The organism is Pseudohaliea sp. (genome assembly GCF_054552115.1).
Window position 1 is genome coordinate 1 of sequence record NZ_JBTOLW010000031.1, and the last position, 48,914, is coordinate 48,914.

The following is a 48,914-nucleotide window of genomic DNA, read 5'->3' on the forward strand; positions in this document are numbered from 1 at the left end:
CGCCTCAGCATCTGAAGTACGCGAGGCGCGAGGGGTGAGCGCGGGATACTTCTCTCACAAAGCGTGTATCGGGGAGCGACTGAGAGAAGTATCCCGCGCTCACCCCGTTATCGTGCGCGAAGGTGGGCAGACGCGGCGAACTAGCGGCCGTTGGGAAACAAGCGCAGCTGCTGGCCCGGCTGCAGGTACTGGCTCGGGTCCAGGGCGTTCCAGCTGACCAGGTCGTCCACGGTTATGTTGAAGCGGCTGGCAATGCGGTAGAGGGAGTCCCCCGGGCGAACGCGGTACCCTCGCGGCTTGCGCGGTCCCGCGGCGTCGGCGAGGGCGAGACTGTCGGGCCACGCGGAGCCACGCGGAATCAGGAGCGTGTCTCCCGCCCGGATCAGGTGGCCGTCGATGTCGTTCACCTCCCGCAGCAGGGCTACGCGCGTGTCGAAGCGGCGGGCGATGCGCACGAGGCTGTCACCCGGTTCGATGCGATAGTGGGCCCAGGATACCCGGTCTTCCGGTGCCAGCGCCGCCACACCACGCCGGAAACGGTCGGCCCGGTCTGCGGGCAGGAGCAGCTCATCCCGGCCCGGTGCGCTCGCCCAGCGCAGGTGGCCGGGATTCAGGGCGCGCAGCGTGCGCAAGTCTACGCCCGCGAGCTGTGCCGCACGCTGCAGCTCGATCTGGCCGCCAGTGGGCACGGCCAGGAAGGCCGGGGCGTTGGGGACCGGGGGCAGCTCCGCGCCGAGCGCATCGGCGTAGCGCACGATCGCCGCCAGCGCGATGAGCCGCGGCACGTAGTGTCGCGTCTCCCGGGGCAGCTCGAGGGACCAGTAGTCGGTGGGCCGGCCGGCACGTGCGTTGCGCGCCACGGCCCTGGCGACGCGTCCCTTGCCGGCGTTGTAGGCAGCGAGGGCGAGGAGCCAGTCGCCCTCGAAGTCATCGTTGAGCGACTGGAGGTAGTCGAGGGCGACCTCCGTGGCGAGGCGTACGTCCAGGCGCCCGTCGTACCACCAGTCCCGGGGCATGCCCAGGTAGTCTGCCGTTGCCGGCATGATCTGCCAGAGTCCCGCTGCCCGCTGCGGCGAAACCGCGTAGGGGTTCAGGGTGCTCTCCACCAGGGGCAGCAGCGCCAGCTCCGCCGGCATGCCGCGCGCCTCGACGGCCTCGACGATGTGGAAGAGATAGTTGCGGGCGCGTTCTCCGACCACCGACAGGTAGCGCGGCTGGGACAGGAAGTGGTCCCGGGCGCGGGCGACCTGTGCGTTGTGGATGTCGTGCCAGCGTAGCTCGCGCCGCAGCCGTTCCCAGAGGTCCTCCGGGGGCGGCAGGGGCGCCTCGACCGGTTTCCGCGCCGGGGCCGACACCAGCAGGTCTTCACCGGACGGGGTGTTTTCCCGGGCAACTTCCGCGCCGACCGGCCCGAGGGCCTGGCAGGCACCCAGCAGGAGCACCGCCAGGGCGGCGAGGCAGAGCCGGGTCATCCGCTGCGCCATGATGCAGAAGCCATGGTTCAGAAACTGTCCTTCCAGGCGCGGAGCTGGGCAAAGCGGCCGACGCTGTCGCCTGCGGGCACCTGGCCCGCGGCGCTGAGGCCGGCCAGGATGCCGTCGGCGTCGGGGCGCAGGAAGGGGTTGGTTTCGCGCTCGAGTGCGATGGACGACGGGATCGTGGGCTCATCGCGCGCGCGCCGTTCACGCACCTCGGCGACGCGCGCGGCCAGGGCCGCATTGGCCGGCTCGGCGGCGCTGGCGAAAGCGAGGTTGGCCTGAGTGTACTCGTGGGCGCAGTAGACCGCCGTCTCCGGCGGCAGGGCCGCGAGCCGCTGCAGGGAGGCGTGCATCATCGCGGGCGTGCCCTCGAAGAGCCGGCCGCAGCCGCCGGCGAAGAGGGTGTCGCCACAGAACAGCACGGGGGTCGGCGACGCCGCAAAATAGGCGATGTGATCCAGGGTATGGCCGGGGACCGTGAGCACCTCGAAGGAGACGCCCAGTACCGTGATCGCGTCGCCGTCGCGCAGGCGGCGGTCGATGAAGGGGAGGTCGGGGTTGTCGGGGCCGTACACCGTGCAGCCGGTCTCCGCTTTCAGCGCCTCGACACCGCCGACGTGGTCGAAATGATGGTGGGTGACCAGGATGGCCTCGAGAACCAGGCCGCGTGCCTCGAGGGCGCTGCGCACTGGTTCCGGGTCGCCGGGGTCGACCACCAGGGCCCTGCCGGCCCCGTCGTCGAAGAGCCAGATGTAGTTGTCGCTGAAGGCGCGTAGTGGCTCGATCATTGCCATGGGGTCCCTCACGAAGAAAAGCGGTTGCCAAAGGCATCCCGCGCTGGCTACCCTCTTAAGCTGGCCAGCACGTGGTGCCCGGATGAACCGCGAGTTTAGCGAGATTTCCCAGCAACTGGAAACCTGGTACGCGCGCGACGGCGGCGAGTTCCTGTACGGCGCGCTGCGCGAGCGGCTGCGGCCCCTCCTCGACGTGGCCTTCGGCTACCACACGCTGCAGCTCGGCCCGCTGCCGTTGCGCAACCTCCTCGGCCCGAGCCCGATCCGCCACCGCATCCTCGCCGGCGAACAGGCGGCCGGCGGTGTCAGCCTCGTCTGCCACTGCGACGAGCTGCCGCTGGAGAGCGACAGCGTCGACATGGTGGTCGCCCTGCACACGCTCGACTTCTGCGCGACACCGCACCAGTGCCTGCGCGAAATGCAGCGGGTGCTGACGCCGCACGGGCACCTGCTGATCATCGGCTTCAACCCGGCGAGCCTGCTGGGCCTGTCGCAGCGCGCCCGCGGCCTCGCGCGACGCGGTCCCTGGCGGGCGCTGCGCCCGGTGAGCCAGGGGCGCCTGACGGACTGGCTGCACCTCGTCGGCTGCGAACTCGAGCAGTTTCACCACGTCTGCCCGCTGCCGCTCTGGGGCGGGGACCGGCTGCGGCGTACGGTGGGCCGGGTCGACAGCTGGGCGATGCGGCGCAACCTCCCGGGCGGTTCCCTCTACATCGCGCACGCGATCAAGGAAGTGCCCAACATACGCCGGGCCCCGGAGCGCCTGGCCGTGCCGCGCCGCCTCATGGGCCTGGTGCCGAAGCCGGCCGCATCCTCCGGCGGCATGCCGCGGCACCCGCGGCGCCAGGGCAGCGATATCGCCGCGTGAAGCGCGTTGCACTGTTCACCGACGGGGCCTGCCGCGGCAACCCGGGACCCGGGGGCTGGGGCGTGCTCATGCGCTACGGCAACCACGAGCGCGAGCTCTACGGCGGCGAGCCGGCTACGACCAACAACCGCATGGAACTGCGCGCCGCCATCGAGGGCCTGAAGGCCCTGCGGGAGCCCTGCGAGGTCACCCTGACGACCGACTCCACCTATGTCATGAAGGGGCTCACGGAGTGGCTGCCGGGATGGAAGACGCGCGGCTGGCGCACCGCCGCGAAGAAGCCGGTCAAGAATGCCGAGCTCTGGCAGGCGCTCGACGCCGAGGTACAGCGGCACCGCGTGCACTGGGATTGGGTGAAGGGTCACAGCGGCCACGAGGGCAACGAGCGTGCCGACGCGCTTGCCAACCGCGGCATCGACGAACTCACGATGGAAGCGCCATGAGACAGGTGGTACTGGACACGGAAACCACGGGCCTGGAGGTGAGCCAGGGCCACCGGGTGATCGAGATCGGCTGTGTCGAGGTGCTCAACCGGCGCCTGACCGGACGTCATTTCCACCAGTACATCAACCCGGAGCGGGAGATCGACCTCGGCGCCATCGAGGTGCACGGGATCACCAACGAGTTCCTGGCCGACAAGCCGACCTTCGCCCGCGTCGCCTCGGCATTCCTCGAGTTCATCGACGGCGCGGAACTGGTCATCCACAACGCGCCCTTTGACGTCGGTTTCCTCGACAACGAGCTGCGCCGCGTCGATGGCAGTGAGCCGGGCCTCGCCGCGCGCTGCCGGGTGGTCGACACGCTGCTCATGGCCCGCGACCGGCACCCGGGCCAGCGCAACAACCTCGACAGCCTCTGCCAGCGCTACGATGTCGACAACGCTTCACGGGAACTGCACGGCGCACTGCTCGACGCGGAGATTCTCGCCGACGTCTACCTGGCGATGACCGGTGGCCAGACGACGTTCGAGCTGGAATCCTCGAGCCGCGCGGCGGACGGGCAGGGCGCTGGCGTGGAGCCGCGCCGGCTGCCGGCGGACCGGCCCCGGCTGCCGGTTATCGGCCCGAGTGCGGCGGAGCTGGCGGCACACGAGGCGGCCCTGGATGCGATCGCGGCGGCCAGCGGCGGCACCGTGGCCTGGCGCAGATCCTGATGCGTGCTGTCCGCTGCCGGCGCGTCGGCGGCATTTCTGGACTCCTCGCTAAAAATCGCTACCATTGCATCCCTTTCGGACGAGAGGCAGATCAATAATGCACAAGCAGCTTTCCCTGCAACGCCGGCCGGTTCCCTGATGCGCGCGCTCGGCCTGCTCCTCACCTTCATCGTGCTCTGGCTGCTCCTGTCCGGGCTCATGAAGCCCATGGTGCTCGGCCTCGGCCTGGTCTCCTGTCTGCTTTGCGTCTGGCTCGCCAGTCGCATGCATCGCACCGGGGAAGGCGAGGAGCCGGCGCTGCGCCCGCTGCGCCTGGGCGCCTATCTGCCCTGGCTGGTCAAGGAGGTCCTGCTGGCCAATCTGCAGGTGATGCGCATCGTGTTGAGCCCGCGCATGGCACTGGATCCGGTCCTGTTCCAGCTCAAGGCCAGCCAGCGCTCGCCTCTCTGCCGGGTGATCTACGGCAACTCCATCACTTTGACGCCGGGCACGCTGACCCTGGACGTGGACGGTGAGACGATGCTGGTGCACGCGCTGGAGCGCGCCGGCGTGGAGGGCTTGCGCAGCGGCGAGATGGACCGCCGTGTCAGCGCCCTGGAGACAAGCGCATGATGTTCTACCCGGTGCTCTTTGCCCTGATCGCGACCATGGCCCTGGCCCTGGCGCGAGCGCTGCTCGGTCCGTCGCTCTATGACCGGGTGCTCGCCGTCAACATGTTCGGCACCAAGACCGTACTTTTCCTCGCGGTGACGGCGTTCATGCTCGGGCGCCCGGATTTTCTCGATCTTGCGCTCGCCTATGCGCTCATCAATTTCATCGGGGTCCTGGCCGTGCTGCAGTTCTTCCAGTCCCGGGAGATCCGCCGGCGCTACGAGCGCCAGGGGCGTTAGCGTTATGGCGGGTGCGATCGATCTGCTCAGCTTCGCCCTGCTTGCCGCGGGCGGTTTCTGCGTCTTTGTCGGCGGTGTCGGTGTGCTGCGGCTGCCGGACCTGTACACGCGCATGCACGCGGCGAGCATCACCGACACCGCCGGCCCGCTGCTGGTGCTCGCGGGGCTGTCGCTGCAGGCCGGCTGGACCCTGGCCCTGTTCAAGCTCGCCGTGATTCTTGTGTTCCTGTTCGTAACGTCGCCGACGGCGGCCTATGCGCTCGGTAACGCGGCCATGGGTTCCGGCTATCGCCCTGCGGTGCTCAGCGACGAGAGCGGCACCGCGGAAGTCGAGGAAGGAGAGAAGGAGGCGCGCACGTGACACTGGTCTTCGGTGTATTCCTGCTCATCCTGCTGGTTATCGTGGCGCTGGCCATCGTGCGCAGCGAGGACCTGTTTGCGGCGGTCATGCTCTCCGGGATCTTCTCGCTGCTGATGGCCGTTAATTTCTTTCTCCTCGATGCGGCGGATGTCGCCCTGACCGAGGCCGCCGTGGGCGCCGGGGTCGCGACGGTCCTGTTCCTGGGGGCCCTCGCCCTGACCGGCCAGAAGGAGGCACCGCACATGGTGGGGCGCCGGGGCCGGTGGCTCGCCCTTGCCGTCGCCGTTGCCACCGCCGGCCTCCTTTTTTACGCCAGCGTCCAGAACCCGCATATCGGCGACGGTGGCGCACCGGTGCACCAGCACGTCGCGCCCTGGTACCTCGCCAACACCCTGCCGCTCATCGACATTCCCAACGTGGTGACCGCGGTCCTCGGCTCTTTCCGCGGCTTCGATACCCTGGGGGAAGTCTTCGTCGTTTTCACGGCCGGCATCGGTGTCATGTCGATCCTGGGCGTGCGCCACACGCTGGTGGAGCTGTCCGGCTCCGAGCTCGATGCCCGCCAGCGTTCCCTCCGCCACCACGTGATACCACGCACCGTGGGTCGCGGCATGGTCCCGCTCATTATGCTGTTCGCGTTCTACGTGCAGTTCCACGGGGAGTACAGCCCCGGGGGCGGGTTCCAGGCCGGTGCCATCGCGGCCGCTGCGATTATCCTCTACTCGATCCTCGAGGGCGATGATCGCGGCCGGGAGCTGCTGCCCGAGTGGGTGCTGCGGCTCATGGTCGCCGGTGGCGCGCTGCTCTATGGCGGTGTCGGTCTGGTCTGCGTCCTCCTCGGGGGTAACTTCCTCGACTACTCGGTGCTTGGCGAGGTTCCGTCATCGGGCCAGCACCTGGGCCTGTTGCTCATCGAGCTCGGTGTCGGCATCACCGTGACCGGCGTACTGATTTCCGTGTTCCACGCCTTCGCCCGACGCGCCAGCCGCTGAGATCCGACCATGGTTATCCTTGCTTACTTCAATTACTGGGTTTTTGCCGTGCTGCTGGTGATCGGCCTTTACGCTGTCATCGCCAAGACCAACCTCGTCAAGCAGCTCATCGGCCTTTCCATATTTCAGGGCGCGGTGTTCCTGCTCTACATATCCATGAACAAGGTCGAGGGGGGCACGGCGCCCATTTTCCTCGATGGGAATACGGAACGTATCTTTTCCAACCCGCTACCCCAGGTACTCATCCTCACCGCCATCGTCGTCGGTATTGCCACCACGGCCCTCGGTCTTGCCGTGGTCGTGCGCATCCGCGAGGCCTACGGCACCGTAGAAGAGGACGACATCAAGGCGCAGGACGTCGGCTCATGAGTATCCAGGTACATCTGCCGGCGCTGCAGATCGTGGTGCCGCTTCTGCTGGCACCGGTAGTGACGCTGCTGCGTGTGCGCTCGCTGCCCTGGGCGGCCACTACCGCAACGAGCGTGCTGACCTTTATCCTGGCAATTGCCCTCACCAGGCAGGTCGCCGCCGCCGGAGCACTGAGTTACGCGGTGGGCGGCTGGGCCCCGCCCTACGGTATCGAGCTGGCCGTTGATCAGTTCTCGGTGCTCCTCCTCCTCATCATCAGCGGCGCTTCCACCGCTGCGCTGCTGTTCGGCAAGGCCACGCTCGACCAGGAGATCGGCGAAGAACGGGCGCCGCTTTTCTTCGCTGCCTGGCTGCTGGTGCTCGCCGCGCTCTGCGGCATGGTCACTACCGGCGACGCGTTCAACCTCTTCGTGTTCCTGGAAATTTCCTCGCTCGCCAGCTATGTCCTCATCGCCGCGGGGCCGGACCGGCGGGCGCTCATGGCAACCCATCGCTACATCATCCTCGGGACCCTGGGCGCGACCTTTTACCTGATCGGTGTCGGCCTCATCTACCTGATGACCGGTACCCTCAATCTCGCCGATATGGCGACGCGCATCGGCGAGGTGTCGGAGCTGCGTCCTGTGCTGGTCGCGGCCGGCTTCATTACCCTGGGCCTTGCGCTGAAGGCCGCCATGTTCCCCGTTCACGCCTGGATGCCCAACGCCTACGCCTTTGCGCCGCATGCGGTCGGCGTGTTCCTCGCAGCCTGCGCCACCAAGGCGGCACTCTACGTGCTCATCCGCATTGACCTGGTGGTGTTCCTGCCCCACCTGTCGGAGCATGCTGCCCAGGTCAGCGCCTTTTTCATTCCCCTGGCGGTGGTGGCATTCCTTGTCGGCTCTACCGTTGCCGTCTTCGAGCGCAACCTCAAGCGCATGCTCGGCTATTCCTCCGTTGCCCAGATCGGCTACATCCTCCTCGGCCTGTCCCTGCTGACGCCCCTGGCCCTCACCGGCGCCATTGTTCACCTCTTCAACCACGCGCTGATCAAGGGGGCGCTGTTTATGGCGGTTGTTTCCATCGCCTATCGCGCGGGCAGCGTCCAGCTGCCGGCGATTGCCGGCTGCGCCCGTGCCATGCCGCTGACCATGGCGGCTTTCGTGCTCGCCGGACTTTCCATGATCGGGGTGCCGCTCACCACGGGTTTCGTCTCCAAGTGGTACCTGATCCAGGCCTGCCTCGAGTTCGGCGTACCCGGCTATGTCCTGGCCGGGGCGCTGTTGCTGTCATCGCTGCTCGCGGTCGTCTATGTATGGAAGGTCGTCGAGGCCGCCTATTTCAAGCCGCGGCCCGAGGACGCGACGCCGCTTCGCGAAGCGCCGCCAATGATGCTGGCCGCGCTGTGGGTCGTGACCCTGGCCAACCTCTGGTTCGGTATCGACAGCAGGCTGCCGCTCGGCCTCGCCCGGGCCGCCACCGCAACGCTGCTGGGTGAAGCGCCATGAAGCCGGAACAGCTGATGCTCATCGCCCTGCTGCTGCCCCTGGGCGGTGCCGCCGGCATAGCCGCAGCCGGGCGCGTGCCGAACCTCCGAGAGGCGGTGACGCTGACTACCGCCGGCGTGCTGGCACTCACGGTCTGGGGCCTGGTGCCGTCCGTGCTCGCCGGCGCGGCACCGCAGCTGGAGCTGGTGACGCTGTTCGACGGCCTTGCGCTGGTCTTCCGCCTCGAGCCCCTGGGCATGCTGTTCGCCGCGCTGGCGTCGACGCTGTGGATCGTCAACTCGATCTATTCGATCGGCTACATGCGCGGCAACCGCGAGAAAAACCAGACGCGCTTTTACATTGCCTTCGCCGTGGCCATCTTTGCTGCGCTCGGCGTGGCCTTTGCTGGCAACCTGGTGACGCTGTTCGTTTTCTACGAGATTCTCACCATCTCGACCTACCCACTGGTCAGCCACAAGGGTGATGCGTCCACCGTGCGCTCGGCGCGCGTCTACCTCGGCCTGCTGCTCGCCACATCGATCGGGCTGCTGCTGCCGGCGATCATCTGGACCTATGCAAAGGCGGGGACCCTGGACTTCACCCCCGGCGGTATCCTCGCGGGCACCGGTCCACTCGCGCTCGGCGTGCTGCTCGCATTCTTCGCCTTCGGCACGGCGAAGGCCGGCCTGATGCCCGTGCACCGCTGGCTCCCGTCGGCCATGGTTGCGCCGACCCCGGTCTCCGCGCTGCTGCATGCGGTGGCGGTGGTAAAGGCCGGCGTCTTTACCATCCTCAAGGTGGTAATCTACATCTTCGGTATCGACACGCTGGCCGACGCCGGAGCAGGCCAGTGGCTGGTCTGGGTGTCCAGCGGCACCATCGTGCTCGCCTCACTCATTGCCATGAGCAAGGACAACCTCAAGGCCCGCCTTGCCTATTCGACGGTGAGCCAGCTTTCCTACATCGTCCTCGGCGCCGCGCTGGCCACGGCCTCGGGCATCGTCGGCGCAACGATGCACATCGTTACCCACGCCGCCGGCAAGATCACGCTGTTCTTCTGTGCCGGCGCCATCTACACCGCTCTGCACAAGACGCTGGTCAGCGAACTGCATGGCGTCGGCAGGACCATGCCCTTCACCTTCGCGGCCTTTACGATCGCCGCTCTCAGCATTATCGGCCTGCCGCCCCTCGGCGGCGCCTGGAGCAAGTGGTTCCTCGTGCTCGGTGCCCTCGAAGCCGGAGAGCTGCTGGCGGTGGCGGTCCTCATGCTGTCGTCGCTGCTGAACATCGTGTACCTGCTGCAGATCCCGCTGCTCGCGTTCTTCCGCGAGCCGGCGGCCGGGGACGAGTTCCGGGGCGTGCGCGAGGCCCCGCTGCCCAGCCTGCTTGCGATAGGCATCACGTCACTGCTGTGTCTCGTGCTTTTCTTCGCGGCGGAGCCCCTCTACCAGTGGGCCCGACTGCTCCCGCCGGGATGAGGACCGTTCCATGACCGAACCGGAAAAGAAACACCTCTTCGACGATCCGCGCAACGTGCGCCGCCTAATCTATGGCCTCTACGCGCTCTGCGGCCTGAGCCTGCTGCTCGATTTCGTGATCCACCGCCATGTCGATCACCCCTGGGAGGCCCTCTGGGGCTTCTATTGCCTCTACGGCTTCGTCGCCTGTGTGCTCCTGGTGCTGGTCGCCAAGGAGATGCGCAAGGTGCTGATGCGCGGGGAAGATTATTACGATGAATAGCGTCGCGCCGTTTCTCGTCTTCTACGCCGGTGGCCTGCTGATGGCGCTGCTGCCCGATGCCCCGCGCCGGCTGCTCGCCCTGGCGGTGCCCGTCGTCGGTGCCTGGAATCTCTACAGTCTCGACGCCGGCGCCAGCGGCGCGCTGACCCTGTTCGATTACTCGCTGGTGCTGGTGCAGGTCGACCGGCTCAGCGAGCTCTTCGGCTACCTGTTCCACCTCGCTGCCTTCATCGGCTTCGTTTACGGCTTTTCGCTGCGCGACCGCATGCAGCAGGTGGCCGCGATGCTGTACGCGGGCAGCGCCCTCGGGGCCGTTTTTGCCGGCGACCTGCTGACTCTGTTCGTGTTCTGGGAGCTGCTTGCCCTGACCTCGGTTTTCCTGGTGCTGGCGCGGCGGACGGCGCGGGCCTTCGGCGCAGCCATGCGTTACCTGGTGATCCAGGTCGGGTCGGGCGTGCTGCTGCTGGCGGGCGCGCTGGTGGTCATTGCCGAGAGCGGCGATGCCGCGTTCACGGCCATGGCGCTCGACGGCCTCGGCCCCTGGCTGATCTTCCTCGCCATCGGGGTCAAGTGCTGCTTCCCCGGCCTGCACAACTGGCTCACGGACGCCTACCCGGAGTCGACCCCCGCGGGGACGGTGTTCCTCTCTGCCTTTACCACCAAGGTGGCGGTTTACGCGCTGGCGAGGGCCTTTCCGGGTACCGAACTGCTCGTCTATATCGGCGCCACCATGGCCATGTTCCCGATCTTCTTCGCCGTGATCGAGAACGACCTGCGCCGGGTGCTGGCCTACAGTCTCATCAACCAGGTGGGGTTCATGGTCTGCGGCATCGGTATCGGTACCGAGCTTGCCATCAATGGCGCCGTCGCCCACGCCTTCAACGACGTGATCTTCAAGGGCCTGCTGTTCATGACCATGGGCGCCGTACTCCTGCGCACCGGGCGCATGAACGGCTCGGACCTCGGCGGTCTCTACAAGTCCATGCCGTGGACGACGGGCTTCTGCATCGTCGGCGCCGCGTCGATTTCGGCCTTCCCGCTGTTCTCCGGCTTTGTCTCCAAATCCATGGTGATGGTCGCGGCGCTGGAGGAACACCATGAGATCGTCTGGCTGGCCCTGCTGTTCGCCTCCGCCGGCGTGTTCCACCACGCCGGCATCAAGATTCCCTATTTTGCCTTCTACGCGCACGACTCCGGCCTGCGCTGCCGGGAGGCACCGGCGAGCATGCTCGTCGCCATGGCGCTTGCCGCGGCGCTGTGCCTGTTCAACGGTATCTATCCCTGGGTGCTCTACGACCGGCTCCCCTTCCCGGTGGCCTACGAGCCCTATACGGCCGCGCATATCCTCACCCAGTGCCAGCTGCTTTTCTTCTCGGCCCTGGCCTTCGTCTGGCTCAACCTCAAGGGCCTGTACCCGCCGGAGCTGCCCAGCACCAATCTCGATGTCGAGTGGAGTTACCGGCGGCTGCTGCCGGCGGCCGCGCTGGCGGTGCGCAACGTTGCCGGCGGCGGCTTCAGCGCCCTCGGCGCGGGCGGTCAGCGCCTGGTGGCAGGCGGGGTGACGGGCACGGAGGGGCTGCTCCTGAGGGTGGGGCTCCTCGGGCGGGTCTGGACGACGAGGACCATCGCGCTCTGGGTGCTCCTGCTGCTCGCGGTCTACGTGTTCCTCGAGTATCTCCAGTGACCCCGGAACGGCTTTCCTGCGTGTACGGGCTGCCGCGGTGGCAGCTTGCGGCCTTTCCGGGGTGCTGCGTACCCTAGCGTGTCCCAGGGCGCCGCTTTCTGCAGGAATCTCTGATCATGCTCGAGTTCGAGACGCCGCCGCCGGACAGGGACGACGACGCCCTTTACTTCGTGTTCGAGGGCGGTCGCCTCGTCACCGGGTTGCGCGATAGTGGACTGGCGGCGTGGAGCCGGCGCCAGCTGGAGGCCAATGGCTGGGCGGTGCGCCGCGAGCAGTTCATCGGGCGCTGGCAGGGCCGGCCCTATTTTGCGGTGGAGATCGAGGCAGCGGCACTGGACCCGATGCAGCATCACTGCGGCAGCCTCTACCAGCTCCTCGGACGCCTCGAGGAGCCGCTTTTTGCCCTGGCAGGCCGCGCGGCACAGCTGCTCGCCTGGGAGCGGGACCACCGCTACTGCGGGCGCTGCGGCGAACCGATGGCCCTGGACGGGCGGGAGCGGGCGATGCGCTGTGCGGGCTGCGGCCGCAACGTCTACCCGCGCATCTCGCCCTGCGTCATCGTGCTGGTGACCAACGGCGAGCACCTCCTGCTCGCGCGCAACGCCCGCACGCGGCGGCCCTTCTACAGCACCCTGGCGGGGTTCGTGGAGGCGGGCGAGGACCTCGAGCACTGCGTGGCCCGGGAGGTGCGCGAGGAGGTCGGCGTGGAGGTCGAGGACCTGCGCTATTACGGATCCCAGCCCTGGCCCTTTCCGGACCAGCTCATGGTGGGCTTCCACGCGCGCTACGCGGGCGGCGAGATCGTCTGCGAGCCCGGCGAGATCGCTCACGCGGACTGGTTCCACTACCGGGATCTGCCGCCGGTGCCGCCAGCGCAGTCCATCGCCGGGCAGCTGATCCAGGCCTACATTGACGAGATCGCCTGACGGCGGGGGAGCGCGACAGATGGAATTCCTGAGTGAGGCCGGCCTTTTCCTGGCCCAGGCGGTGAGTGTGGTCCTGGCGCTGCTTCTGCTGGTCCTGGGCATCGCCGTGATCGCTCAGCGGCAGAAAAAGGGCAGCGGCGAAGGCCACATGGAAGTGCGCAAGCTGCACGAGCACTACCGGCAGCACGCCGAGACGCTGACCGAGGCGCTTGATCCGGAAGGCGCGAAGGCGGCCGCCAAGGCCCGGGAGAAGGCAGAGAAGGCAGCAGCCAAGGCCCGCAGGAAGGCAGCGAAGAAGACTGCGAAGAAGGCTGCGAAGAAATCGGCCAGGCAGGCGGGCGAGGCGGCGGCAGCGGAAGGCGACGGGCCCCGCGAACGCCCCGTGACCTTCGTCCTGGACTTCGACGGCGACCTGCGCGCCGCGGCGGCTGAACAGCTTCGGGAGGAGGTCAGCGCCGTGCTCGCCGCCCGGCGCGAGGGTGACGACGTGCTGCTGCGCCTGGAGAGCCCCGGCGGTATCGTCCACGGCTACGGCCTCGCCGCGAGCCAGCTTCAACGGCTGCGTGATGCCGGCGTGACCCTGACGGTCTGTGTCGACAAGGTCGCCGCCAGCGGCGGCTACATGATGGCCTGTGTCGCGGAGCGGATCGTCGCCGCGCCCTTCGCCGTGCTGGGTTCCATCGGTGTCGTGGCCCAGCTGCCGAACTTCCACCGCTTTCTCAAGAAGCACGAAGTCGACGTTGAGCTGCTCACGGCCGGCGAGTACAAGCGCACCCTGACGCTTTTCGGGGAGAACACCGACAAGGGCCGGCAGAAGTTCAGGGAGGAGCTGGAGGATACCCACGAGCTGTTCAAGGCGTTCGTACACGAGAACCGGCCGGCGCTCGACGTGAACGCTGTCGCTACCGGGGAGATCTGGTACGGCCGCCGCGCGCTCGAAGCGGGCCTCGTCGACGAGCTCAGCACCTCCGATGCGCTTCTGACGTCGCTGGCGGCGGACCGGGACCTGCTGGCGGTGCGCTTCGTCCAGCGGCGCAGCTGGCAGGACAAGCTGGGCGTGGCGGCCGAGGAGGCGCTCACCCGTACCGTGCTCAAGCTCTGGCAGCGTGGCCTGGACCGGCGCCAGGTCTGAGCCCGGCGGCGGGTGCTGGCTAGCTGTCCTCGCGGGGGCGAAGTGCCTCCACCGCCTGGTGGTGGCTCAGGAACACCTCGCCGCTCAGGTGATCGAGAAAGTCGGTGCGTTTGAGGCCATCCATCACCGGACCTTTCACCTCCGACAGGTTAAGCGAGATGCCGCGTTCGCGCAGCCGGTGATCGATGTTCTCGAGGGCCTCGAGGGCCGACAGGTCGATCTCGTTCACCGCCGTACACTGCAGAATGACGTGCTCGACCCGCGGCCGTGCGGCCACGATCGCGTAGATCGCGCTCTCGAGGTACGCGGCGTTCACGAAGTACAGGCTCTCGTCGACGCGGATGGAGACGAGGTTCGGGTAGGTCAGCACGTCGTGCCGTTCGATGTTGCGGTAGTGCTCCGTGCCCGGCACCGTGCCCACCACGGCGATGTGCGGCCGGGAGGTCTTGTGCAGGTGCAGGGCGATGGAGGCGATGATGCCAGCGAGCACGCCGAGTTCGACTCCCAGGGCAAGGGTAACCGCGATGGTCGCCGTCACGGCGATGAAGTCCGAGCGCGAGTAGCGCCACGCCAGGCGAACGACGCCCCAGTCGATCAGCGAGGTCACGGCGACGATGATGGTCGCCGCCAGCGTGGCCTTGGGCAGGAAATAGAGCACGGGCGTCAGGAAGAGGGCCGCCAGCGCAATCCCCGCGGCCGTGAACACGCTGGCCAATTGGGTCTGCGCCCCGGCATCGAAGTTCACCACGGAGCGCGAGAAACCGCCGGTCACGGGGAAGCCGCTGGAGAGGCCGGAAGCCACGTTGGCGGCGCCGAGGGCGATGAGTTCCTGGTTTGCATCGATGGCCTGGCGGCGCTTGGCCGCCAGGGTGCGTCCCACGGACACGGATTCGACAAAGCCGATGATGCTGACGAGGAGGGCGGAGACGGCCAGCTCGGACCAGAGCTTGGCGTCAAACACCGGGGTGCTGAAGGCGGGCAGGCCGCTCGGTACCGTGCCGACGACGGCGACACCGCGGGCTTCGAAGCCCCCGAGGTAGCTCGCCAGGGTCGTGAGCACGATGATCAGCACCGGACCGGCCTTCGCCACCATGCCTGCCGTGGTCGCCGTCAGGCCGGCGCGAACCAGCAGCGGTGCCAGGCCCCGGCGCACCCAGAACAGGAAGAGCAGGGCGGCGATGCCCGTGCCCACGGTCACCGTGTTGAAATCCGCCAGGTGCCCCAGGAGCGAGTGGCCGAGATCCAGCAGCGTCTCGCCATGGGCGTGAATGCCGAGGATGTGCCGCAGCTGCGACATGGCGATGATGATCCCCGAGGCCGTGATGAACCCGGAAACCACCGGGTGGGACAGCAGGTTGGAGAGGGCGCCGAAACGCAATAGCCCCATGGCGGCTAGCATGAGGCCGGACATGAGGGCCATGGCCACCGCGGCACTGGCGTAGTCGGCGGTGCCGGCCTGGGCGACCTTGCCCACGGCCGTTGCCGTCATGAGCGAGGCCACGGCGACGGGGCCGACCGAGAGCGTCCGGCTGGTGCCGAAGAGCGCATAGGCGACCAGCGGCAGGATGCTCGCGTAGAGCCCCATCTCCGGCGGCAGGCCGGCGAGGAGCGCATAGGCGAGAGACTGCGGGATCAGCATGATCGTGACGATCACCGCTGCCAGCAGGTCGCTCGCGAGCGTCGGGCCGCCGTAGCCCCTCAGCCAGGCGAGGGGCGGCAGGAGGCGGGCCAGGCCGCCGTTCATGCAGCGCTGGCGCCGGGCTTGCTCCGTTCAGGCTCGACCATCCACTCGCGGCCGCGCAGCATGGCCTTCCAGTAGACCGGCGGCAGGATCTTCTCCTTGAGAATCCAGGCCAGCCGCGAGGGCTTCTCGCCGTTGATGAGCCAGCGCGGGAAGCTCGGCAGCAGCTTGCCCCCATAGCCGAACTCCGCGAGCACGATCTTGCCCCGTTCCACCGTGAGCGGGCAGGAGCCGTAGCCGTTGTAGTGGGCGACGCCGCGCGCCTTGCCGATTGCCTGGAGCAGGTTGTTGGCGACGATCGGCGCCTGCATGCGCGCCGCGGCGGCGGTCTTGGCGTTCGGCGCGTTCATGGCGTCGCCGAGGCCCCAGACGTTCTCGTAATGCTTGTGCTGCAGCGTGTTCTGATCGACGTCGACCCAGCCGGCCTCGTCGGCCAGGGGGCTGGCGCGGACGAAGTCCGGAGCCGTCTGCGGCGGGACCACGTGGATCATGTCGAAGCGGGTGCTTTCCTCTACGGTCTCGCCCTCAGCGTTCTGCGTCTCGAACCAGGCGGTGCGGCCCGGGCCGTCAATGCGCACCAGGCGCTTGCCGAAATTCAGGTCGACCCCGTAGCGCTCCATGTAGGACATGAGCGCGGGCACGTATTCCTTCACGCCGAAGAGCACCTGGCCGGCGTTGTAGAAGGCGATATCGATATCGTTCAGGCAACCGCTGCGCTGCCAGTGGTCGGAGGACATGTACACCGCCTTCTGCGGCGCCCCGGCGCACTTGATCGGCATGGGCGGCTGCGTGAACACCGCGCGGCCGGAGCGCAGCTGGCTCACCAGCTCCCAGGTATAGGGGGCGAGGTCGAAGCGGTAGTTGGAGGTCACGCCGTTGTCGCCCAGGGTCTCCACCAGGCCCTCGATGCCGTTCCAGTCGAGCTTGATGCCCGGCGCGACGATCAGCCGGTCATAGTAGACCGGACGTGCGTCCTCGAGCAGGACGCGGTTCTGGTCCGGCTCGAGGTCACCCACGGCTGCCTGGATCCAGGTCACGCCCCGGGGAATGAGCGAAGCCGTGGTCTTGACAGTTTCCTGCTGCGAGAACACACCGGCCCCCACCATGGTCCAGCCGGGCTGGTAGTAGTGCACGGCCGCCGGGTCGATGATGGCGATGGCCAGGTCCTGCGTGCGCGCCATGAGGCTCGAAGCGACAGCGATGCCGGCGGCGCCGGCCCCGACGATGACGATGTCGTAGTGATCCCGGCGATGGCCCGGGGAGCCGGCGGTGGCCGTCCTGTCCTTCGCCGCGACCAGGACCTGCGACAGGTCATAGCCGCAGGCCTTCGCCCGCGCCAGCAGCTCGTCGTCGGGGACGCCGAGGCGGCGCTGGTAGAGCGCCCAGAGGGTCATGGAGCGGGTTCCCGTACGGCAGTAGGCCTGGATCGGCTTCTCGAGCCTCTCCACCACCGCGAGGAAGTCATCCACGTTCCTGTCGTTCACCTTGCCGGAGATGACCGGCACGTGGGCTACGTCGAGGCCGGCCTCCCGGGCCACCGCCTCGATTTCTGCGAAGGTCGGCTGGTCGTTGGCCTCACCGTCCGGGCGGGTGCAGAGCAGCGATTTCGCACCGGAGGCGACGATCGCCTCGATGTCGGACGCGGTGATCTGGGCGGCTACGGCGTACTCGTCGCTGACTTTTATGATATCGACGCTCATGACCTTACTCCCCCTTCGGCGCCAGGCGGCCGAGGTCCGGGCCGCCGAAGGCATTCAGCGGCAGCTTGAGAAAGAAACGCTCGCCTTCCGCCGGCGGCAGGTGCCCGGCGCGCATGTTGACCTGCAGCGAGGGCAGGATCAGCGAGGGCATGCCCAGCGTGGCATCGCGCTTCTCGCGCATGGCCACGAACGCCTCCTCGCTGATGCCGTCGTGGACGTGGATGTTGTCCTTGCGCTCGGCACCGACGGTGGTCTCGAACTCTAGCTCGCGGCCGTTCGGCAGGTAATCATGGCAGACAAAGATGCGCGTGTCCTCGGGCAGCGCGAGGATACGCTTGATCGAGCGGAAGAGGGTGGCCGCGTCACCGCCCGGGAAATCGCAGCGGGCCGTGCCGAAATCCGGCATGAACAGCGTGTCGCCGACGAAGATCGCGTCACCAAGCACGTAGGTCATGCAGGCCGGCGTGTGGCCGGGGGTGTGCATGGCGTAGCCTTCGAGGCCGCCGATGTTGATGGCATCTCCCTCAGAGAGCAGTACGTCGAACTGGGAACCGTCGCGGGCGAAGCGCTGACCGGCGGCGAAGACTTCGCCGAAGGTCTCCTGCACGGTGGTGATGTGGTCGCCGATGGCGATCCTGCCGCCCAGTTCCTGCTGAATGTAGGGCGCGGCGGACAGGTGGTCGGCATGCACGTGGGTCTCGAGAATCCACTCGAGTTCCAGGTGATTGTCGCGGACGAAGCTGATGATCTGGTCGGCACTCGCGTAGCTGATGGTGCCGGACGGGTAGTCGAGGTCGAGGACCGAATCGACCACGGCACAGGCGTTGCTGTCCGGATCGCGCACCACGTAGCTCAGGGTGTTCGTCGGTTCATCGAAAAAGGGAGTTACTACCGCTTTGCGGGGGTTGCTGGCGGGCTGGGCGCTTTCCATCGTGCTCTCTCCTGGCGTTATCGCTGTCGGGGATGGGTCGCGGGCGGTGTGGCACTGGGCCGGCGCCCTTCGGCCCGTGCTGCAGCACGAGACGTGCCAGGCACGGCAATGGCAACTTCCGGAAGAGGCCAACCTACTGAAAAATCACGTGAAGTTTTTGTTCGCGGCCTAAACCCGGGGGGGTCTACGGCAGACCGTCGATAGCAGGCACGTGCCATATATGACATTATTGGCAGAGATAAATGACAGATATGGCAGCCATGAACGTCATTGCTCGCGATACCCATCCAACGGTCGCCCGCATGCTGGACAGCTACGACAGCCCCGCGATCCTCGTCAGCCGGGACTACGAGATCCTGGCGACGAACGACCTCTACCGGGAGAAGTTCGGCGAACTCGACCCCGGCGAGGAGCGACCGCGCTGCTACGCGGTCTCCCATGGCTACGACCGCCCCTGCGACGAGGCGGGGGAAACCTGTCCGCTGCGCGCCGCCACCGCCTCCGGCAACCGCGAGCGCGTGCTGCACATCCACCAGACCCCGCGCGGCGAAGAGCACGTGGACGTGGAAATGCTGCCGGTGTTCGACGACGGGGGCGAGCTCGAGTTCTTCATCGAGCTGTTGCGGCCCCTGCGCACGGGCAGCGCCAATGATCCCGAACTCACCATGACCGGCAGCTCGCCCGCCTTCAACGAGATGATGGGTCTGATCTCCCGCGTCGCACCGGGCGAGGTGGCCGTGCTGCTTTCCGGCGAATCGGGCGCCGGCAAGGAACTCGCGGCCCATGCGATTCACCGTCACAGCCGGCGGGCAAAGCGGCACCTGGTGACCCTGGAGTGCGCCGGCCTTAGCGAGACGCTGTTCGAGAGCGAGCTGTTCGGCCACGTCCGCGGCGCTTTTACCGGCGCCAATTTCCACAAGCCCGGGCTCGTGGAGGCGGCGAACGGCGGCACACTGTTCCTGGACGAGATCGGCGACGTGCCGCTGCCGCTCCAGGTGAAACTGCTGCGCCTCATCGAGACCGGCACCTACCGGCAGGTCGGCAGCACGGAGGTGCGCCACTCGGATTTCCGCCTGGTCTGCGCCACGCACAAGGACCTGGAGCAGCTGGTCGCCGAGGGGCAGTTCCGGGAAGACCTCTACTACCGCATTAACGTCTTCCCCATCCGGGTGCCCCCGCTCCGCGAACGGCTCGAGGACCTCCAGGGCATCGCACGCCGGATCCTCGAGGACCTGGGGGAGGGGAGGCATCACCATCTCACCCAGTCGGCCACGGACCGGCTTCGGCAGCACCGTTTCCCGGGGAACATCCGCGAGCTGCGCAACGTCCTCGCCCGGGCAATGCTCCTGGCGAACACCAACGTCATCGACCGGGACGTGATCGAGCGTGCCCTGGCGCCCTCCCGCCAGCGGCTGCCAGGGGAAGAGGGGGGCCGTGCGCCCGCAGGGACCGCTCCCGAGGACCTGAGCCTGCGTGCGGCGGAGCAGCGCTACCTGCGCTGGCTGCTGGCTCACTTCGGCGGCGACAAGCACCGCGCTGCAGAAGCGGCGGGCATCAGCGTTCGCAGCCTTTACCGCAAGCTGGCGTGAGTTAGCGGCTGCGCTCGGTGGGGCAGGCGCGCCGCTTTTATTGTAATGATTGATGGCCGCGCAGCGACAAAAACAGGCAGCACTTTATTTAACATATAAAAGTTATTTGCAGCGCCACCGTTTGAGGGCGGTCGGGACCGCGTGTGAAACTTGTTGCAGGAAATCTGAAAATCAGCGCCAGGAAAGCATCGCAACCCATTGTTTTTATGAGAATTGCTTCTGTACGTTTTCCGTCCGCAGACGCACGGCGCATCGCCTTACGACCAGGTCCGCCTTCGGGATTGCTGGACACCGGCAACGCCCTTGTTGCCAGCCTTTGGCATCGCGGAGTCCCACATCCCGAGCTTACACCAGGCTGAGAACCTGGCATCACTCGACGCTGCGCGGCGCGCTCGAGTGTCACGCTCCGGCAATCAAAAAGAAGACGCAGAAAGAAGACGCAGCAGGTGCACGGGGTACGGCGCCATCAATCGGCCTGAAGCCGGACTCGAAGCACTCACAGCTGACGAAATGGGACGGCTCGTCGACGCCACACCCAGGTGCCGCAAGCCAGCCATTATCGACGGCGAGGGCGTCTCTTGCCTGACCTTGTTCGACGTCCGTGAAGCGACACAGCCCATTGCCATGGTGCCCGTGGTGTGGGCGCTTGAAGTGATCGAAAAGAGCGTCGAGGGCCTGTCTTTGTAGATCCCGGCCCCGGCCCAGCCTTATCCACAAGTGCGCATAATATATATTATGTTAAATTAAAGATTTAACCACGCAGTCATCCACAGCGACTGCCGGGCACCGGGGCACACCGCTCCCCTGCTACTGGCGTACCCAGGATCGCTCTGGCACGCTTGGGCTCCGGCCCGGCGCAGCCGCCTGCCGGGTGGACCCATCAAGAGCTATAGCAAGAGCCACATCAAGAGCTACATCAAGAGCGAGAGGACACTGCATGCGCGCCTGGCAACTCACCGCCTTCGGTCTCGATAATCTCACCTGCGGCGAGCTGCCCTCACCGGGCCCCGGGCCCGGTGAGGTTCTCGTGCGCTTTTCGGCAGCCAGTGTGAACCCCCGGGACAGCCAGATCATTGCCGGTCACTTTACGCCCGGCGTCGACTTTCCCCTGGTGCCGCTCTCCGACGGCGCCGGCACGGTAGCGGCCGTGGGCGAAGGTGTGAACCGGATGGCCGTCGGCGACCTGGTCGCGCCGACCTTCTTCCCCGGCTGGCTCGAGGGCGAGGCCTTCGCCGACGAGCGCAAGCTGTCCTCGGGCCTGGAGGTTCCCGGGGTCCTGCGCGAGTACGGGGTTTACGCCGAGGACGCGCTGGTCAAGGCGCCCGCCGGCCTCTCGGCGGCGGAACTGGCCTGTTTTCCCTGCGCCGGCCTCACTGCGTGGACGGCCCTCGTCGAAAAATCCGGGATCGGCCCCGGCAGCTGGGTCCTGGTGCAGGGCACGGGCGGCGTCGCGACCGCCGCCCTGCAGTTCGCCACGGCGCTCGGCGCCAACAGCATCGTGCTCTCTTCCAGCGACGAGCGCCTCGCCCGGGCGCGGGAGCTCGGCGCGACGGAGACCATTAACTACCGGGAAACCCCTGCCTGGGGCGAGCGGGCCCATGCCCTGGCCGGCCACGGGGTCGATGCAGTGGTGGAGATCGGCGGCGCGGGCACCCTGCCCCAGTCCCTCGCGGCCATTCGTCACGGCGGTCACGTGAACGTGATCGGCTATATGGCCGGTGCGGCGCTGGACCTGACGGTGTTCCCGCTCATCATCCGCAACGCCAACATCCACGGCATCGGGACCGGGCACCGGGCCGCCTTCGAAGCCATGCTGGCGTTCGTCGGCAAAACGGGGGTGCGGCCGCTCATCGCCCGGCGCTACGCCTTTACAGAGGCACCGACCGCCCTGCGCGACCTGGATGCCGGCGGCTTCCAGGGCAAGCTGGTGATCGACTACGAGGGCTGACTCGCCGCGCGGTCGCGCTCTTCGCGAAGCCCGAGGCGGCGGATCTTCCCCGCTTCCGTGCGTGGCAGCCCGGCCACGACTTCATAGCCCCGGGGTACCTTGTAGGCTGCAAGCCGGTCGCGGCAGAGCGCATCCAGCTCCGCCACCGCTGGCGGGTCTGCCGGGTCCCTGGGCTCGACGACCGCGTGGACCCGGCGGCCGAGGTCGGCATCCGCCAGGCCGATGACCGCCACATCCTGCACCTTCGGGTGGCTGCTGAGCACCGACTCCACCTCCGCCGGGAAGACGTTCGCGCCGCCGCTGATGATCATGTCCACGCGCCGGTCGCTGAGGTAGAGATAGCCTTCCTCGTCGAGGTAGCCCATGTCACCGACGCTGGTGAAGCCCTCATCCAGTTCTTCCAGGGGCGTCGCGCCCTCATAGCGGTACTGGGCGGGCCCGCCGGCGAAGCGGCTGAAGATCTCCCCGACCTCACCGACCGGCAACGCCCGCCGCTGTTCGTCGACGATGCGAAGCTCCGTCGCCACCGGGCGACCGACGCTGCCGGGGTGGGCCAGCCACTCGTTGCCATCGATGACCGTGAGCCCGTTCATCTCCGTTGCAGCCCACAGTTCAAGCACGCGCTCGCCGCCGAAACGCTCGATGAAACCGCGCTTGGCCCAGTCCGGGCACGGTGCTGCGAGGTGCCAGAGCAGCCGCACGCTGTCCAGCTCCGCTTCCGCGAACCCGGGCTCGCGGAGCATCCGCTGCATCATGGTGGGCACGAGGTTGAGTACCGTGGGGCGCTCACGCTCGATCAGTGCCAGCGCCCCGTCGGCGCGAAAACGCTCGTTGAGAAGGATGCGCCCGCCCTGGAAGAGCAGGACCAGGGAAAACAGGAACGGGCCGTTGTGATAGAGCGGCCCCGGCGAGTACATGAGGTCCGTCGGCGCCAGGCGCAGCAGTGCCGCGAGCGGATGGCCGCCGGGCGCATAGGCGAAGGGCCCCGGCGTCACGATGAGCTTGGGACGCCCCGTCGAGCCGCCGGAGGCGACGGCCTTGATGGGTTCGGGCGTGCCTGCCGCGGGCAGCGTGTCCGGCCAGGCGGTGAGGGCCTCTTCGGCCATGGCCGCGCGGCTGAGGCCGCCCCGCCCGGCGTCGTCGCTGAACGACGCGGCGGGGTTGGCAAGGGCGAAAAGCGCGTCGCGCTCCGCCGGCGGAAGGCGACTGCTCACCGGCATGGGAGTGCCCCCCGCCTTGTAGCAGGCGATGGTGGCGACGATGTGCTCGATACCGTTGGGCAGTGCGATGGCTACGTAACGGCCGGGTTGTACGCCGGCCTCCAGAAGCCGGTGCGCGAGGCGGCTGCTCCACCGGTCCAGGTCCCCGCGGGTCAGGCGGGCGACACCGCCCTCGGCCAGCGCGCAGCTCACCACGACCTGCTCCGGGTTGGCTTCGGCGTGCGCGTGGATCGCAGCCCCCGGCGTCCACAGTGTCCCTGGCATGGGCTCTCTCCTCTGTTCCTGATTCCTGTCGGCGCGCAGCATGATGGCACAGGAGGCGGCCGCCGCGTGAGCGGCGGGCTGGGCTTACCCCCGGGCTTTGGCGTTATACTCTCGAAACCTCGAAAACCCATAACCCATAACCCAGCAAGGGAGTATTGCATGAGCGTGTATCGTTTCCCCGAAGGCGCGGCACTGGTATTCGGCGGTTCCGGCGGTCTCGGCGGCGGCGTGGTCCGCCTGCTCGCCGCGAGTGGCACCGACGTAGCCTTCACCTACCACAAGAATCGCGAGGCCGCGGAGGAGAACCTCAAGGCTATCGAGGATGCCGGCCGGCAGGGACATATCGGCAGTGTGGACCTCCTCGACCTTCCCGCCATCGAGGCCTTCGCCGGCGAGGTGAAGGCGAAGTTCGGCCGCATCCACTCGGTCGTCTTCGCCACCGGTCCCTTCCTGCATATCCTGCCCATCATGGAGGCGGAACCGCAGGTCTTTTACGATACCCTCGACGCCGACGTGAAGGGCTTCTACCACGTGCTCAAGGCCGTGGTGCCGCACCTGCGCGATGGCGGTGGCGGTTCCATCACTGCGCTGACCACCGCGGCGATCCCCCGCTACATCGCTACCGACGGCCTTTCCTCGATTCCCAAGGCGGGCGTCCAGCACCTGTGCACGGCCATTGCCCGCGAAGAAGGTGCGAACAACATCCGTGCGAACTGCGTGGCTGTCGGCCTCATCGCCATCGGCCTGTCCCAGGAAATCGATTCGCCCCCGGGCGGCATCCTCGACCAGTGGACAAAGCAGGTCGCCCTCGGCCGCCCCGGCGCGCCCGAGGAGCTGTTCGATACGGTCGTGTTCCTCGCCTCCGAGAACGCCGGCTACATCAGCGGCCAGTCCGTGCCGGTCGACGGCGGCTACTCCGCCTAGCCGGCCGGGGTGGTTTTCCTGCGCGCGGCCCGCTCCCGGCGGCCGCGCACGCTGCCCGCGAGGCGCCTCTTGACGGCCTGGGCAGCAGGCATCCTCGACCTTCTCTTCCTTCTTTACCCTCTTCCTCCTGCTTACTGCCGCCGCGATCGTCCGCGCGCGGCGCCGCTCAGAGTAGTTCGTCGAACCGGATGGCATCGCTGCCCGCCGGCAGCGTCACCAACAGCCCGTCCACGCCGACCCGCAGCGGGCCATCGAAATGCCCGGGGGCGTCACCGAGGAACGCGCGCTGGAGGTAGGCGCGGGGCAGCGGCGGCACGAGGTGGTACAGCACGAGCGCGGCCACACCGGCTTCGCTCGCGGCCCGGGCGGCATCGACCGGCGAGGCGTGATAGTCGAGGATGTCATCCATGATGCGGGCGGTATTGGCGGCGCCTTCCCGGTCCAGCGCGTCCCGCAGTGTCCTCACCATCGCCGGTGCCAGCGCCTCGTGCAGGAGCAGGTCCGCATCCCGGGCGGCGCGGACGAGGTTCTCGCTGTAGACCGTATCGCCGCTCACCACGGCGACCCGGTCCCGCCAGGCCACGCGGTAGCCGTAAGCGGGGGCCACCGGCGCGTGGTCCACGAGGAAGACGCTCACCGTGAGTTCGCCATCCTCGTAGACCGGCACGGCGCCCCCGTCCGCCGGTGGGGGCGGAATGACCCGGGCCTCGGCACCGTAGCCCGCCGGCTGTGCAATCGCCTCGCCGTGGTGGACTATGCGATAGCCCCGGTCCGGGGCGTACGCTCGATTGAACCCGTCCACCACGCGCTCGACCCCCGGTGGGCCAGCAACGGGAAGCGGCGCCGCCCTGCCCTCGCCGCCGACCCAGTCGATCAGCACGAGTTCCCCGAGGCTGTCGATGTGATCGGAGTGCAGGTGGGTGAGAAACACCTGCTCCAGCCCGCCCACCGGAAAACCCATGGCCGCGAGCTTGCGCGGTCCGCCGGAGCCCGCATCGATGACCAGCCGGTGAGGGCCGGCGAGGATGCCGACGCAGGGTCCTGCCCGCGCGGCGTCGGGCATCGGTGAGCCGCTGCCACAGAGATAGACCCGGAGGCTGTCGGACGTCACGGCGCCCCTCGCGGCATCCGCGATTCGTGCGCTGGCCGCGCGCTCGAAGAGTTCCTCGCCGATGGGCCGGCGCAGCACGCCGGCAAGGACAGCCGCGACGAGGAGCAGGAAGCAGGCTGCGAGCAGAAGTCGACGTTGGAATGGCATGGGTCAGTTGGGCCAGTAGATGATTGTGTCCGCTGGCGTCACCGGGTCCGCCAGGGTCTTGTCGATCGCCACGGGAGCCTCGATGGTATGCGGGTAGAGCGGCGGGCGGCGCTCCGCCAGGTGCGCATCGAGGAGCCCGGCCAGCTCCGTCACCACCGCCGGGTGCCCCGCGGCGACGTCGACCTGTTCCGTGGGATCCGCGGCGAGATCGAACAGGCGCCGGAACGGCGGCCGCTCGCTGCGCTGCAGCTTCCAGTCGCCACGGCGCACGGCCGCATAACCGGCACTGTGCCAGTAAAGCGCATCGTGAACCGGCTCGCGGCTGGCACCGGTCGCCAGCGGCAGCAGGCTGTGCCCGTCGATGACGCGGTCGGTCGGCAGCCGCGCGCCGGCCGCCTCGGCGAGCGTCGGCATGACGTCGATATGTGCCACGGGCGCCTGCACCACCGTGCCTGCCGCTATCGTGCCCGGCCAGCGCAGGAACAGGGGCACGCGCAGCCCGCCTTCGTAGAGGGTGAGCTTCCAGCCCCGGTAGGGCGCGTTGATCTCCGCGAGACCGACATAGCCGGCGCCGCCATTGTCGCTGGAGAGGATGACCAGCGTATCCTCGGCGAGCCCTTCCTCGTCCAGGGTGGCGAGGATGCGGGCGACGCTCCGGTCGAGGGCCCGTACCATGGCCGCGTAGACCCGCAGGCGATGCGGCTCGATGTCACCGACGGCATCGTAGTCGGCGCGGGTGGCCTGCAGCGGTGTGTGCACGCCCCAGTGTGCCAGGTAGAGGAAAAACGGCTGGCCCCGGTGCTGACGGATGACGTTGATGGCCTCGTCGGTCCAGTAATCCGTGAGGTAGCCGCCGGGCTCGAACCATTCGCCGTCGTTGAAGCTCGCGGCGAAGCGCATGCGCGCCCAGAGGAAGCGGTCGATGGGATCAAAGGGCAGGTAGGCGTTGACGGCCTCCGGGTGCTCCTCGGGCAGGAACAGCCCGCTGGCCATGAGCAGACTGTCATCGAAGCCCTGGTCCGTCGGCCGGGAGCCCTCCCCGCGGCCGAGATGCCACTTGCCGATATGCGCCGTGTAGTAGCCGCGACCTTTTAGCACCTCGGCGAGGGTGACCTCGGAAGCCGGGAGTCCCATGGACTCGTAGGGGGGCTGACGTGCGGCGGCCTCCGCATCGTAGCGGACCGGGGGCATACCGTTGCCGGCGCTGTTGGCGATGAGGCTGACCGCCCGGCCCATCCCGTCGGGCATGGGCGTGAACTCGAAACCGGTTCGCGTGGGGTAACGGCCCGTCAGGAGCATCGCGCGCGACGGTGCGCAGCTCGCGGTTCCCGCGTAGGCCTGCCGGAAAAGTGCCCCCTCGGCTGCGAGCCGATCGATGGCGGGCGTGGGAACCCTGCCGCCGGCGACGCCGCCGCCGAAGGTGGACAGGTCGTTGATGCCGAGATCATCGAAAAGGATGAAGACGATGTTCGGCCTGTCGTCGCGCGGTCGCGGCGAGCCCGCGTGCCATTCCACCGCCCGCGGCGGACCGAGCGCTTCCCGCGCGGCGCGAAGCTCCACCAGCGCCAGCAGAAGCTCTGCTCGAAAGGTCCAGGCAAGCACGGCCCCGAGGGTGAGTCCCGCCAGCGTCGCGGCCCGTGTTGTTCTTTTCATCAGGCGGTCCGGCACGATTGACGCGGAAAGCGTCGCACAGGAGCCTCCTTCGGACAAGGCGGGAGCGAAGCGGCCAAAACAGGCTACACTCGTGATGACGCGCCAAGCCAGGGAGACCGCCATGAACGCCATCCTGCCCCCGGACCGCGAGGAGAGCACCGCCGAACGCTGGGCACGCTTCCGGCCCATCGATGGGGCCGAGGCCTATGTCGACAGCCTCCGTGGCCGTGCGGTGACGGTCTACCTCTTCGGTGAACGCGTAGCGGAGCCCGTCGACCACCCGGTGATCCGCCCGTCCATCAACGCCCTCGCGGCGACCTACGACCTGGCCCGGGACGAGCCGGCGCTGGCGACGGCCCACTCGCCGCTGATCGACGCGCCGGTGAACCGCTTCCTGCACATCCCCACCTGTCCCGAGGACCTGGTCCTCAAGAACCGCATGCAGCGGCGTCTGGGGCAGCTCACGGGCACCTGTTTCCAGCGCTGCGCCGGCCTCGATACCATCAGCGTTCTGCACTCGATCACCTACGACATCGACGAGGCGCACGGCACGCGCTACCACGAACGCTATCTCGCTTTCCTCAAGGAAGCTCAGCGCCACAATGTGATCATCGGCGCGGGCATGACCGACCCGAAGGGCGACCGCTCCCGCCGGCCCCACGAGCAGGACGACCCGGATCTGTTCCTCCACGTCACGCGGCGCACGGAACGGGGCCTCTACGTGACCGGTGCGAAGGCGCACATGACCGGCGGGCTGAACTCGCACTGGATCTGCGTCATGCCCACCATGAACCTCAGCGAGGCGGACCGGGACTACGCGGTGGTCGGCCTCGTACCCGGCGATGCGCCCGGCCTCACCTACATCTACGGCCGCCAGTCCTGCGATACCCGCGCTCTCGAGGGCGGCGAGATCGACCAGGGCAACGCGCATTACGGCGGCCAGGAGACGCTGGTGGTCTTCGACGAGGTATTCATCCCCTGGGAGCATGTCCTCATGGACGGCGAGTACGAGTTCGCCCAGGCCATGGTGTCGCGCTTCACGGCCTATCATCGCGCCAGCTACGTCTGCAAGACGGGCCTCGGCGACGTCATGGTCGGTGCGGCCGCGGCGATTGCCGAGTACAACGGCGCGGACAAGGCCAGCCACATCCGCGACAAGCTCGTGGAGATGACGCACCTGAACGAAACGATCTTCTCCTCCGGGATTGCCTCGTCCCACGAGGCGAAGCCGCTCGCGTCGGGCGCCTGGATCAACGACGAGATGCTGTCGAACGTCTGCAAGCACAACGTCACGCGTTTTCCCTACGAGATCGCGCGCTTCGCCCAGGACCTGGCCGGCGGACTGATGGTCACCCTGCCCTCCGAGGCGGACTTCAAGCACGAGGAGGCGGGCCCCCTGCTCGCCAAGTACCTGCGCGGCCGCAGCGATATTCCCGTGGAGACCCGCACGCGCATGCTCCGGCTGATCGAGAACATGACCCTGGGCCGCAACGCGGTGGGCTATCTCACCGAGTCCCTTCACGGCGCGGGCTCACCGCAGGCGCAGCGCATCCAGATCCTGCGCGGCATGGACCTGCCGCGGAAAAAGGCCTATGCCGAGCGCCTCGCCGGCATCGACGTCATCGCCACGGACGCCGGCGACTGAAGCGGCCCCCGCTCACGCAGCGGCGATGGTCGTGCGGTGCAGCAGCCGGTCGTGGCCTTCGTAGCCGCCGGTCGCCCGGTGGAGCACAGAGCGGTTGTCCCAAAGGAGCAGCGTGCCCGGCTCCCATTCGTGACGATACTGCACGGCCTCCCGGGTCTGCCAGTCGAGGATTTCGAGCAGCAGTTCCATGGCCTCGGTCTCGGCCATGCCCTCGATGCCGATGATGTAACCCAGGCAGCCGTAGAGCACTTCCTCGCCCGTTTCCGGGTGTGTGCGCACAAGGGGGTGGACCTGGGTGGCGAGGGCGTCGGCGGAGGGCCGTATGGCCATGCTCCGGTCGCCGGCCCGGTCGGCCTCGCCGTACAGGCCCTCCGGGGCATAGCCACCGCGCGCCGAGTGGATTGCCCGCAGGGGCCGGAGACGCTCCCTGAGGTCAGCGGGCAGGCCTGCCCAGGCGGCCCGCTGGTCGGCGAAGAGCGTGTCGCCGCCCCTCGGCGGGATAGTGATTCCCAGCAGGCAGGTGCCCGCCGGGGGCGTCGCCTGGAAGCTCCAGTCCGTGTGCCAGTTCTCCGCAAAGAGTGGCGCCTGCTCATCCGCCCGCCGGCTCACGGCGATGATGTGCTCGCGGCCCGGGATCGGCGCGATGAAAGGGTCATCGCCGAACGGGCCGAAGTACCGGCTGAAGCGCTCCAGGTGGTCGTCATTCATGGCCTGGCGGGGGAAGGCGAGCACTGCGTGCTCGAGCCAGGCGGCGCGCAGGGCGGTGACGCTCCCGGGATCCAGCGGGCGGGTGAGGTCGAGGCCGGTGATGGTGGCACCGCAGGCCTGGCCGGAGGGGGTGACGTCGAACGGCATGGTCATTGGTTCCTTTTTCCGCGGAGTGGATCGACAGCAACCGTATCGCGGCCCCGCCGCGGGCGCTATAATCTCGCACTTTCCGGCCTTCGTACACGCTAGGGATTTGATGCCTGATACCATGACTCCTAAAACCTTTGCAGCCCTCTTCGCCGCGCCCTTCCTGCTCTTTGCCAGCGGCGCGGGGGCCGCCGGCGACCCCGCGGCCCGCAGCGGCGCCGATGCCTTTGCCCAGCTCGACTACCTGCTGGCCACGCCGACGGACGAACGCCTCGCCACCGGGGCCCCGGGGCCCGGCTACTGGCAGCAGCGCGCCGACTACGACATCACCGTGACGCTCGATGACGAAGAGCAGCGTATCGAGGGCCGGGAAACGATCACCTACCACAACAACAGCCCCCACGACCTGCCCTACCTGTGGCTGCAGCTGGACCAGAACCGCTTCCGCCGCGACTCCGACGACATGCTCACGAAAACCGCGCCGGATTTCGCCCAGCTGTCCTACGGTGCGCTTGCCTCGCTGCTCGAGCGCCGTCGCTTCGAGGGCGGCGTGAGCATCGAGGGCGTCACCGACGCCCGCGGCGAGCCCCTGCCCCACACGGTCAATCGCACCATGATGCGCATTGACCTGCCCGCGCCGCTCAAGGCCGGCGAGAGCCTGCGCTTCTCCGTGGCCTGGTCCCACAACATCATCGATGCCACCGTGGTGAGCGCCCGGGGCGGCTACGAGTACTTTCCCAAGGACGGCAACTACCTCTACGAGATCGCCCAGTGGTACCCGCGTATGGCGGCGTACACGGACTACGCGGGCTGGCAGCACAAGCAGTTCCTCGGCCGCGGCGAATTCACCCTCGAGCTCGGGGACTACGATGTGGCGATCACGGTCCCGGCGGACCACGTCGTCGCTGCGACCGGTGAGCTGCAGAACGCTGACGAGGTCCTGACGGCGGAGCAGCGGGCGCGTTTCGAGGCCGCCCGGTCCAGCGACGAACTGGTTTTTGTCGTCACTCCCGAAGAGGCGGCGGCAAACGCCCGCGAGGCCGCGGCCGGCACCCGCACCTGGCGTTTCCAGGCGGAGGACGTGCGCGACTTCGCCTTCGCCAGCTCGCGCAAGTTCATCTGGGACGCGCGCCGCGCGCGCTCCGGTGAGCGCGACGTGATGGCCATGTCTTTCTACCCGAACGAGGCGGAGCCGCTCTGGAGCCAGTACTCGACGGCGGCCATCGCGCACACGATCGACGTCTACTCACGCTACACCTTCGAGTACCCCTACCCCGTGGCGATCTCCGTCAACGGCCCGGTCGGCGGCATGGAGTACCCGATGATCAGCTTCAACAAGCCGCGCCCCTACGCCGACGGCACCTACTGGGACGTCCGGCAGAAACCGGGCGACAAGACCTGGGAGCGCAGCAAGTACGGGCTCATCTCGGTGATCATCCACGAGGTCGGCCACAACTACTTCCCGATGGTGGTGAACTCCGACGAGCGCCAGTGGACCTGGATGGACGAGGGCCTGAACACCTTTCTCCAGTTCCTCACCGAGCAGGCGTGGGAAGAAGGCTATCCCTCGCGTCGCGGTGAGCCGGCGAAGATGACCGAGTACATGGCGAGTGCCACGCAGGTGCCGATCATGACCAACTCCGAGTCCATCCACCAGTTCGGCAACAACGCCTACGGCAAGCCGGCCACGGCGCTGAATATCCTGCGCGAGAGCATCCTCGGCCGGGAGCTCTTCGATCATGCGTTCCGGGAGTACGCGCGGCGCTGGAAGTTCCGCCGGCCGACGCCCGCGGATTTCTTCCGCACCATGGAGGATGCCTCCGCCATGGATCTCGACTGGTTCTGGCGCGGCTGGTTCTACGGCACGGGCCACGTGGATGTCGCCCTCGGCGAGGTCGCCCTTTACCGTGTCGACAGCCTCGACCCGGAGCGCGAGAAGGCCTGGGAGCAGGCCCGGGCCGAGGCGGAAGAGCCGTCGCTCAGCGACCAGCGCAATGCGGCTGCGGAGCGCCTCCTCGATCGGCAGCCCGCGCTAAAGGACTTCTACAACGAGAGCGACGAGTACCGGGTCACCCCCTGGGACTACGCGCAGTATGAAAAGGCCCTGGACCGGCTCACGGAACGTGAACGGGCGCTCCTCGACACTGCGGAGCACTTCTACGTGGTCACCTTCGACAACCTCGGCGGGCTCGTCACCCCCCTGCCGCTGCGTATCAGCTACGAAGATGGCACGGTCGAGGAGCTCACCGTGCCGGCGGAGATCTGGCGGCACAATGCCGAGCAGGTGAAGAAGCTCTTCATCAGGGACCGGGAGATCACGGCCATCGAGTTCGACCCCTACCGCAGCACCGCGGATACCAATGTCGCCAACAATGCCTGGCCCAGGAAGGTCGTGCCCAGCCGCTTCCAGCTCTTCAAGGAGAGCGAGGAGCCGAACCCGATGCGCCGGAATGACGAGGACGCATGGTCGCAGCCCATCCGCTGAGGCAGGGCCTGTTCGCCTGGCTGCTGGCACTCGTTCTCGGCCCGGGCCCTGCGGGCGTCGTCGCGGCGCACCCGTTCCACGCCAGCTACGCCGAGCTCTCCTGGAACGAGGCGGGGGATGCCCTGCAGGTTGCGCTGCGGGTCATCCCCGAGGACCTGGAAAGCGCCCTTTCCCGGGCCGCGGGACGGCGCGTGCTGCTGGACCCGGACGCGCCACCGGCGCCGCTCATCGAGGATTACCTCGGGCGCCACTTCCGGATCAGCACTGCGGGCGGCACGAGCGGGCCACCGGCATTCCTGGGGCTCGAGGTCGCGTGGGACGAGACCTGGCTCTACTTCACGCTGCCCGTGGCCCGCAGCGCAGCCCCGCTCACGCTTCGCAACAGCCTCCTCTTCGACGTCGCCGAGGCACAGTCGAACCGGGTCCGCCGCCTGTGGGCTCCCGAGGCCCCGGTGCTCGTGTTCACCGCCGGGGAACCCTCGCTGCCGCTGCCGGTCAATGAATAGAACCCCAGGCGGAGACCCTGCCATGCGAATGCTTGCCCTGCTGGCCGTCACGGGCGCCCTGCTCCTCCCTCTCGCCGCCAGCGCAGGCGACAACCCGTCCCCGCGAACGCTTTCCGTCCAGGGCGAGGGCCGGCTGAGCGTGCCGCCGGACGAGGCCCGTATCGGCCTCGCTGTCCAGGCGCGGTCCGCGGACCTGGCCACGGCTCGGGAAGACGTCAACGCGCGCACGGCTGCGGTGCTCGCCCACCTGGAAGGCCTCGGCATCGCCGCCGGCGACATCAGCGCCCCGGGGCTGACGCTGCGCCCGGAATACCGCTGGGACAAGGCCCGGGAGCAGCAGGTGCTCAAGGGCTACCTGGTGCAGCGCCGCATCGATGTCCGCCTCGCTGAACTCGGCCGGCTGGGCCTGCTCATCGAGGGCGCTGCCGACGCCGGGGCCAACGAGGTCTCGCCGCCGGTCCTCGGTCACAGCGAGGAAGACCGCTTGCGCCGGGAGGCGCTCGCGGCCGCCGGCCGGGATGCGCGAGCGAACGCCGAGGCCCTTGCCGCCAGCCTCGGCATGACGGTCGGTCCCGCCCGCACCCTGGACGCCGTCGAGGCACCACGGCCGCGACCCATGGCCAGCGAGATGATACTGCGCAGCGCCGACGCGGCCACCGCCGCCGAAAGCTACGTGACGGGCGACCTGGTCTTCGAGCGCCGCGTGAACGCCAGGTTCGACCTCCTCGAACCCGGCGCATGACCCGCGCGGGCCGCGCCCCGGAAGGCCGTACCCCGGAAGGCCGTACCCCGGAAGGCCGTACCCCGGAAGGCCGTACCCCGGAAGGCCGTACCCCGGAAGGCTTTTCCACCCCGGGGCATCCCGCTACACTTCGATCAAGGTCCGGATAACAGGTAACCGCATGTCAGAGAAACGCCCCTGGCTCCGCACAGGGCTGGCTCTCGCCGCCCTTCTCGCCAGCGCCCCGGTCGCGGCGAAGATCTGGTACACGGGCTCCCAGTCCGAGACCGGCGCCGAACTCGTCGAGCAGCTCGAGGAACGCCATTACGCGAAGCTCGAGTACGACGACGAGCTCTCCTCCGAGCACCTCGACAACTACATCGAGAGCCTGGATGGGGGGAAGATGTTCTTCACCCGTGCCGACATCGAGTCCTTCGAGCAGTTCCGCTATGTCATGGACGAGGCCCTGCCGCGCGGCCGCCTCGACGCCGGCTTCGAGATCTTCAATCGCTTCGAGGACCGGCTGACGACCCGCCTCGAAGCCGTCGTGGAAACACTGCCGGCCCTTTATGCCGCCATGGATTTCACGCGCGACGAGACCTACGCGGTGGATCCCGAACTCCGGGACTGGGCTGCTGACGAGGCGGCCCTGGACGTGCGCTGGCGCAAGCATCTGAAGAACCAGGCGCTCAGCCTGCGCCTGGCGGACAAGGACGAGGACGATATCGTTGACACGCTCCTGAAGCGCTACCGCACCCAGTTGACCCGCGTGCGCCAATACAACGCCCAGGACGTGTTCCAGCTCTACGCCAACGCGCTCACGGAGCTTTATGACCCGCATACGAACTACTTCTCGCCACGCCGCAAGGAGAACTTCGACATCAATATGAGCCTGTCCCTCGAGGGGATCGGCGCGGTGCTGCAGCTGGAGGACGAATACACCAAGGTGTCGCGGCTGGTCGCCGCCGGCCCCGCCGACAAGCAGGGCGAGCTCAAGCCGGCAGACCGCATCATCGCTGTGGGCCAGGGGGACAGCGGGCCCCTGGTCGACGTGATCGGCTGGCGCCTGGACGAGGTCGTTGACCTCATCCGCGGGCCCAAGGGTACTACCGTGCGCCTCAGCGTGATCCCGGCCGATGCCGCCTCCACGGAGGTGCGCAAGGAAATCCAGATCGTTCGCAATACGGTGAAGCTCGAGGAGCAGTCAGCGCACAGCCGTGTTATCGAGGTTCCCGCCGGTGAAGGGAGCACGATCAAGGTGGGGGTTATCGATATCCCCGCCTTCTACATCGACTTCGAGGCCATGCGCCGCGGCGACGACGACTACAAGAGCACCACCCGCGATGTGCGCCGGCTCCTCGATGAACTCGAAAGCAAGGACGTCGAGGGTATCGTGGTCGACCTGCGCAACAACGGCGGCGGCTCCCTGCAGGAGGCCAACGAGCTGACGGGGCTGTTCATCGAGTACGGCCCGACGGTGCAGATACGCCACTCCTCCCGGCGCGTCTGGCGCGACGGCAAGCGCATGCGCACGCCCTACTACGACGGCCCGCTGGTGGTCCTCATCAACCGGCTCAGTGCGTCGGCCAGCGAGATCTTTGCCGGCGCCATCCAGGACTACGAGCGCGGGATCATCGTCGGCGACCGGTCCTACGGCAAGGGTACGGTGCAGACGCTCGTCCCGCTCACGGAGGGCCAGCTGAAAATCACCGAAAGCAAGTTCTACCGCATTTCAGGCGACAGCACGCAGCACCGGGGTGTCGTACCGGACATTAGCTTCCCGTCGCTCTACGACCCGGAGGACATCGGCGAGAGCTCCCTGGAGCACGCGCTGTCCTGGGACCAGATCAACCCGGTACGCCATCGCCGCTACGGTGATCTCGACCCGCTGATCCCCGAGCTTTCCGCGCTGTTCCAGGAGCGCAGCGCATCGGACCCGGACTTCAACTTCCTTGTCGACCGGGTTGCCCTTGCCGACGACAACGATGACATCCAGGTGGTCTCTCTCAACGAGGAAACCCGCCGTGCCGAGCGCGAGGCGCGCGAAGCACGGGCGCTCGCCATCGAGAACAAGCGCCGCCAGGCACTGGGTGAGGAGCCGCTGGCGTCCTTCGACGACGAGTCCGAAGAGGAAGACGCGGCAGCCACGGAGGATGAAGAGGACAAGGCCGACGTGCTGCTCAGCGAGGCGGGCAATATCCTCGTCGACGCGCTGCTCATGCGCAAGCAGGCCTACGCTATTCACAGCCCCGAGGAAGACTAGGCGCTTCGCCGCCGATCGTCGCGGGGGACTAGCGCACTGGCCGTCCCTCGACGGTACTGTACCAGCCGAGCTCCGCCGCGAGGCGAACCACGTCGCCGACGATGATCAGGGTGGGCGGCGCCGGCTTCTCCGCCGCTACCACGGCCGTCATGGTGCCCAGGGTGCCGGTGATCACCCGCTGTTCCGGGCTGGTGGCCTTCTCGACCAGTGCCACCGGCGTTGCCGGGTCCCGGCCGTGCGCGATGAGCTGCTCACAGATGATCGGCAGCCCCACCAGGCCCATGTAGAACACCAGCGTCTCCGTCGTCGACTGGAACTCCTCCCAGCGGTGGCGAAGCTTCCCGTCCCGCGTGTGCCCGGTGACGAAACGTACTGACTGGGCGTAATCCCGGTGCGTGAGGGGAATGCCCGCGTAGCAGGCAGCGGCATTGGCGGCCGTGATGCCCGGCACGATCTGGAAGGGGATCCCGGCGCGGGCCAGCTCGTCCATCTCTTCGCCACCGCGGCCGAAGACGAAAGGGTCACCGCCCTTCAGGCGCACCACGCACTTGCCCTCGCGGGCCAGTTCGACGAGGGTACGGTTGATCTCGTCCTGGGGCACGCTGTGCCGGGATCGCTGCTTGCCCACGTAAAGGCGCTCGGCGTCGCGGCGGGCGAGTTCCAGGATACCGTCACCCACGAGCCGGTCGTAGAGGATCACGTCGCCGCGCTGTAGCAGCCGCAGCGCCCGGAAGGTCAGCAGGTCCGGGTCACCGGGCCCGGCGCCGATGAGAAAGACCTCGCCGCGCGGCGCTTCCCCACCCTCAAGCAGCTCATCGACCTTCGCAGCGGCCCCCGCCTCGTCGCCCGCGAGCACGAGCTCGGCGACAGGACCCTCGGCCAGACCCTCGAGGAGCCGGCGGCGGGCGCTCTCGTCACTGATGGCGGCACGCACCCTGGCGCGGCAGGTTCCCAGGAAACGGGCGAGACGCCCGAAGCCCGACGGCAGCTCGGCCTCCAGGCGCCGGCGCAGGGCGCGTGCGAGCACCGGGCTGGCGCCCCCGGTGCCGATCGCGACCAGGAGCGGGTCCCGGTCCACGATGGCGGGGAAGGTAAAGGTACACAGCGCCGGTGTGTCTACGACGTTGACCGGCAGGCGGCGGGCCGCGGCCTCGTCCGCCACCGCGGCGTTAACGGTTTCGTCCGGTGTTGCCGCGATCACGAGGTCCCGGCCGGCCAGGTCACCGCGGCGGTAGCGCCGGCGCAGCCATTCCCCGTCGTGTTCAGTGAGCAGGGCCGCCAGTGCCGGGTCGATGGCCGGCGCCACCACGGTGACCCGTGCACCCGCCCGGCAGAAAAAGCGCGCCTTGCGCAGGGCGACGGTGCCTCCGCCCACCAGCAGCACGGGCCGGCACGCCAGGCGCAGGAAGACCGGCAGTGCGTGCACGTTCAGCCGCCCAGGGTGTCCCGGCCGTCGAGGTAGGGCTGCAGCGCCTCGGGGAGGTGCACGCTGCCGTCGGCCCGCTGGCCGTTCTCCAGCAGGGCCACGAGGGTGCGGCCCACGGCCAGCCCGGAGCCGTTCAGCGTGTGCAGCAGCTCCGGTTTTCCGGTCTCCGGGTTGCGCCAGCGCGCCTGCATGCGCCGGGCCTGGAAGTCACCGAAGTTGCTGCAGGAGGAGATCTCCCGGTAGGCGGACTGGCCTGGCAGCCAGACCTCGAGGTCGTAGGTCTTGCGCGCGGAGAAGCCCAGGTCGCCGCCGCAGAGCAGCACCCTCCGGTAGGGCAGCTCCAGCCGCTGGAGCACCGTTTCGGCGTGCCCCGTAAGCCGCTCCAGGGCGTCGTCGGAGTCACCGGGGCGCACGAAGCACACGAGCTCGACCTTTTCGAACTGGTGCTGGCGGATCATGCCGCGCGTATCGCGGCCATAGCTTCCCGCCTCGCTGCGGAAGCAGGGTGTATGACTGGTAAAGGCCAGGCCGCCCTCCCCCAGCTCCGTGTCCTCGAAAATCCGGTCGCGGGCGAGGTTGGTCACCGGCACCTCTGCCGTGGGAATCAGGTAGTAGTCGTGATCCCCCTCGAGGCGGAACAGGTCCTCGGCGAACTTGGGCAACTGCCCGGTGCCGCGCAGCGAATCCGCATTCACGATGTAGGGAACGTAGACTTCCCGGTAGCCGTGCTCGCGGGTGTGAAGATCGAGCATGAACTGGACCAGCGCGCGATGCACACGGGCCAGCATGCCGTGCATGACCACGAAGCGGGAGCCGGTGATCTTCGTCGCCGCTTCCGTATCGAGAAGGCCCAGGCCCTCCCCGAGGTCCACGTGGTCGCGCGGTTCGAAGTCGAAGGACGGCGGGGCGCCCCAGCGTCCGACCTCGACATTATCCTCCTCGCCGGCACCCTCGGGAACGGCCTCGTCGGGCAGGTTGGGCACGGCAGCGAGCCAGGCCTCGAGCTCACCCTGGGCCTCCCGGGCCGCTTCCGTGGCCTTGTCGAGGCGCTCGCCGATCACCGCCAGGCGTTCATTGACCTTCGCCTTGGCGTCATCGACGGACATGCCCTCGCCGATGAGCCTGCCGATCTCCTTGCTCGCGGCCTTGCGCTCGGCAAGAAGTTCCTGGCTCTCGATATCCGCCTCCCGGCGCCGGTTGTCCAGGGCCCGGAAGGCCTCGACGTCAAAGCGGTAGCCCCGGCGGGCGAGCGCCTCCGCGGCGCTTTGCGGGTCCTTCCTGAGTTCACGAACGTCCAGCATGTTCTCTCTGTCCTTTCATCGATCCGGTGACTGCGGTTCAGGGCGGCTCAGGCAAGGGGACGCAGCAGGTACATGGTGCCGGCAGCGGCGAGCACGCAGCCGATCACGCTGGCCAGCACGTAGGCCAGCGCCAGTGCCGGCTCACCCTGCTGCCACAGCTCCACCGTCTCGAGAGAAAAGGTCGAAAAGGTGGTGAAAGCGCCGAGAAAGCCGACCATGAGCACGCTGCGCCAGTCCGGGTGCAGGCTGCCACGCTCCAACAGCACGAACACGGCCCCGATGCCCGCGGAGCCCGCGAGGTTGACCAGGAAGGTCCCGACGGGCCAGGCGCCGGCCCAGAGGCTGTGCGCGAGGCTCCCCAGCAGGTAGCGGGCCACGGCTCCGCCGGCACCGCCGAGGGCCACGAAGAGCAGGTATTTCATGGCGCAGAATACCCTTGCCGTCCTGCGCGGGGATTGTACGGCCTTTGGGCCCGCACCAACAGGCGCCGTCAGTCCTCGTAGCGGCGCCGGGCACTGGCGGCATCGAGCGCCCGGAAGCGCTCGAGCCGTTCGGCGATGCGCTGTTCCAGGCCGCGGTCCACCGGATGGTAGAAACGGGCGTCCTTCAGCGCCTCGGGGAAGTAATTCTCCCCCGCCGCGTAGGCGCCGGGCTCATCGTGGGCGTAGCGATAGTCCGCGCCGTGACCCTCCGCCCTCGCGAGCGTCGTCGGCGCGTTGCGCAGGTGGTTCGGCACCTCGTCGCTGCCGCCGCTCTCGACCACCGCCGCGGCCGCCTTGAAGGCGTTGTAGACCGCGTTGCTCTTGGGTGCCGCGGCCAGGTAGGCGACCGCCTGTGCCAGCGCGAGCTCGCCTTCAGGGCTGCCGAGGCGCTCCAGCACCTGCCAGGCGTCGAGGGCGAGGCCCAGCGCCCGCGGGTCCGCGTTGCCGATATCCTCGCTGGCCATGCGCGCCACGCGCCGCGCCACGTAGAGTGGGTCACAACCGCCATCGAGCATGCGACAGAGCCAGTACAGGGCCGCATCCGGCGCACTGCCGCGCACGGCTTTGTGCAGGGCGCTGATCTGGTCGTAGAAGGCATCGCCGCCCTTGTCGAAGCGGCGCAGGGACTGCTGGAGCACCTCGTCGAGGAGCGCATCGTCCAGGGTGGCCGGTGCCCCGTCGCCGCCGGCGGCGAGGTCGACGGCCAGTTCCAGCAGGTTCAGTGCGCGCCGTCCGTCGCCGTCAGCCTGCGCGGCAAGGCGAGCCAGTGCGCCGGGCGCTGCCGGCGGCGGCGCCGGCAGCGCCGCGAGGCCACGCTCGAGCAGCGTCTCCAGTTCCCCGGGGGCCAGCGCGCGCAGCTTGTAGACCCGTGCCCGGGACAGGAGCGCGCTGTTGAGCTCGAAGGCGGGGTTCTCGGTGGTGGCACCGATAAAGATCAGCGTGCCGTCCTCCACGTAGGGCAGGAAGGCATCCTGCTGCGCCTTGTTGAAGCGATGGACCTCGTCGACGAAAAGTACCGTATCGCGGCCTTGCGCACGGGCGGCGAGGGCCGCATCGACCGCGCCGCGAATGTCCTTGACGCCGGAAAGGACCGCGGAGAGCTGCAGGAACTGCGCGTCGGCCGCGGCCGCGGCGAGGCGCGCCAGCGTGGTCTTGCCGACCCCCGGCGGCCCCCAGAACAGCATGGAGTGGAGCTGGCCCCGGGCAAGCGCCGCAGCCAGTGGCTTGCCTGGGCCGAGGAGATGGCGCTGGCCCACGAAGGCATCCAGGCTCGCCGGCCGAAGGCGCGCCGCCAGGGGCTCGTAGGCGCCCCCCGCCTCGCCGGCGAAGAGGTCGTCGCTGCCGGCTACCGCCATGGCTCAGTCGCCTTCCCGGTACACGTCCACGCCGGCCGGCGGCGTGAAATCGAAGGTGCCTGCGGGCAGCGGGGCCTCGTCGAGGTCGAGGAAGCGGATGTCGATGGCCTGCCCGAGCCGGTCGATGATGCGCATGGTGGCGGGCAGACCACCCGCGAAGGTGAGCTCGGCCTCCCGGAAGCCCGCGTCTGCCGCCCGCGGCAGGACCCGGAAGCGGTCCGGTCCGGGCGCCTGGACGACAAAGGCTTCGGCCAGGCCCGGCGCATCCGCCGCCAGGAGCAGCAGGGGCGCGGCGGCGCCGTCGTCGAAACGCCGGCGCGTAGCCGTCGCCAGGTCGCGGTCGTAGTGCCAGAGGACCCCCTCGCTGGCGACCAGCAGCTGGCTGTCCGGTTCCGTGATTTCCCAGCGGAAGCGGTCCGGCCGGCGCAGGCTGAAGCGGCCGGCGCTGTGCGCCGGGGTCGCCCCAGCGCCGTTTTCCACCGACTGCTCGAAGCGGCCGCTGAGCTGGTCCAGGGGCGCCAGGCGAGCCGCGAGCGCCCTCGCGGCATCGTCGGCGCGCGCGACGAGGGGAAGCAGAAGCAGGAGGGTGAGGGCCAGGCGCGGAGAAAGCACGGCTCAATCTCCGACCGGTGGCGGCGCGAGCACCTCGCGCTGGCCGTTGCTGCCCATCTCCGACACCACGCCCGACGCCTCCATGGCCTCGATGAGGCGGGCGGCGCGGTTGTAGCCGATGCGCAGCTTGCGCTGGACGCTGGAGATGGATGCCCGCCGGCTCTGGGTAACGTAGTGCACCGCCTCGTCGTAGAGCGCGTCGTCCTCGTCGTCGCCCTCCTCCGACTGCAGCTCCCCTGGCGTGACCGCGACGCTGCTGCCCTCGTCCAGCAGGCTCTCGATGTAGGCCGGCTCGCCGCGGCGTTTCCAGTCCGAGACGACCCGGTGCACCTCGTCGTCGGAGCAGAAGGCGCCATGGACGCGGTTGGGGATACCGTGACCCGGCGGCAGGTAGAGCATGTCGCCGTAGCCGAGGAGCTGCTCCGCGCCGCCCTGATCGAGAATTGTCCTTGAATCAACCTTGGAGCTGACCTGGAAGGCAATGCGCGTGGGGATGTTGGCCTTGATCAGGCCGGTGATTACGTCCACGGACGGGCGCTGGGTGGCCAGGATGAGGTGGATGCCCGCCGCGCGGGCCTTCTGGGCGATCCGTGCGATGAGTTCCTCGACCTTCTTGCCGACGATCATCATCATGTCGGCGAATTCATCGATGACCACAACAATGAAGGGCAGTCGCTCGAGCGCCGGCGGCTGCTGCTCCTCGTCCGTTTCCGCGAACATCGGGTCCGGCGTCCACAGCGGGTCGACAAGGGGGTTACCGGCCTTGCGCGCCTCGTCGATCTTGCGGTTGAAGCCGGCGATATTGCGCACGCCGAGCGCGGCCATGAGCTTGTAGCGCCGCTCCATCTCGGCCACGCACCAGCGCAGCCCGTTGGCCGCATCCTTCATGTCCGTGATCACCGGCGTGAGCAGGTGCGGGATACCGTCATAGACCGAGAGCTCGAGCATCTTCGGGTCGACGAGAATCAGGCGCACGTCCTCGGGCGTCGACTTGTACAGGAGCGACAGGAGCATGGCGTTCACCCCGACGGATTTGCCCGAGCCGGTGGTACCGGCCACCAGCAGGTGCGGCATCTTGGCGAGGTCCGCGACCACGGGCTGGCCGGAGATATCGTTGCCGAGGGCCAGGGTCAGGGCGGACTTCGACTGGTCGAAGGCGCGCGACGAGAGCACCTGGCGGAAATTCACCACCTCCCGGTCCTCGTTGGGGATCTCGATGCCGACCACGCTCTTGCCGGGGATGACCTCGACCACGCGCACCGAGATGACGGCCAGCGAGCGCGCGAGGTCCTTGGCGAGGTTGGAGATGCGCGAAACCTTGACCCCCGGCGCGGGCTGCAGCTCGAAGCGGGTGATGACTGGCCCGGGGTAGACGGCGGTCACCTCCGCCGACACGCCGAAGTCCGCAAGTTTCAGCTCCAGGAGCTTGGAGAGCTTTTCCAGTGCTTCCGCGGAAAAGCCCTTGTCCGGGTCCTTGACCTCGGCATCGAGGAGTTCCAGCGGTGGCAGTTCACCGGTAACCGGGGCATCGAAGAGCGGCTTCTGCTTCTCGCGCTCGGCGCGCTCGCTGGTCTCGACCTTTGTTTCCAGCGGCTTGATCTTGGGCGGCTTGCGCTTCTTTTCTTTCTCGACGTGTTCCGTGATGACCGCCTTGCGTGCCTCCAGGTGCCGCTCCCGGGCACGCCGGTCGCGCAGGCTGTCGATGCGGGCGACGGTCCAGCCCCGGAGCCGGCCAAGGCCGCCGAGGGCGGCGGCACCGAGGCGGTCCATGAGCCGCAGCCAGGACAGATCCGTGAAGATGGTCACCCCGAACAGGAAGACGGCGACGAGGATCAGGCGGCTTCCCACAGCGCTGAAGGCGCCGGCGAAGGCGCCGCCGATGGCCTGCCCGAGGATGCCGCCCGCCCCCTGGGGCAAGGCGGACTGCCCACTGTCGTTCAGGGCCGCGAGGGCCGTCCCGGCGACCATCACCAGCACGAAACCGAGCAGCCGGATGCTGAGGTGGGTCCAGTCGAAAGCGCCGGGCTTGTGCCGCTCGAGGAAGATCACCAGGGCGCGGTAGCCGAGCATCACCGGGAAGAGATAGGCCGCCCAGCCGACGAGGGAGAGAAAGACGTCGGCGAGCCACGCCCCGGTGGGGCCACCGAGATTGCGGACTGCGCCGCCGCTCCCGGTAGCGGACCAGCCCGGGTCGCCGCTCGAGTAGGTCACGAGCGCCAGCAGGAGGTAGAGGCAGGCGGCGCTGATGCCGATGAAGGCTCCCTCGCGCCAGCGCGGACCCCAGGGGCTTTCCGTTGTTTTCGCCGTCCGCGTCACGTGCTGTCCTCAACCCGCCGCCCTACGGCGGAAAAGCTCTCAGTTTAACCAATTAAATCATAAAGTTATAGGGCAAAGCTCAATTGCTTTTCAAAATAAGAGCGGTCTTTGCCGGCACCGTCCCGATACTTTACCATTAGCGCCCTTCGCGACTCCCGCCAACGCAGACAGGATCGGTCCATGAGCGAACCCCAGCACCACCCGTTGATCATCCTCGGCTCCGGCCCCGCCGGCTACACGGCCGCTGTCTATGCGGCCCGCGCCAATCTCCAGCCGGTGCTGATCACGGGCATGCAGCAGGGTGGCCAGCTGACCACCACCACGGAGGTGGAGAACTGGCCCGGTGGCCCGGCGGACCTGCAGGGCCCGCAACTCATGCAGCAGATGCTGGAGCATGCGGAGCGCTTCGATACCCGGGTGATCTTCGACCACATCGAGGCCGTGGACCTGTCTCGCCGCCCCTTTCTCCTCGAGGGCAGCGGCCGCTACAGCTGCGACGCGCTCGTCATCGCCACCGGTGCCTCGGCCCAGTACCTGGGGCTGCCGAGCGAGGAGGCCTTCATGGGCAAGGGGGTCAGCGCCTGCGCCACCTGCGACGGTTTCTTCTACCGCAACCAGCGGGTAGCCGTCATCGGCGGCGGCAACACGGCAGTCGAGGAAGCACTTTACCTCGCCAACATTGCCGAGGAAGTCGTACTGGTGCACCGCCGCGATGCGCTGCGGGCGGAAAAGGTCCTGCAGGACCGGCTGTTTGCCCGCGAGCGTGAGGGCAAGGTCCGCATCCTGTGGAACCACGTACTCGATGAAGTGCTCGGGGACGACAGCGGCGTGACCGGCATGCGGCTCCGCTCCACGGTGGATGACGCGCTGCAGGAGGTGCCGCTGTCCGGCGTCTTCATCGCCATCGGACACAAGCCGAACACCGACATCTTCGCCGGCCAGGTCGCCATGCGCGAGGGCTACCTCACCGTGACCAGCGGCACCGACGGAAACGCCACGCAGACCAGCGTGCCGGGGGTCTTTGCGGCCGGCGATGTCGCCGACCACGTGTACCGCCAGGCCATCACGTCCGCGGGCTTCGGCTGCATGGCGGCCCTCGATGCCGAGAAGTACCTCGACGCCCTGAAGGACAGCTAGGCACCACGCCTGTGCCGCTGCTGCCGTTCCTGGCGCCGGACGACCCCTTCCCGCCCGGCAGCGAGGCTCTGGACTACCCGAACGGACTGCTTGCGGTCAGCGAAGACCTGGGACCCGACCGGCTCCTCGCCGCCTATCGTCGCGGTATCTTTCCGTGGTTCGAAGATCCACAGCCCGTGCTCTGGTGGACGCCGGACCCGCGCCTTGTGCTGTTCCCGGCGGAATTCCATTGCTCCCGCAGTCTGCGTCGCACCCTGCGCCGGGAGCGCTACCGGCTCACCGTAGACGCGTGCTTCCGCGCGGTGATGGACGCCTGCGCGGCGCCGCGCCCCGGCCAGGACGGTACCTGGATCTCGCCGCGCATGGTCGCCGCCTACGGCGCACTCCATGACGCGGGCCACGCCCACAGCATCGAGGCCTGGGACCGGGAGGGGCGCCTCGCCGGCGGCCTCTACGGTGTCTGCCTCGGGGGCGCGTTTTTCGGCGAGAGCATGTTCAGCCGTGCTCCGGATGCCTCCAAGGTCGCCCTCGCCGGCCTCGCCCGCCTCCTCGAGGCCGGGGGCGGCCGGCTGATAGACTGCCAGGTTGAGACAGGTCACCTCCTGTCCCTGGGAGCCCGCGCCATCCCCCGAGTGGACTTCGAGGCGATGCTTGCCCAAACTGTGGGTGACGAGATGGTACCGGGCGCCTGGCGGCTGCCGGCAGAGACGGGAGCATTGGCGTGACGTCTTCACTGCGAGATCTCAAGGTCTATACCACCTATCCTCACCGCTGCAGCTACCTGGAGCACGAGGAGGCGACCACCCTGTTCATCGACCCGCGCCAGCCGGTCGACCAGGTGCTCTATACCAACCTGTCGCTGCTCGGTTTCCGCCGTTCCGGGAACCACATCTACCGGCCTCACTGCGCGCACTGCAACGCCTGTATTCCGGTGCGGATCCCGGTAGCGCAGTTTCGGCCGAACCGCAGCCAGCGTCGCAGCTGGCGTCGCAACAGCGACCTCTCCGTGCGCGAGGCCGGGCACATCCGGGACGACGAGTGCTACGGCCTCTACGAGCGCTACATCCGCGAACGTCACGCCGACGGGGACATGTTTCCTCCGGACCGGGAGCAGTACGAGTCCTTCCTCAGCAACGCCTGGGACTGTACCCGCTATTACCAGTTCCGGGAGCAGGATCGGCTGCTCGCTGTCGCCGTGGTCGACGAGATGCTGGACGGTCTCTCGGCGATCTATACCTTCTTCGATCCCGAGGCCGCGGACCGGGCCCTCGGCCGCTACGCCATCCTCTGGCAGATCGAGGCCGCCCGGGCGCGCGACCTCCCTCACGTGTACCTGGGCTACTGGATCCGCAACTGCCGCAAGATGGCCTACAAGGCCGAGTACCGGCCCCTGGAACTCTACCGGGAGAATCGCTGGCAGGCCGTGGACCCGGGCGACGATGACGAGTTCTTCTGAGCGCCCGCCCCGCCGCGGCCTGTTGCGGACCGGCTGTTGCGGACCGGTGGCATCCCGGCGAGCTTTGCGGCAAAATGCGCGCTCGTCGTTTCAGGACCCCGGGGTTATATGGCAAAGGAAGACCAGATCGAGATGGAAGGGGAAGTCATCGACACCCTTCCCAACACCACCTTTCGTGTCAAGCTGGAGAACGGCCACGTCGTCACGGCCCACATTTCCGGCAAGATGCGCAAGAACTACATCCGCATTCTCACCGGTGACAAGGTTCGCGTCGAACTGACACCCTACGACCTCACCAAGGGACGGATCACCTACCGCGAGCGCTGAGGCGCGCCGCGCGCTCAGCCCTCCTCGGCGAGCGCAGCCTCTTCCTCCTCCACCCGCACTTCCAGCGCGTCCCCGGCCTTGTTCAGGCGCACACAGGCCGTGCCGCCCGTTGCCAGCGCACCGAAGAGCACCAGCTCTGCCAGGGGTTTCTTGATGTGCTCCTGGATGACGCGCTCCATGGGCCGGGCGCCCATGTGCCGGTCGTAGCCTTTCTCCACCAGCCACAGGCGGGCGTCCTCGTCGACGTCCAGCAGTACCCGCTTCTCGTCGAGCTGGCCCTGCAGCTCGGAGAGGAACTTGTCGACCACCGTGAGGATGACGTCCTCGCCCAGCGGTTCGAATTGCACGATGCTGTCGAGGCGATTGCGGAACTCCGGCGTGAACAGTTTATTGATCGCTTCGAGGGCGTCAGTGCTGTGGTCCTGGGTGGTGAAGCCAATGGTGCGCCGGCTGACGTTCTCGGCGCCGGCGTTGGTCGTCATTACCAGGATGACATTGCGGAAGTCCGCCTTGCGGCCGTTGTTGTCCGTGAGTGTGCCGTGGTCCATGACCTGCAGCAGGAGATTGAAGACCTCCGGGTGGGCCTTCTCGATCTCGTCGAGGAGCACCACCGCGTGCGGATGCTTGGTGACGGCTTCGGTGAGCAGGCCGCCCTGGTCGAACCCGACGTAGCCGGGCGGCGCCCCGATGAGCCGGGAGACGGTGTGCCGCTCCATGTATTCCGACATGTCGAAACGGATGAGTTCGAGACCGAGGATCTTTGCCAGCTGCCGGGTGACTTCGGTCTTGCCCACGCCCGTCGGACCGGCAAGAAGGAAAGAACCGATCGGCTTGTCGCCGCCGCGCAGCCCGGCCCGCGCCATCTTGATGGAAGTGGACAGCGCCGTGACCGCCTTGTCCTGACCGAACACGACCATGCGCAGGTTGCTCTCGAGCTTCTGCAGGACCTCCTTGTCGTTGCTGCTCACGGTCTTCGGCGGAATGCGGGCAATCTTCGCGACAACTGCCTCGACATCGCTCTTGCCGACGACTTTCTTCCGCTTCGACGGCGGTTGGAGCTGCTGGAAGGCACCCGCCTCATCGATCACGTCGATGGCCTTGTCCGGCAGGAACCGGTCAGTGATGTAGCGCGCGGACAGGTCGGTCGCCACGCGTAGCGCCTTGTCGGTGTAACGCAGGCCGTGGTGCTCCTCGAAGCGGGACTTGAGGCCCTTGAGGATCTTGTAGGCGTCGTCGGGGCTGGGCTCGAGCACGTCCACCTTCTGGAAGCGGCGGGAGAGCGCCCGGTCCTTGTCGAAGATGCCGCGATACTCGCTGAAGGTGGTGGAGCCGATGCAGCGCAGCTTCCCGGAAGTGAGCAGCGGCTTGAGCAGGTTGCTCGCGTCCATGACGCCACCGGAGGCCGCCCCCGCACCAATGATCGTGTGGATCTCGTCGATGAAGAGGATGGCCCCTTCCCGGCGCTTGAGTTCGGCGAGCAGGCCCTTGAAACGTTTCTCGAAGTCCCCCCGGTACTTGGTGCCGGCGAGCAGCGCACCCAGATCCAGCGCGTAGACGCAACCCTCCTTGAGCAGCCCGGGCACCTCGCCGTCGACGATCATCTTGGCGAGGCCCTCGGCGATTGCGGTCTTGCCCACGCCGGATTCACCGACCAGCAGCGGATTGTTCTTGCGCCGCCGGGCCAGGACCTGAATCACCCGCTCGACTTCGGCAATGCGGCCGATGAGCGGGTCGATGCGGCCGGCCTCCGCCTCGGCGTTCAGATTGGTGGCGTAGGTGTCGAGCGGGTTGGCCTCCGCCTCGTCGCCACCGGCATCCGCGGCCGCGCCGGAAACCTGCTCGTCCTCGCCCTCCTCGTCCGCGACCTTGGAGATGCCGTGGGTGATGTAGTTGACCACATCGAGGCGGGTGACGCTCTGCGTCTTCAGGAAGTAGACGGCCTGGCTCTCCTGCTCGGAAAAGATGGCGACGAGGACGTTGGCGCCGGTCACCTCGCTCTTGCCGGAGGACTGCACGTGGAACACGGCGCGCTGCAGGACCCGCTGGAAGCCGAGGGTGGGCTGGGTCTCCCGCTCCGCGTCGTCCTCGGGGATCAGCGGTGTGGTCGAATCGATGAACTCGACGAGGTCGCCGCGCAGGTTGCTGATCTCCGCGCCGCAGGCCTTGAGGACGCGGATGGCGTCATTGTTGTCGAGAAGCGCGAGGAGCAGATGCTCCACGGTCATGAACTCGTGCCGGCGCGCCCTCGCCGCCCGGAACGCGTCGTTGAGGGTCTGCTCAAGATCCTTGCTCAGCATGGCCAGTGCTCCCCGGGGTTCAACCCTCCGATGCCTCGATCTCGCACAGGAGCGGATGCTGGTGCTCCCGTGCATACTGATTAACCTGCGCCGCTTTGGTTTCGGCGATGTCCCGGGTGTAGACGCCGCAGACGCCCTTGCCCTGAGTGTGCACCGTGAGCATGACCTGGGTCGCCTGCTCGCGGTTCATGAGGAAGAAAAGTTCCAGGACTTCGACCACGAACTCCATGGGCGTGTAGTCGTCGTTGAGGAGGACGACCTTGTACAGCGGGGGCTTCTTGAGCTCGGGCCGCGCATTCTCCAGCGCGAGACCGCCATCGGCGTCGTCTTCCTGCGCGGACAGGCGCACGGGGAAACGGCTGCGCATCATGCTCACGATACTGCTCTGTGGCTCCCTCGGATTCGGTACCAACGCCTGCATTATAAGACAAATCTCCTTGAATCCCAGCGGCAGCGGAGTGAGACGGGTAGACTGAAAAAAAACGGTCGCACTGACCCGGGACAACAGCTGCGAGGTCTGATTGGCCGGCAGGCGCCCCGGAAGTTGCGAGTTGAGCCTTCCCGGGGCGGTGGGGGGGGGGGGGGACACCCCTCCCCCCCACACCCAACCTTTTGGGGGGGTCCCCCCCCCCCCCCCCCCCCCCCCCCC

General features: G+C 67.9%; 44 protein-coding genes. 27 read left to right on the top strand and 17 right to left on the bottom strand.

The features are described 5' to 3' along the window. Positions 1–140: 140 nt before the first annotated feature. Together ACX93N_RS13490 and gloB are read right to left on the bottom strand one after the other, a co-directional pair. A complete protein-coding gene (locus ACX93N_RS13490; protein WP_459428957.1) occupies positions 141–1,472 on the bottom strand; it encodes a LysM peptidoglycan-binding domain-containing protein in 1,332 nt (443 codons plus the stop codon). A 29-nt stretch (positions 1,473–1,501) separates the two neighbouring features. Further along, positions 1,502–2,272 carry a hydroxyacylglutathione hydrolase gene (gene gloB, locus ACX93N_RS13495; protein ID WP_459428958.1) on the bottom strand — a complete coding sequence of 257 codons (771 nt, stop codon included), beginning with the start codon at positions 2,270–2,272 and terminating at the stop codon, positions 1,502–1,504. An 82-nt stretch (positions 2,273–2,354) separates the two neighbouring features. Here gloB and ACX93N_RS13500 point away from each other — a divergent pair, with 82 nt between their 5' ends. The 14 genes from ACX93N_RS13500 to sohB all read left to right on the top strand — a co-directional run bounded on the left by ACX93N_RS13500 (position 2,355) and on the right by sohB (position 13,853). Then, the gene (locus ACX93N_RS13500) at positions 2,355–3,140 is read left to right on the top strand and encodes a class I SAM-dependent methyltransferase (RefSeq protein WP_459428959.1); all 786 of its coding nucleotides are present in this window, start codon (positions 2,355–2,357) and stop codon (positions 3,138–3,140) included. After that, the gene (gene rnhA / locus ACX93N_RS13505; RefSeq protein ID WP_459428960.1) at positions 3,137–3,583 is read left to right on the top strand and encodes a ribonuclease HI; all 447 of its coding nucleotides are present in this window, start codon (positions 3,137–3,139) and stop codon (positions 3,581–3,583) included. Before ACX93N_RS13500 ends, rnhA begins: the two co-directional genes overlap by 4 nt. Then, a complete protein-coding gene (gene dnaQ / locus ACX93N_RS13510; protein WP_459428961.1) occupies positions 3,580–4,293 on the top strand; it encodes a DNA polymerase III subunit epsilon in 714 nt (237 codons plus the stop codon). Before rnhA ends, dnaQ begins: the two co-directional genes overlap by 4 nt. A 138-nt stretch (positions 4,294–4,431) precedes the next feature. Then, positions 4,432–4,905, top strand: coding sequence for a Na+/H+ antiporter subunit E (locus ACX93N_RS13515; protein ID WP_459428962.1), 474 nt, complete (start codon positions 4,432–4,434; stop codon positions 4,903–4,905). After that, positions 4,902–5,183, top strand: a complete 282-nt coding sequence (locus ACX93N_RS13520; protein WP_459428963.1) for a monovalent cation/H+ antiporter complex subunit F — start codon at positions 4,902–4,904, stop codon at positions 5,181–5,183. The genes ACX93N_RS13515 and ACX93N_RS13520 overlap by 4 nt, the downstream gene beginning before the upstream one ends. Positions 5,184–5,187: 4 nt before the next feature. Further along, positions 5,188–5,544, top strand: a complete 357-nt coding sequence (gene mnhG / locus ACX93N_RS13525) for a monovalent cation/H(+) antiporter subunit G (RefSeq protein WP_459428964.1) — start codon at positions 5,188–5,190, stop codon at positions 5,542–5,544. Continuing rightward, positions 5,541–6,536, top strand: coding sequence for a DUF4040 domain-containing protein (locus tag ACX93N_RS13530; RefSeq protein ID WP_459428965.1), 996 nt, complete (start codon positions 5,541–5,543; stop codon positions 6,534–6,536). Before mnhG ends, ACX93N_RS13530 begins: the two co-directional genes overlap by 4 nt. 9 nt (positions 6,537–6,545) lie before the next feature. Further along, positions 6,546–6,905, top strand: a complete 360-nt coding sequence (locus ACX93N_RS13535) for a cation:proton antiporter subunit C (RefSeq protein ID WP_459428966.1) — start codon at positions 6,546–6,548, stop codon at positions 6,903–6,905. Next, positions 6,902–8,392: a monovalent cation/H+ antiporter subunit D family protein gene (locus ACX93N_RS13540; RefSeq protein WP_459428967.1), complete on the top strand. Its 1,491-nt coding sequence runs from the start codon at positions 6,902–6,904 to the stop codon at positions 8,390–8,392. The genes ACX93N_RS13535 and ACX93N_RS13540 overlap by 4 nt, the downstream gene beginning before the upstream one ends. Continuing rightward, on the top strand, positions 8,389–9,849 hold the full coding sequence (locus ACX93N_RS13545) for a proton-conducting transporter transmembrane domain-containing protein (RefSeq protein ID WP_459428968.1): 1,461 nt from the start codon (positions 8,389–8,391) through the stop codon (positions 9,847–9,849). Before ACX93N_RS13540 ends, ACX93N_RS13545 begins: the two co-directional genes overlap by 4 nt. A 10-nt stretch (positions 9,850–9,859) precedes the next feature. Beyond that, complete coding sequence (locus ACX93N_RS13550; protein WP_459428969.1) at positions 9,860–10,111, top strand: hypothetical protein; 252 nt, start codon at positions 9,860–9,862, stop codon at positions 10,109–10,111. Continuing rightward, positions 10,104–11,795 carry a Na(+)/H(+) antiporter subunit D gene (locus tag ACX93N_RS13555; RefSeq protein ID WP_459428970.1) on the top strand — a complete coding sequence of 564 codons (1,692 nt, stop codon included), beginning with the start codon at positions 10,104–10,106 and terminating at the stop codon, positions 11,793–11,795. The genes ACX93N_RS13550 and ACX93N_RS13555 overlap by 8 nt, the downstream gene beginning before the upstream one ends. Before the next feature lie 116 nt (positions 11,796–11,911). Continuing rightward, a complete protein-coding gene (gene nudC / locus ACX93N_RS13560) occupies positions 11,912–12,721 on the top strand; it encodes an NAD(+) diphosphatase (protein ID WP_459428971.1) in 810 nt (269 codons plus the stop codon). Between the two features lie 19 nt (positions 12,722–12,740). Then, positions 12,741–13,853, top strand: coding sequence for a protease SohB (gene sohB, locus ACX93N_RS13565; RefSeq protein ID WP_459428972.1), 1,113 nt, complete (start codon positions 12,741–12,743; stop codon positions 13,851–13,853). A 19-nt stretch (positions 13,854–13,872) separates the two neighbouring features. On the opposite strand, the gene ACX93N_RS13570 is transcribed toward sohB, so the two are convergent. Genes ACX93N_RS13570 through ACX93N_RS13580 form a run of 3 tightly spaced genes read right to left on the bottom strand, consistent with a single transcriptional unit; the run spans position 13,873 to position 18,225 of the window. Continuing rightward, positions 13,873–15,597 (bottom strand): SulP family inorganic anion transporter, encoded by a 1,725-nt coding sequence (locus ACX93N_RS13570; protein ID WP_459428973.1) that lies wholly within the window; start codon positions 15,595–15,597, stop codon positions 13,873–13,875. Next, positions 15,594–17,294, bottom strand: a complete 1,701-nt coding sequence (locus ACX93N_RS13575) for a bifunctional protein tyrosine phosphatase family protein/NAD(P)/FAD-dependent oxidoreductase (protein ID WP_459428974.1) — start codon at positions 17,292–17,294, stop codon at positions 15,594–15,596. Before ACX93N_RS13575 ends, ACX93N_RS13570 begins: the two co-directional genes overlap by 4 nt. A gap of 4 nt (positions 17,295–17,298) precedes the next feature. Then, on the bottom strand, positions 17,299–18,225 hold the full coding sequence (locus tag ACX93N_RS13580) for an MBL fold metallo-hydrolase (protein ID WP_459428975.1): 927 nt from the start codon (positions 18,223–18,225) through the stop codon (positions 17,299–17,301). A gap of 242 nt (positions 18,226–18,467) precedes the next feature. Here ACX93N_RS13580 and ACX93N_RS13585 point away from each other — a divergent pair, with 242 nt between their 5' ends. The 3 genes from ACX93N_RS13585 to ACX93N_RS13595 all read left to right on the top strand — a co-directional run bounded on the left by ACX93N_RS13585 (position 18,468) and on the right by ACX93N_RS13595 (position 21,762). Continuing rightward, positions 18,468–19,814 carry a sigma-54 interaction domain-containing protein gene (locus ACX93N_RS13585; protein WP_459428976.1) on the top strand — a complete coding sequence of 449 codons (1,347 nt, stop codon included), beginning with the start codon at positions 18,468–18,470 and terminating at the stop codon, positions 19,812–19,814. A gap of 510 nt (positions 19,815–20,324) precedes the next feature. Beyond that, positions 20,325–20,501 carry a hypothetical protein gene (locus ACX93N_RS13590; protein ID WP_459428977.1) on the top strand — a complete coding sequence of 59 codons (177 nt, stop codon included), beginning with the start codon at positions 20,325–20,327 and terminating at the stop codon, positions 20,499–20,501. A 250-nt stretch (positions 20,502–20,751) separates the two neighbouring features. After that, the gene (locus tag ACX93N_RS13595) at positions 20,752–21,762 is read left to right on the top strand and encodes a zinc-dependent alcohol dehydrogenase family protein (protein WP_459428978.1); all 1,011 of its coding nucleotides are present in this window, start codon (positions 20,752–20,754) and stop codon (positions 21,760–21,762) included. Here ACX93N_RS13595 and ACX93N_RS13600 read toward each other — a convergent pair. After that, positions 21,750–23,246, bottom strand: a complete 1,497-nt coding sequence (locus ACX93N_RS13600) for an AMP-binding protein (RefSeq protein ID WP_459428979.1) — start codon at positions 23,244–23,246, stop codon at positions 21,750–21,752. The two genes, ACX93N_RS13595 and ACX93N_RS13600, sit on opposite strands and share 13 nt — an antisense overlap. Before the next feature lie 159 nt (positions 23,247–23,405). Between ACX93N_RS13600 and ACX93N_RS13605 the strand changes: the two genes are divergently transcribed. Continuing rightward, on the top strand, positions 23,406–24,170 hold the full coding sequence (locus ACX93N_RS13605) for an SDR family NAD(P)-dependent oxidoreductase (protein WP_459428980.1): 765 nt from the start codon (positions 23,406–23,408) through the stop codon (positions 24,168–24,170). 166 nt (positions 24,171–24,336) lie between these two features. Here ACX93N_RS13605 and ACX93N_RS13610 read toward each other — a convergent pair whose 3' ends face one another. Together ACX93N_RS13610 and ACX93N_RS13615 are read right to left on the bottom strand one after the other, a co-directional pair. Then, positions 24,337–25,428: an MBL fold metallo-hydrolase gene (locus ACX93N_RS13610; RefSeq protein ID WP_459428981.1), complete on the bottom strand. Its 1,092-nt coding sequence runs from the start codon at positions 25,426–25,428 to the stop codon at positions 24,337–24,339. 3 nt (positions 25,429–25,431) lie between these two features. Next, the gene (locus tag ACX93N_RS13615) at positions 25,432–27,081 is read right to left on the bottom strand and encodes a sulfatase (protein WP_459428982.1); all 1,650 of its coding nucleotides are present in this window, start codon (positions 27,079–27,081) and stop codon (positions 25,432–25,434) included. 121 nt (positions 27,082–27,202) lie between these two features. Here ACX93N_RS13615 and ACX93N_RS13620 point away from each other — a divergent pair, with 121 nt between their 5' ends. Next, positions 27,203–28,726: a 4-hydroxyphenylacetate 3-hydroxylase family protein gene (locus ACX93N_RS13620; RefSeq protein WP_459428983.1), complete on the top strand. Its 1,524-nt coding sequence runs from the start codon at positions 27,203–27,205 to the stop codon at positions 28,724–28,726. A 12-nt stretch (positions 28,727–28,738) separates the two neighbouring features. On the opposite strand, the gene ACX93N_RS13625 is transcribed toward ACX93N_RS13620, so the two are convergent. Beyond that, positions 28,739–29,587 (bottom strand): TauD/TfdA dioxygenase family protein, encoded by an 849-nt coding sequence (locus ACX93N_RS13625; RefSeq protein ID WP_459428984.1) that lies wholly within the window; start codon positions 29,585–29,587, stop codon positions 28,739–28,741. Between the two features lie 115 nt (positions 29,588–29,702). On the opposite strand from ACX93N_RS13625, the gene ACX93N_RS13630 reads away from it, so the two are divergent. The 4 genes from ACX93N_RS13630 (at position 29,703) to ACX93N_RS13645 (ending at position 35,556) form a co-directional block, all read left to right on the top strand. After that, positions 29,703–32,066 carry a M1 family metallopeptidase gene (locus ACX93N_RS13630; RefSeq protein ID WP_459428985.1) on the top strand — a complete coding sequence of 788 codons (2,364 nt, stop codon included), beginning with the start codon at positions 29,703–29,705 and terminating at the stop codon, positions 32,064–32,066. Continuing rightward, on the top strand, positions 32,045–32,572 hold the full coding sequence (locus ACX93N_RS13635) for a DUF6702 family protein (RefSeq protein ID WP_459428986.1): 528 nt from the start codon (positions 32,045–32,047) through the stop codon (positions 32,570–32,572). The genes ACX93N_RS13630 and ACX93N_RS13635 overlap by 22 nt, the downstream gene beginning before the upstream one ends. A 22-nt stretch (positions 32,573–32,594) precedes the next feature. Continuing rightward, on the top strand, positions 32,595–33,314 hold the full coding sequence (locus ACX93N_RS13640) for an SIMPL domain-containing protein (protein WP_459428987.1): 720 nt from the start codon (positions 32,595–32,597) through the stop codon (positions 33,312–33,314). Between the two features lie 160 nt (positions 33,315–33,474). Then, complete coding sequence (locus tag ACX93N_RS13645) at positions 33,475–35,556, top strand: carboxy terminal-processing peptidase (RefSeq protein ID WP_459428988.1); 2,082 nt, start codon at positions 33,475–33,477, stop codon at positions 35,554–35,556. Positions 35,557–35,584: 28 nt separating this feature from the next. Here ACX93N_RS13645 and cysG read toward each other — a convergent pair whose 3' ends face one another. From cysG to ACX93N_RS13675, 6 genes are all read right to left on the bottom strand, one after another. Further along, the gene (gene cysG, locus ACX93N_RS13650; protein WP_459428989.1) at positions 35,585–36,982 is read right to left on the bottom strand and encodes a siroheme synthase CysG; all 1,398 of its coding nucleotides are present in this window, start codon (positions 36,980–36,982) and stop codon (positions 35,585–35,587) included. Positions 36,983–36,984: 2 nt separating this feature from the next. Then, positions 36,985–38,283, bottom strand: a complete 1,299-nt coding sequence (gene serS, locus ACX93N_RS13655; RefSeq protein ID WP_459428990.1) for a serine--tRNA ligase — start codon at positions 38,281–38,283, stop codon at positions 36,985–36,987. Positions 38,284–38,330: 47 nt separating this feature from the next. Continuing rightward, entirely contained in the window at positions 38,331–38,705 is a 375-nt protein-coding gene (gene crcB / locus ACX93N_RS13660; RefSeq protein WP_459428991.1) for a fluoride efflux transporter CrcB, read from the bottom strand. A 68-nt stretch (positions 38,706–38,773) separates the two neighbouring features. Continuing rightward, on the bottom strand, positions 38,774–40,120 hold the full coding sequence (locus tag ACX93N_RS13665; RefSeq protein WP_459428992.1) for a replication-associated recombination protein A: 1,347 nt from the start codon (positions 40,118–40,120) through the stop codon (positions 38,774–38,776). A gap of 3 nt (positions 40,121–40,123) precedes the next feature. Next, entirely contained in the window at positions 40,124–40,732 is a 609-nt protein-coding gene (gene lolA / locus ACX93N_RS13670; protein ID WP_459428993.1) for an outer membrane lipoprotein chaperone LolA, read from the bottom strand. 3 nt (positions 40,733–40,735) lie between these two features. Further along, entirely contained in the window at positions 40,736–43,048 is a 2,313-nt protein-coding gene (locus ACX93N_RS13675; protein ID WP_459428994.1) for a DNA translocase FtsK, read from the bottom strand. A 180-nt stretch (positions 43,049–43,228) separates the two neighbouring features. Between ACX93N_RS13675 and trxB the strand changes: the two genes are divergently transcribed. The 4 genes from trxB (at position 43,229) to infA (ending at position 45,968) form a co-directional block, all read left to right on the top strand. Further along, the gene (gene trxB / locus ACX93N_RS13680) at positions 43,229–44,185 is read left to right on the top strand and encodes a thioredoxin-disulfide reductase (protein WP_459428995.1); all 957 of its coding nucleotides are present in this window, start codon (positions 43,229–43,231) and stop codon (positions 44,183–44,185) included. Positions 44,186–44,196: 11 nt separating this feature from the next. Next, a complete protein-coding gene (gene aat, locus ACX93N_RS13685; RefSeq protein ID WP_459428996.1) occupies positions 44,197–44,910 on the top strand; it encodes a leucyl/phenylalanyl-tRNA--protein transferase in 714 nt (237 codons plus the stop codon). Then, complete coding sequence (locus ACX93N_RS13690; RefSeq protein WP_459428997.1) at positions 44,907–45,641, top strand: arginyltransferase; 735 nt, start codon at positions 44,907–44,909, stop codon at positions 45,639–45,641. Before aat ends, ACX93N_RS13690 begins: the two co-directional genes overlap by 4 nt. Before the next feature lie 108 nt (positions 45,642–45,749). Then, positions 45,750–45,968 (top strand): translation initiation factor IF-1, encoded by a 219-nt coding sequence (gene infA, locus ACX93N_RS13695; protein ID WP_035513460.1) that lies wholly within the window; start codon positions 45,750–45,752, stop codon positions 45,966–45,968. A gap of 14 nt (positions 45,969–45,982) precedes the next feature. On the opposite strand, the gene clpA is transcribed toward infA, so the two are convergent. Both clpA and clpS read right to left on the bottom strand, forming a co-directional pair. Then, entirely contained in the window at positions 45,983–48,265 is a 2,283-nt protein-coding gene (gene clpA / locus ACX93N_RS13700) for an ATP-dependent Clp protease ATP-binding subunit ClpA (RefSeq protein ID WP_459428998.1), read from the bottom strand. A gap of 19 nt (positions 48,266–48,284) precedes the next feature. After that, positions 48,285–48,635, bottom strand: coding sequence for an ATP-dependent Clp protease adapter ClpS (gene clpS, locus ACX93N_RS13705; protein WP_459428999.1), 351 nt, complete (start codon positions 48,633–48,635; stop codon positions 48,285–48,287). Positions 48,636–48,914 lie beyond the last annotated feature (279 nt).

What these genes read in the sequence shown, in the direction of transcription:
- ACX93N_RS13490 (WP_459428957.1), bottom strand. Translation starts at nt 1,472, where the DNA reads ATGACCCGGCTCTGCCTCGCCGCCCTGGCGGTGCTCCTGCTGGGTGCC.
- gloB (WP_459428958.1), bottom strand. Translation starts at nt 2,272, where the DNA reads ATGGCAATGATCGAGCCACTACGCGCCTTCAGCGACAACTACATCTGG.
- ACX93N_RS13500 (WP_459428959.1), top strand. Translation starts at nt 2,355, where the DNA reads ATGAACCGCGAGTTTAGCGAGATTTCCCAGCAACTGGAAACCTGGTAC.
- dnaQ (WP_459428961.1), top strand. Translation starts at nt 3,580, where the DNA reads ATGAGACAGGTGGTACTGGACACGGAAACCACGGGCCTGGAGGTGAGC.
- ACX93N_RS13515 (WP_459428962.1), top strand. Translation starts at nt 4,432, where the DNA reads ATGCGCGCGCTCGGCCTGCTCCTCACCTTCATCGTGCTCTGGCTGCTC.
- ACX93N_RS13520 (WP_459428963.1), top strand. Translation starts at nt 4,902, where the DNA reads ATGATGTTCTACCCGGTGCTCTTTGCCCTGATCGCGACCATGGCCCTG.
- mnhG (WP_459428964.1), top strand. Translation starts at nt 5,188, where the DNA reads ATGGCGGGTGCGATCGATCTGCTCAGCTTCGCCCTGCTTGCCGCGGGC.
- ACX93N_RS13535 (WP_459428966.1), top strand. Translation starts at nt 6,546, where the DNA reads ATGGTTATCCTTGCTTACTTCAATTACTGGGTTTTTGCCGTGCTGCTG.
- ACX93N_RS13540 (WP_459428967.1), top strand. Translation starts at nt 6,902, where the DNA reads ATGAGTATCCAGGTACATCTGCCGGCGCTGCAGATCGTGGTGCCGCTT.
- ACX93N_RS13545 (WP_459428968.1), top strand. Translation starts at nt 8,389, where the DNA reads ATGAAGCCGGAACAGCTGATGCTCATCGCCCTGCTGCTGCCCCTGGGC.
- ACX93N_RS13550 (WP_459428969.1), top strand. Translation starts at nt 9,860, where the DNA reads ATGACCGAACCGGAAAAGAAACACCTCTTCGACGATCCGCGCAACGTG.
- ACX93N_RS13555 (WP_459428970.1), top strand. Translation starts at nt 10,104, where the DNA reads ATGAATAGCGTCGCGCCGTTTCTCGTCTTCTACGCCGGTGGCCTGCTG.
- nudC (WP_459428971.1), top strand. Translation starts at nt 11,912, where the DNA reads ATGCTCGAGTTCGAGACGCCGCCGCCGGACAGGGACGACGACGCCCTT.
- sohB (WP_459428972.1), top strand. Translation starts at nt 12,741, where the DNA reads ATGGAATTCCTGAGTGAGGCCGGCCTTTTCCTGGCCCAGGCGGTGAGT.
- ACX93N_RS13570 (WP_459428973.1), bottom strand. Translation starts at nt 15,597, where the DNA reads ATGAACGGCGGCCTGGCCCGCCTCCTGCCGCCCCTCGCCTGGCTGAGG.
- ACX93N_RS13575 (WP_459428974.1), bottom strand. Translation starts at nt 17,294, where the DNA reads ATGAGCGTCGATATCATAAAAGTCAGCGACGAGTACGCCGTAGCCGCC.
- ACX93N_RS13580 (WP_459428975.1), bottom strand. Translation starts at nt 18,225, where the DNA reads ATGGAAAGCGCCCAGCCCGCCAGCAACCCCCGCAAAGCGGTAGTAACT.
- ACX93N_RS13585 (WP_459428976.1), top strand. Translation starts at nt 18,468, where the DNA reads ATGACAGATATGGCAGCCATGAACGTCATTGCTCGCGATACCCATCCA.
- ACX93N_RS13590 (WP_459428977.1), top strand. Translation starts at nt 20,325, where the DNA reads ATGGGACGGCTCGTCGACGCCACACCCAGGTGCCGCAAGCCAGCCATT.
- ACX93N_RS13595 (WP_459428978.1), top strand. Translation starts at nt 20,752, where the DNA reads ATGCGCGCCTGGCAACTCACCGCCTTCGGTCTCGATAATCTCACCTGC.
- ACX93N_RS13600 (WP_459428979.1), bottom strand. Translation starts at nt 23,246, where the DNA reads ATGCCAGGGACACTGTGGACGCCGGGGGCTGCGATCCACGCGCACGCC.
- ACX93N_RS13605 (WP_459428980.1), top strand. Translation starts at nt 23,406, where the DNA reads ATGAGCGTGTATCGTTTCCCCGAAGGCGCGGCACTGGTATTCGGCGGT.
- ACX93N_RS13610 (WP_459428981.1), bottom strand. Translation starts at nt 25,428, where the DNA reads ATGCCATTCCAACGTCGACTTCTGCTCGCAGCCTGCTTCCTGCTCCTC.
- ACX93N_RS13615 (WP_459428982.1), bottom strand. Translation starts at nt 27,081, where the DNA reads ATGAAAAGAACAACACGGGCCGCGACGCTGGCGGGACTCACCCTCGGG.
- ACX93N_RS13620 (WP_459428983.1), top strand. Translation starts at nt 27,203, where the DNA reads ATGAACGCCATCCTGCCCCCGGACCGCGAGGAGAGCACCGCCGAACGC.
- ACX93N_RS13625 (WP_459428984.1), bottom strand. Translation starts at nt 29,587, where the DNA reads ATGACCATGCCGTTCGACGTCACCCCCTCCGGCCAGGCCTGCGGTGCC.
- ACX93N_RS13630 (WP_459428985.1), top strand. Translation starts at nt 29,703, where the DNA reads ATGACTCCTAAAACCTTTGCAGCCCTCTTCGCCGCGCCCTTCCTGCTC.
- ACX93N_RS13635 (WP_459428986.1), top strand. Translation starts at nt 32,045, where the DNA reads ATGGTCGCAGCCCATCCGCTGAGGCAGGGCCTGTTCGCCTGGCTGCTG.
- ACX93N_RS13640 (WP_459428987.1), top strand. Translation starts at nt 32,595, where the DNA reads ATGCGAATGCTTGCCCTGCTGGCCGTCACGGGCGCCCTGCTCCTCCCT.
- ACX93N_RS13645 (WP_459428988.1), top strand. Translation starts at nt 33,475, where the DNA reads ATGTCAGAGAAACGCCCCTGGCTCCGCACAGGGCTGGCTCTCGCCGCC.
- serS (WP_459428990.1), bottom strand. Translation starts at nt 38,283, where the DNA reads ATGCTGGACGTTCGTGAACTCAGGAAGGACCCGCAAAGCGCCGCGGAG.
- crcB (WP_459428991.1), bottom strand. Translation starts at nt 38,705, where the DNA reads ATGAAATACCTGCTCTTCGTGGCCCTCGGCGGTGCCGGCGGAGCCGTG.
- ACX93N_RS13665 (WP_459428992.1), bottom strand. Translation starts at nt 40,120, where the DNA reads ATGGCGGTAGCCGGCAGCGACGACCTCTTCGCCGGCGAGGCGGGGGGC.
- trxB (WP_459428995.1), top strand. Translation starts at nt 43,229, where the DNA reads ATGAGCGAACCCCAGCACCACCCGTTGATCATCCTCGGCTCCGGCCCC.
- infA (WP_035513460.1), top strand. Translation starts at nt 45,750, where the DNA reads ATGGCAAAGGAAGACCAGATCGAGATGGAAGGGGAAGTCATCGACACC.
- clpA (WP_459428998.1), bottom strand. Translation starts at nt 48,265, where the DNA reads ATGCTGAGCAAGGATCTTGAGCAGACCCTCAACGACGCGTTCCGGGCG.
- clpS (WP_459428999.1), bottom strand. Translation starts at nt 48,635, where the DNA reads ATGATGCGCAGCCGTTTCCCCGTGCGCCTGTCCGCGCAGGAAGACGAC.